This is a genomic window from Geobacillus proteiniphilus (genome assembly GCF_001908025.1).
Lineage (GTDB): Bacteria > Bacillota > Bacilli > Bacillales > Anoxybacillaceae > Geobacillus > Geobacillus proteiniphilus.
In genome coordinates this window covers 57,010-100,852 of sequence record NZ_MQMG01000004.1, presented here as the reverse complement: position 1 = coordinate 100,852, position 43,843 = coordinate 57,010, and the positions used below count along the sequence as shown (strand labels likewise).

Below are 43,843 nucleotides of genomic sequence, written 5' to 3'. Positions count from 1 at the left end.
AGGGGATGAATGGATGGAAACGACATGGGCAGCCGGCAAGATGGCGCCGTTTCGCCAAGGGGTGCAAGCAGGAGTAGCGATCGCCATCGGCTATATGCCGATCGCGCTGGCGTTTGGGCTGCTCGCCAAAACAACCGGACTGACGTTCGCCGAGACCGTGCTCATGAGCATTGTCGTCTTCGCCGGCGCCTCGCAATATATCGCGTTAAGTCTGCTTACCGCTGGCACCGGGGTGTTTGAAATCGTGTTGACGACATTCATATTAAACATTCGCCATTTTTTAATGTCGGCGTCCCTTAATGAAAAGGCTGAGCCGGATGCACTTTGGAAAAAAGCGCTGTACGCCTTTGGCATTACCGATGAAACGTTTTCGGTGGCGGCGATGAAAGAAGGAACGATCAACGCCTCGTATATGTTTGGGCTCATTGCCATGGCGTATGGCAGTTGGGTCGTCAACTCGGGCATCGGTTATGCCGCTGGGTCCGGTTTGCCGGAAAGTTTGCAAGAAAGCATGTCGATTGCCTTGTATGCCATGTTTATCGGCCTGCTTGTTCCAGCGTTGAAAAAGCAGCGGAAAATCGTCTGGCTGGCGGGGCTGTCGGCTTTATTCAACTCGATCGGCACGTTTGCTCTTCACTTGTCTAAAGGCTGGTCGATCGTTTTGGCTACATTGTTGTCGGCCATCATCGTTCAATGGCTGACGAAGGAAGGGGGAAACGGCGGTGAATAGCACGATCGTATGGATGATCATCGGCATGGGGGTCGTTACTTATTTGCCGCGCCTGTTGCCGTTTGTGTTGCTCGGCGGCGTCGAGCTGCCGTCGTTTTGGCAAGGAGTGCTGAAAAACGTGCCGTATGCGGTGCTTGGGGCGCTCATTATTCCTGACGTTTTTTTCGTCCAAGATGATCTTTGGTTCGGTGTCATCGGTTTTGCAGCGGCCGTCATCACAGCTTGGCTTGGGGCCAACGTCATGATCGTCGTGCTTGCGGCGGTTGCGGCGCTCAGCCTGTATTCGTTATTTGTTTAAAAAGGGAAGCGGACATCGCTTCCTCTTTTCCTTTTGCGACAGGTATGCAAACTCGCTGTTTGGTTATGACAATTCCTCCATAATCGCCTCATATACCTCATCGACATGAAATCGAGATGTCCCCATGCCGATTTGTTTGACGACACGCCCGTTGCGGCCAAGCAAGTAGGCGAGCGTCGTGTGTACGATCATGCCGTTGCCCGGGTCGCGGTATTGAAAGTGGAAGGCGTCCGCTACTTTTTTCGTGTCTGCTTCACTGCCGCGCAAAAACACCCAACCTTGTCCGTCGCTCATGACTCCAAACGCATTGGCATATGTCTGCAGCTTTTCATTCGTATCGCGCGCCGGGTCGATCGTGATCGTGATGAATTCCACCTTGCTCCCAAATACCCCGGCTTTTTTTAGGCGATCGCGCAGTTTTGCCATTTGCGCTGTCGTATTCGGACAAACATCCGGACAGTTTGTATAAATAAACTCGACAAGCCGCACTTTCGGCGGAAGGTCGCCAAACTCATATGATTTTCCCCATGCTGTTTCCATCGTCACGTCATTTGGAAGCCGCATCGTCGATGGCTGGTAGACAGCAAAGTACAGGATGCCGACGCTGATGCCGATGATGACAAGAGAGGTAGCTAACGTATACCATTTTTTCACCATTCATCACTCCTCAATATGATCATATCAAAAAGATTAGCGAAAAAATCGCGATGTTTATGAACAATATGCGACTATTTTCCTAATTAAAAAAAGTTTCAAAAAAAAGGCTTGCACTTTCGTTTTTCTGTTATATAATAAAATCGTAAATAATAATAATGTAATATAACAATAGAGAGATGGGGGAAGGAAAAATGGCGTCATTTGCTGAACGTGTCCGGCAATTAGAAGAAAGTTGGAAAAATGAGGAGCGCTGGAAAGGGATCGTCCGTCCGTACAGCGCTGAGGATGTCATTAAACTGCGCGGCTCGCTTGACATCGAGTATACGCTCGCTCGACGCGGGGCGGAAAAATTATGGAAGCTGCTTCATACAGAGGATTACGTCGCGGCCCTTGGCGCGCTGACCGGAAATCAGGCGGTGCAGCAAGTGAAAGCAGGCTTGAAGGCGATTTATTTAAGCGGCTGGCAAGTGGCGGCCGACGCCAACCTCGCCGGACAGATGTATCCGGACCAAAGCCTGTATCCGTCCAACAGCGTTCCGCATGTCGTCAAGCGAATCAATCAAGCGTTGCAGCGCGCGGATCAAATTCAATACTTAGAAGGCAGCGGGGACGTGGACTACTTTGTGCCGATCGTCGCTGACGCTGAGGCGGGGTTCGGCGGCCAACTGAACGTCTTTGAGCTCATGAAGGCAATGATTGAAGCCGGAGCGGCTGGCGTCCATTTTGAAGACCAGCTGTCATCGGAGAAAAAATGCGGCCATTTAGGCGGCAAAGTGCTTTTGCCGACGCAAACGGCGATTCGCAACTTGATTGCGGCGCGGTTGGCCGCCGATGTCATGGGGGTTCCGACGGTGCTCATCGCACGCACCGACGCGAACGCTGCTGACTTGATCACAAGCGACATCGACCCGCGTGATCAAGAGTTTATCACTGGAGAACGGACACCGGAAGGCTTCTATCGCACAAGAGCCGGTTTGGATCAAGCGATCGCCCGCGGACTTGCCTATGCGCCGTATGCCGACCTCATTTGGTGCGAGACGAGCGAGCCGAATTTGGATGAGGCGCGCCGGTTTGCCGAAGCGATTCATGAAAAATTCCCAGGCAAGTTGCTGGCGTACAACTGCTCGCCGTCGTTCAACTGGAAGAAAAAATTGGACGACGAAACGATCGCCAAATTCCAGCAAGAGCTCGGTAAAATGGGATACAAGTTCCAATTTGTCACTTTGGCTGGCTTCCATGCGCTCAATTACAGCATGTTCGAACTGGCGCGCGGCTACAAAGAACGCGGCATGGCGGCGTACGCCGAGCTGCAGCAAGCGGAATTTGCCGCCGAGAAGTACGGCTACACGGCGACGCGCCATCAGCGCGAAGTCGGCACGGGCTATTTCGACGAAGTCGCCCAAGTGATCTCCGGCGGCCAATCGTCAACCGTCGCTTTGAAAGGATCAACCGAAGAAGAACAGTTTACGACAGCGTAATGCAGACCGATCGCAAACGAAGACGAAAGCCCGGCTTGACCGGGCTTTTTTCGTGTATAAAAGGAAAAAGATGGAGCATCCTATAGGCGTAGGGAGGCGATGGGATGGAAAAAAACAAAAGCAACCTGCCGGAGCTGATGCCTGCCGAGTTTCGCGTCAGTACGGATCTTCATGTTGAGCAATGGTCGATGAATGAAGAGACGTATGCCGGCGACTCGGTCGGCGAACATACCGCGTTGGAACAGGCGAATGAATATTTGGCGGCCAAAGAAATCAGCCAAACGTTCGAAAATTCCTAGCAGCACCCATGACGATTGTCATGGGTTTTTCATTAGATTTTTTTCAAAATATAGAAAAATATAACTGTTGATGGTATGATAGGAGTAGTGAGCGAGTTGATTAAGGGAGGAGATGAACGGATGAAAGTCAATGAATTCATTGTGTTGGAACAATTCATCGTAAGCCGTTATACGATGGCGATTCTCCCATACTTTTTAAACAGCGATGTATACGCGAAAGTCATTGAAGAGGACGGCGAATATATCATCAAACAAACGCCGATCGATATTATTAAACATAGTTGTGATTATTATGGAAGCAGCTTTCAAGGAAGGAAAGAAGGAACGAAAGCCGTCATCGGCATCACTCATAAAGCGCCGATCGCCATTGAACCGGCCAATGAAATTTACGTATTTCCAACCGCCTCTCCGCGTGACTCCCGCTGCGTTTGGCTCTCGCACATGCACGTCTATCGGTATGAGCCTGCCAAATATGAGCGGACCGTTGTTTATTTCCGCAACGGAAAAAGTGTACTCCTCGACGTTTCCTACAAATCGTTTATCAATCAATTATACAAAACGGCTCAACTCCGGACGAAACTGTCCGAACGGATGGAAGCGAGGGAGCGCAAACTCCAATACATATTTCGCATGCAGCAAGAAAAACAGAGTTAGCTGAACAAATTGATAAAAATGGTTTTTCCTAAAGATGAGTTCAAATTAGGCGCCTGGACGTGTAAAATAAAGATATAAACGGCATTTGAATGGGGAATAGACATGGATATGGAAACAATCAAACAATGGTTCACGCTCGACAGCATCCTTTCCCTGCTCGAACAATACCGCTCTTTCGGCGTGCTTCCCGGCATCGCAGCGACGTTGCTTGAGTCGTTTTTTCCCATTTTGCCCATGTTCGTCTTCGTGATGGCGAACGCAGCGGCGTTTGGACTATGGAAAGGGTTTCTTATCTCTTGGCTAGGCGCTTCACTTGGCTCGCTCATCGTGTTTTGGCTGACGCGGAAAGTGGGGCAGAAGCGTTTTTTTCACTTTGTCCGCCGCCATCCGAAAGTGCGGCAGTTTATGCATTGGATTGAGCGACACGGATTTGGTCCGCTGTTTTTGTTGTATTGCTTTCCGTTCACCCCATCGGCGCTTGTCAATATTGTTGCCGGACTGTCGCGCATCAGCCGCCAGCAGTTTGTATTGGCGGTGCTGCTAGGAAAGATGATCATGGTGTTTACCATCAGTTTTATCGGCTATGACTTGAAGGCGCTCATCCATCAGCCGCTGCGCACGGCGATGATCGCCGCAGTCGTTCTGTTGCTTTGGTACGCCGGAAAACGGGTGGAAGCGCGATTTTCGTTGACGGAAGAACAAGGCGGCGAGGAGGGCGGGGAGTGACCAAGCAAAAAGAAAAACGAGGCCGCCGATGGCCATGGTTTGTTGCCGTTTGCGTTGTCGCCACGCTTCGGTTGTTCGTGTTCAGCAATTACGTGGTGGAAGGAAAATCGATGATGCCGACGCTAGAGAGCGGCAATTTGTTGATCGTCAATAAGCTTTCCTACGACATCGGGCCTATTCGCCGGTTCGACATTATCGTTTTTCACGCCAACAAAAAGGAAGATTACGTGAAGCGGGTTATCGGCCTGCCTGGCGATCAGATCGCGTACAAAAACGACATCTTGTATGTCAACGGAAAAAAAGTTGACGAACCGTATTTGCGCCCGTATAAACAAAAGCTGCTTGACGGCAGGCTGACCGGGGATTTTACGCTTGAGGAGGCGACCGGGAAAACACGGGTGCCTCCCGGCTGCATTTTCGTTCTTGGCGACAACCGGCTTAGCAGCTGGGACAGCCGCCATTTTGGGTTTGTGAAAATCAACCAAATTGTCGGCAAGGTGGACTTTCGCTACTGGCCGTTTAAACAGTTCGCCTTTCAGTTTTAACCTTAATCCTGAAAGAAGTCACTCGCTTTTAAACGAAGTGAAGATTCACAGACCAATAAATGGGTTTGGAAGCGAGGTTGTTCAGTCGTCCGACAGTCGCTGACATGTCGGCTGGCTCCACAAAAAAGAAACAAACGTTAACGTTTCAGATTGCCTCCATATAGCCCGCAGCCGGAAGGGCGTTTTTTTCTTCCCAAAAGCGAACATACGTGCTAAAATAAAACAAATAAAGGAAACGAATGGTGGTGGATACAATGTCGCTGCGGTTTTTGCTCGGGCGGTCAGGAAGTGGGAAAACGGCTGTCTGCCTCGAAGAAATTCGCCGCCAGTTGCAAGAGGATCCAAAAGGAAGGGCGATCGTCTATCTCGTTCCGGAGCAAATGACGTTTCAATGCGAATACGCGTTGATACATACCGAGGGAGTGGGCGGGATGATTCGCGCCCAAGTGTTCAGCTTCACCCGTCTCGCTTGGCGCGTGCTGCAGGAAACAGGCGGCATGACCCGGTATCACATTCATGATGTTGGCGTGCAGATGATGATCCGCAAAATTATTGAGCAACGCAAACAAGAACTGAAACTGTTTGGCCGCGCGGCGGACAAACAAGGTTTTATTGAGCAGCTGAACGAAATGATCACCGAATGCAAACGGTATTGCCTGACGCCGGGCGAACTCCGCCGACATGCCGAGGCGCTCGAGGATGGGCCAAGCCAGCCGGGCCGCCGCTTGCTCGCTGACAAGTTGAGCGATGTCGCGCTTGTGTATGAGGAACTTGAGCGGAGTCTTATCGGCCACTATCTTGATTCGGAAGATTATTTGCGCTTGCTCGCTGAGCATATTCCGCGCTCAAGTTATTTGCGGGATGCCGATATTTACATCGACGGCTTTCATCATTTCGCGCCGCAAGAATATATGATCATCGAACAGCTTCTTCGCCATTGCCGGCGCGTCACCGTTTGTTTGACGATCGACCGCCCGTATGACGACGGAATGCCGGACGAACTTCATCTCTTTTATTTGCCGGCGCAAACATACCGTCAGTTGCGCGAGTTGGCGCTAAGCAATGAGATTGCGATCGAAGAGCCGATCGTGCTTTCGGCCAACCGCCGCCATGAAGACAGGGCGCTCGTTCATCTTGAGGCGCAATTTCACCGCCGCCCGTTGCTTCCATATGGTGCAAAGACCGATGCCATCCATCTTTATGAGGCGTCCAATCGCCGAGCGGAAATCGAAGCGGTCGCACGCGAAATCATCCGCCTTGTCCGCGATGAAGGGGCGCGCTATCGCGACATTGCGCTGATCATCCGCCAGACGGAGGCGTACCGCGATCTGGTGAAAACGGTGTTTTTTGATTTTGGGATCCCGTATTTTATGGATGAAAAAGAACCGATGCACCACCACCCGCTCATTGAACTCGTGCGCGCTGCCTTAGAGACGGTCGTGACGCGTTGGCGATATGAAGCGGTGTTTCGGGCGGTGAAAACGGATTTGCTTTTTCCTGCGGATGGCGATCTGCACATGTGGCGCGAGGCGGCCGACAAGCTCGAAAACTATGTGCTTGCTTACGGAATCAAAGGGGATAAGTGGACAAACAATGAGCGCTGGACGTATCGGCGCTATCAGGCGCTTGACGGTTTGAACGTACCACAGACGGACGAAGAGCGGCAGTTTGAGGACAAGCTCAATGAATGGCGTGAGGCGTTGGCCGCTCCGCTTCGCCGGTTGGAGCGCCGTCTGCGCCGGGCGGAGGACGGACGCGGGTTTTGTATGGCATTATATCTGTTTTTGGAAGAATTGCAGATTCCAAAAAAACTAGAGAAAATGAGCGCGCAAGCGGAAGCGGACGGCCGCCTCGTTGAGGCGCGCCAGCATGAACAGGCGTGGAACGCCGTCGTCGATTTGCTTGATCAATATGTAGAAATGCTCGGAACAGAATCGCTGCCGCTCGTTGAGTTTGTCAAGATTATCGAGGCTGGGCTCGATCGGTTGGAGTTCTCCCTTGTACCGCCGGCGATGGACCAGGTGATCGTCGCTCAGCTTGACCGCTCGCGTTTAGTTGGGGTGCAATATGCGTTTGTGATCGGCGCCAACGATGGCGTTATTCCAGCGAAAGTGAAGGAAGACGGGCTGATGGCCGAAATGGAGCGCGAGCAGCTGCGCGAACTTGGGGCAGCGCTCGCTCCGGGGGGGCGGGAGCAGCTGTTTTATGATCCGTTTTTTGTTTACTTGGCGCTCGTTTGTCCAAGCCGGCGGCTGTACGTCACGTATCCGCTTGCTGATGGCGAAGGGAAGGCGCTGATGCCGTCGCCGCTCATCAAGCAGCTGGCTGAACTGTTTCCGCATGCGCCGGTGCATCTGTGCGGCAACGACCCGTTCGACGCCCCGGCAGAAAAAGCGGAGGCGTTCGTGACCGCGCCGCGGGCGACGCAAACGTATTTGATCAGCCAGCTCCGAGCGTGGAAGCGCAACTACGGCATCGCTCCGCTTTGGTGGGATGTGTATAACACGTTTATCGGCCATCCGGACTGGAAGGAGCAGGTGCGTCATGCCATCTCCGCGCTCTTTTATACAAACGGAGCGGCGCCGCTCAAAAAACAGTGGAGCCGGCGGCTGTACGGCAAAAAAATTCAGGCGAGCGTCTCACGCATGGAGCAGTTTCAAAAATGCCCGTACGCCCATTTCGCTTCGCATGGGCTGCGGCTAAAAGAGCGAAACGTCTTCCGACTTGAGGCGCCGGATGTCGGACAGTTGTTTCATGCGGCCATCAAGCAAATCGCCGACCGGCTGCGCGAACAGCATCTTGACTGGCGCGAACTGTCAAGGCCGGACTGTGAACGGCTGTCGGCCGAAGCGGTCGAACGGATCGCCCCGCTCATCCAGCAGCAAGTGCTCTCAAGCTCTCATCGCTATGAATATATGAAACGAAAATTAAAACACGTCGTTGCCCGTACAACCCATGTGTTAAGCGAGCATGCGCGGGCGAGCGGATTCGTTCCGATCGGACTTGAGCTGTCATTCGGCCCCAATGGCGACCTGCCGCCGCTTCGGTTTCGGCTTCCCGACGGAACAGTGATGGAGCTTGTTGGGCGGATCGACCGCGTCGATAAGGCGGAAAGCAGCCAAGGGGTGCTTCTTCGCATTATCGATTACAAATCGAGTGCGAAAACGCTCGATTTGACGGAAGTGTATTACGGCCTGGCGCTGCAAATGTTCACCTACTTGGACATCGTGCTGACGTATGCCGAACAGCTCGTCGGACAGCCGGCCTTGCCAGCCGGGGTGCTTTATTTTCACATCCACAATCCGATCGTTCAAGCGAAGCAATGGGTGGATGACGAGGTGGAAATGGCGAAAAAGTTGCTTGAGCCGTTTCGGATGCGCGGGCTGTTGCTCGCTGATGTTGAGGCGATCCGACTGATGGACAGCCGAACGGAAGACGGACAATGGTCGCTGATTGTGCCCGCTCAGCTTACGAAAAGCGGGTCGATCCATTCGCGTTCGTCGGTGGCGAGTCCATCCGACTTTGCCGCGCTCCGCCAGCATGTCCGCCGTTTGTTCATCGACATCGGCGGGCAAATCGCCGACGGCGTCGTGTCGATCGCCCCGTACAAGTTGAAAGATAAAACGGCGTGCGAGTTTTGCTCATTTAAACCGGTCTGCCAATTTGATGAGGCGCTCTCCGGCAACGAATACCGGAAGCTTGCCCCGCAAACGAAGGAAGCGGTCATTGAAAAACTAGCGGAAGGGAAGGAAGAATGATGAACGCCACGATTCGCCCGAAGCCGGCTGGGAGCCGATGGACGGATGAACAATGGAAGGCGATCGCCGCGGGCGGCCGAGACATTCTCGTCGCCGCGGCGGCCGGATCCGGGAAAACGGCTGTTCTTGTCGAGCGGATCATTCAAAAAGTGACGGCGGAAGAAGGAGCGGTCGATATCGACCGATTGCTTGTCGTCACATTTACCAATGCGGCAGCCGCGGAGATGAAAGCAAGAATCGGCGAGGCGCTCGAGCGGGAACTGGCCAAGCGTCCGCATTCGCTCCATTTGCGACGTCAACTCAGCCTGCTTCCCCGCGCCGCGATCTCGACGCTCCATTCCTTTTGCTTGGATGTCATTCGCAAATATTACTATTTGCTTGATTTGGATCCGTCGTTTCGCATCGCGGATGAAACGGAAATCGAGCTGTTGAAAGAGGATGTCCTTGAAGAGCTGCTTGAGGAGGAATACGGAAAGCCGGACAACGAGCGGTTTTTCGCTGTCGTGGATGCCTATACGGGCGACCGGAGCGATGCGGAGCTGCAGGAGATGATTGTCGCCCTTTATGAATTTTCCCGCTCCCATCCGGAACCGGATAAATGGTTGGCCGGTTTGGCCACGATGTATGACGTCGATGAGCAGGCGGCTGTAGAGACGCTGCCCCCAGCCCGTTATCTTGCCCAACACGCGGCAATGGAGCTGGCGGCGGCCAAACGGCTGATCCGAAGGGCGCTTGAGCTTGCTGAAGAGCCGGGCGGACCGCGTCCGTACGCGGAGCGGCTGCGCGAAGATCGAGATATGATCACTGATTTGGAAACGCGTCTTTCTGGACCGTGGGCCGAGCTGCATCGCGCGCTAAAGGCGCTGTCGTTTGGGCGGCTGCCGGCCTGCCGCGGCAAGGACTATGACGAGCGGCTGATCGACGAAGCCAAATCGTTGCGTGATCAGGCGAAAAAGAAAGTGGAGGCGCTGCGCGACAATGTGTTTTCGCTCGATCCATCCGTTTGGCTCCGCCATATGCGGGAAATGAAGCCGATCGTTGAAACGATCGCTAACCTTGTCCGCCGTTTTGCCGTCATGTTCCAAGCGGCGAAACGGGAAAAAGGAATCGTTGATTTTTCTGACTTGGAACATTATTGTTTGCATATTTTGCGGCGGCGCGATCCGGAAACGGGCGAATGGCAGCCTTCCCCCGCCGCCTTGGAATACCAGGCGCAGTTTGATGAAGTGCTTGTTGACGAGTATCAAGATACGAACCTCGTTCAAGAAGCGATTTTGCAGCTGGTGAAAAAAGGGAGCGAACGAACAGGCAATTTGTTTATGGTCGGCGACGTGAAACAGTCGATTTACCGATTCCGCCTTGCCGAGCCGATGCTGTTTCTGGACAAATACAAACGATTCACCGCAGACGGAGAAGAAGGGGGGATGAAAATCGATCTTGCGAGCAACTTCCGCAGCCGCCGCGAAGTGCTTGACGGGACGAATTTTCTGTTTGCGCAACTCATGGGGGAAACCGTCGGCGAAATGGTTTACGACGAAGCGGCGCAGTTGAAATACGGCGCTGATTACCCGGAAGGGGAGGATGCGGCGCCGGAAGTTATGATCATCAACCGGCAGCGTGCGGCGGAAGAGGACGAAGAGGAAGCGGCTGAATGGGAAGCGGCGGAGCTCGAGGCGCGGCTGATGGCGAAAAAAATCAAAGAGATCGTTTCCGCTCCGTTTTATGTATACGATCGTCCGAGCGGGCAGCCGCGGCGCGCCATGTACCGTGACATCGTCATCCTTGTCCGCTCGATGACGCATGCGCCGCAGATGATCGAGCAGCTGCAGGCGCAAGGCATCCCGGCGGCCGCGGATTTGTCATCCGGCTATTTTCAGGCGACGGAAATTTCGATCATGCTCTCACTGTTAAAAGTGATCGACAACCCGTACCAAGACATTCCGCTCGCCGCGGTGCTCCGGTCGCCGCTCTTTCGTTTTGACGAGAATGAGCTCGCCATGATTCGCCTCGCCGATCCAAAAGGCACGTTTTATGAAGCGCTCTGTTCGTTTCGGCAAAAGCCGGCGGAAACGGAAGAGGAGGCCAACGCCCAAAGGAAAGCGGCGGCTTTCTTAGAGCGGCTCGAGAGCTGGCGTACGATGGCGCGCCGCCGCTCATTAGCTGATCTCATTTGGCTGCTGTACCGCGATACGCAATTTTACGATTTTGTCGGCGCACTGCCGGGCGGCAGGCAACGGCAGGCGAACTTGCGCGCTTTGTACGACCGCGCGCGGCAGTACGAGTCGACGTCGTTTCGCGGCTTGTTTCGCTTTCTTCGCTTCATCGAGCGGCTGCAAGAGCGCGGCGACGATTTAGGGGCGGCCCGGCCGCTCGGCGAGCAGGAAGACGTCGTGCGCATCATGACGATTCACAGCAGCAAAGGATTGGAATTTCCGATCGTGTTTCTCGCCGGGCTTGCGCGTTCGTTTCATACGCGCGATTTGCATCACCCGTATTTGCTTGATAAAGAGCTGGGTTTTGCCGCCCGCTTTGTCCACCCGCGGCTGCGCATCAGTTATCCCACGCTGCCGCTGTTGGCCATCCAAACGAAAAAGCGGCTTGAACTGCTCGCTGAGGAGATGCGCATTTTGTATGTCGCGCTCACAAGGGCAAAAGAGAAGCTGTATTTGTTGGCGTCGGTCAACGATGCGGCCAAGGAGATTGAAAAATGGAAAAGCGCTGCTTCGGAACGCGGCTGGCTTCTCCCCGACGATGTGCGGGCTTCGGCCCGCTCCTACTTGGATTGGATCGGCCGGGCGCTCATCCGTCATCGTGATGGGGGGGCGCTTGCGGGAATGAAGGCGCCTGAAGAGGTCGCCTCCCACCCGTCTGTATGGCGTGTCTCCATCGTGCCGGCCGCCGATTTGCGCGGCGCAGAGGCTGCGAGGGAGGAGATGGATGGCGGCGTGCTTCTTGCCCTCGAACAAGGACGACCCGTTCCCGTAGAAGGAGGGTGGCGGAAGGAGGTCAAACGCCGCTTGTTGTGGCGGTATTCGTATGAGAAAGAAACGGCCGTGCGCGCCAAGCAATCGGTGTCAGAACTGAAAGAACATCGCGTGCTCTTTGGCGAGCAAGCGGACGAATGGCGGCCGCGACAAGGGACGGCTCCGGTGTTTTCTCGACCGCGTTTCATGCAGGAGAAAACATTGACGCCGGCCGAAAAAGGGACGGCGCTCCATATCGTCATGCGCCATCTTGATTTGCAGGCGCCGCTTGATGAATCGTCGATCCGCAGTCAGATCGTCCGCCTTGTCGAAAAAGAGCTGCTGTCGGCAGAACAAGCAGAGGTGGTCGATCCAGCGGCCATCGCTGCCTTTTTCACTGCAGATCTTGGCCGCCGCCTTTGCGCCGCCCGCGAAGTGCACCGTGAAGTGCCGTTCAGCTTGGGGCTTAAAGCGGCTGAACTGTACGGCGGCGAAGGGACGGAAAGCGGCCGGCGCGTCCTCGTGCAAGGGGTGATCGACTGCGTGTTTGTCGACGAATGCGGCTATGTGATGATTGACTATAAAACGGATGAAGTCGTCCACCGTTTTGCTGGGCAAAAGGAAGAAGCGGCTCGTTTTCTGCTCGGCCGCTACGGGACGCAAATGCGCTTGTACCGGCGGGCCATCGAGCAAATTTGGCGTGCGCCGGTGGCGGAATGCTATTTGTATTCGTTTGACGGCGGGTTTGTTGTGGCTGTTGAGTGATGCAAGGGGGGAAAGAGAGAATGCGGATTTTGCATACCGCGGACTGGCATTTTGGGAGAACGCTCGAGGGGCGGAGTCGGATGGCCGAGCAAGAGGCATTTGTTGATGAGCTTGTGGAGATTGTCAAGAAAGAACAAATCGACATCATCCTTGTGGCCGGCGACGTATTCGACTCCGTCAATCCGCCGGCGGCTGCGGAACAACTGTTTTATGAAAGCCTCGCCCGCCTGTCCGACAAAGGACGCCGCCCGGTGGCAGTCATCAGCGGCAACCACGACCACCCCGACCGGATCAGCGCTGCCCGGACGTTGATGTGTGCGCACAACATTTTTCTTTTCGGCCGCCCGCAAGCGGCTGTTTGCCGGATTGACGTTCCATCGTGCGGCGAAACGATGATGCTTGCTCCGTTGGCCTATCCGTCCGAATCGCGCCTCGCCGAGCTGTTGTCATCCGACTGTAAGGAGACGACGATGCGCGATCGGTACGATGACCGCATCCGCGCCCTATTAGCGGCGATGGCCGCCTCGTTCACGGCGGAGACCGTCAATATCGCGATGAGCCATCTTTACGTTGCTGGCGGACGTACGTCCGATTCCGAGCGGCCGATTGAAGTCGGCGGCGCTTATACGGTGGCGGCTGAGAGCCTGCCGAAAGCCGCGCAATATGTGGCGCTTGGCCATCTGCACCGGCCGCAGGATGTCAAGCAGGCAAAGACGGCCGCGCGCTATTCCGGCTCGCCGTTGGCGTACAGCTTTTCCGAAGCCGGTCAAGCCAAATCGGTCACGGTCGTTGACGTGCATCCAGGCGGGGCGGCCAAGGTGGCGGAGATACCGCTCGCTGCTGGCAAACCGCTCATCCGTTGGAAGGCGACAGAGGGGCTCGCTCAAGTATACCGCTGGTGTGAGGAAGGAAGAGACCGATCAAGCTGGATCGATTTGGAGATCCATGTGACCGAGTCGTTGACAATGGAAGAAATTGATCGGCTGCGTAAGCTTCATCCCGGATTTGTCCACATTCGCCCGGTGTTTCCCAATCGGGTGGAAGAGATGATGGAAATGAGCCGCGAGCCGCTTTCACTTGAAGAAATGTTTCACCGCTTTTACGAACGTCAGACTGGGGGACAAACGCCGGATGAAGAGCTTGTCCGCCTCTTTTTGGAGCTGGCGGCGGAAGAAGAGAAGGAAGGGGAGGGAGAATGAAGCCGATCTCGCTGACGATCGCCGGGCTTCATAGCTTTCGTGAAAAGCAGACGATTGATTTCACCGCACTGTGTGAGGGCGGTGTGTTCGGCATTTTCGGGCCGACTGGAAGCGGCAAATCAACGATTTTAGACGCCATGACGCTCGCCTTGTTCGGCAGCGTCGAGCGGGCGGCCAACCGCACGCAGGCGATCATCAACCACGCGGAGCAAGAGTTGTTTGTCTCGTTTACGTTTGAGCTGGAAAATGCGGCAGGAGCGAAACGGTATACAGTCGAACGAAGCTTAAAAAAAGTGGACGAATGGCGGACGCGCAGCGCCGTTTGCCGCCTGATCGAGCATCGGTCCGAGCCGGTCGTGCTCGCCGATAAACTATCGGAGGTGGACAAGGCGATCGAGCAATTGCTCGGCTTGACGATGGAGGATTTCACCCGGGCGGTCGTCTTGCCGCAAGGAAAATTTGCCGAGTTTTTATCGCTCAAAGGGTCGGAGCGGCGGCAAATGCTGCAGCGCCTCTTCCATCTTGAGCGGTATGGCGATCAGTTGAATAAAAAGTTGAAAGACCGGCTTGCCGCCGCTGAGCAAGAATGGGAAAAAATCGAAGCGGAAAAAGCGGGGCTCGGCGATGCTTCAAAAGCAGCGCTCGAGCAGGCAGAGGCGGATGTGCGGGAGCTCGCGGGGCTGTTTGCCAAGCGAAAAAAAGAGCTTGAGGAAGTCGAAGCAGATGTGGAACGAACAAAACAACGATGGGCGTGGCAGCAAGAAAAAGAAGCGGTCGAACAAGAGCTCGCCGCGCTGCGCCAACATGAATCCGTCATCCGCGAGCTTGAGGCGAAAAAGGAGCGCGCCGAGCAAGCAGAGCGCATATGGCCGTATTGGGAGCAGTGCGAGCAGGCATGTCGCTTGCGGGCAGAGGCGTTTCGTCGGTATGAAGGACTGGCGCGTCGGTTAGAGGAAGCCCAATTGAGCTATGAAGAAGCGGCGCGGCGTTATGAACGGGCGCGCCAAGAAAAGGCGCAGCGCGAACCGGAATTGCTCGTCCAGATGGAACGGTTGCGGCAGGCGGCGCAGCTTGAGCAGCAAATGGAAGTGCTTGGACAGGAGCTCGCAGCTCTTAGTGAAGAGAGGAAGCGACTCATTGCCCAGGAGAAGGCAGCTGCACGCCGGTTTGAAGAGGCGTCGGTCTGGTATGAGCGCGGCGCGAAGCGGCAGCAGGAGTTGAAAGAAGAACTGAAACAGCATGAAGAGGCGCTGGATGGAAAAGATGAGGCAGAGCGGGCGTACAGGCAGAAGCAGCATATTGAGCAAGCGGCGTCAGCCATCGCTCGCGTCGATGCCCAACTTCAGCAAAAGGAGGCCGTTTGGCGTCGGGCGAAAGAGGAAAAGTTGGAGCGGGAACGCCGATCAGCCGCTGTCGGCTCCCGGCTTCAAGAGCTGTTCCGGCGTGTGGAGCGGACGTATCGTTTCGTCTGCTGGCGGCAGCAGGATGCTGAAAAACAATTGTATACTTTGCAGAAAACCATGGAGGCGGAGCGACAGCGAGCCGAAGAAGCGCGGACGGCGCAACTCGCCTCCGCCTTGGCTGAGCGGCTCCGTCCCGGCGAGCCGTGTCCAGTGTGCGGATCGCGCGAGCATCCGCATCCGGCCGCCGCACCGCACGATGTCCAACTTGAGCGTCTGTCCGAGCTTGAGGCAGAGCGGCAGCGGTATGAACAAGATTGGCAAACGATCATTTCGTTCAAGGCGCAGCTCGAGCAGCTTGCCGAGCTGGCGGTAGGCCATGAAGCGCCGCTTGTGTTTGCCGAAAGCCGCTCGGTGGAGGAGGCCGTCGACCTCACTGTGGAAGTGCGGGCGCTTGCGCAAGATGTCATTGAATTGAAAGAAGCGGTCTACCGGGTGCTTGCCCAATGGAATGAAGCCGAGTCAGCGCGGCGCGAAGCGGAGAAAGCGTGCCAATGGATAGCGGCGGACATCGAAGCGCTGCAAGTTGAAAAGCAGCGGCTGGAGGAAGAGCGGCGGCAACTTGAACAGCAATGGCGGCAGATGTATCCTTTCCTTTCGCTTGAGACGATCGATGCGGTGTATGAACAGCTGTGTGAACGGGAAAACGTGCGGCGCGACGTGCAAAAGCGGCTGGAGGACAGCGTGCTGTTTTTAGAGGAAAAACAGCGGGCGAAAGAGGAAGCGGCCAAAGAGCGGAGCCGGCTTGAGACGGAGCGGGTGCGTCTTGACTCGCTGATTAGCGCCAAACAGCAGCAATGGAACGAATATGAGCGGCAACGGGGCGAGAAGGCGGGGGAAGGTCCTGCGGCCGTGCAGCTTCAGAAGGCGGAGGACGAATGGCGCCAGCTGCAAAACGGCGAGCAACAGGCGTATGAGGCTTGGCAGCGAGCCCAGCGGGAATATCAAATGCTTGAAAGCGAAACAAAAGCAGCCAAGCAGGCGTGGGAAGAAGGCGTCCGCCGCGAAGAAGAGGCGCTCGCTCGCTGGCGCGGCGCGCTTTTGGACACCATGTTTGCCGATGCCGAACAAGTCAAGCAAGCGAAGGCGGAAAAAGCGCAGCGAGATGAATGGGATGAGGCAATCCGCCGCTATTGGCGCCAAATCGAGCAAGCCGAACATCGCCTCGCCCAGCTGGCCGCCGCCATCGGGGGGGCGGCGGTGAGCGCTGAACAATGGGAGACGATGCAGCGTGTATACGCCGAGTTGAAGGAGCAAGTGGAGGCGATGACGCAGCAGCTTGGGGCAGCTCAAGCGAAGGTAGAAGAGTTGAGAAAAAAACATAGCCGCTTTGTTGAACTGGAGGAGAAGCAGGCGGAGCTCAGCCGGCGCATCGAGCGGTATAAACAGCTGCAGGCGCTGCTTCGCGGCAACAGCTTTGTCGAATTTATGGCTGAAGAGCAGCTCGAGCAAGTAACCGCCATGGCTTCGGAACGGCTGCAGCGGCTGACACGGCACCGGTATTCGCTCGAATTGGATTCGCAAGGCGGGTTTCTGATCCGCGATGATGCCAATGGCGGCGTCAGACGGCCGGTATCGACGCTCTCGGGTGGGGAGACATTTTTGACGTCACTGTCGTTGGCGTTGGCGTTATCGGCGCAAATTCAGCTGCGCGGCGAGTATCCGCTCCGCTTTTTCTTCTTGGACGAAGGGTTTGGCACCCTCGACGCTGAGCTGCTTGAGACGGTCATTTCCGCCTTGGAAAAGCTACATACCGAGCAACTAGCGGTCGGCGTCATCAGTCATGTTCAAGAAATTCGCAACCGTCTGCCGCGACGGCTCATCGTCGAACCGGCTGAACCGTCCGGACGTGGCACGCGCGTCTGGCTGGAAATGATTTGACACTCCGCACGCCTAAACTGGCTGGAAATGATTTGACACTCCGCACGCCTAAAGGCGTGGGATTCTTGGGTCGCTCACGTCCTCATCCATTTCTGGTTCGGACAACGCCCAAGTTCAGGGGTGTGTCATCACCCCATCCCATCGGGTTAGGATGTACCCCCATGGGCGGCGCACCTGTGACCAGTGCGCTAGGTTAGACGGCGAAGCCCGAAATCGCTTTGGCGATGTTGATGGCGCCATTCAAGTCGGCGTGGAGAGTGTATCCACACCTTTGGCATCGAAAGCGGATGCCGTTTCGGTTCGCTTTCTCTCGATAACCACATTTACACGTTTGGCTCGTGTAGGTTGGATTCACCCACTCAACGCGAATGCCCGCCATTTCCGCCTTATAGGCAATCATCGTTTGCAGTTGATGAAACGCCCAAGCATGAAGGCTTCGCCCCGCTTCTTTGGCCGATGTTGCCCGCTTGCGAATCCCCGTCAACTCTTCCATTCGAATCACGCCAACACCGTTGGCGAGCGCAAAATTCACGATTTGACGGCTGATTTTGTGATTTTGATCCTTCATCCAGCGGGACTCTTTACGGCCGATTTTGCGAATCATATGGAGCTTCTTGGCTTTTCCTAATCTCCTTCGCAAAGCCGCATATCGTCGGCGTACAAAGGCGCATTGGTTCCCTTTGAAAAACCACGATTTCGTTCCCACGCTGGCCACAGCGATATAGCGAAGCCCAACGTCAACGCCCATCACCTTTGTTTCGTGCCGCGGCTTCACGTCAAAGGTGATCGCGATCGCCAAGTACCATTTCTTTCTCTTTTTGTAGAGCTTGGCTGCCCCTTGTTTAGCGGTTCCATCGAGCAGCCGATTCAGCCATGCTTCTTGATAGGGACGCGTGACGACCGGCACGCCAATTCGCTTCTCCAGTGTGGGGAAGGAAACCGTGTAGAACTCTCCTTTCTTTTCCACCTTCACGTTTTGATTGTTAAAGCAACACCATAATGTTCGAAACTTCTTTGTTTTCTGGTTTTTCTTTTGGGACTTCACTTCTCGAATCGTCTGATTCACGACAGCGGAAGGAAACCGCTGCGACGAAAACTCTTTAAATAGTTTGCTCGTCGCTTGATTCAGCTCGGGATGATTCAACAGCCAATTGGCAAACGCGGTATTCACTTCTGTCATCCGTTCATACATGCCCTGTTTCACTTTCGTTGGGTTGTGCAGCTCCAGCCTTAGTGTGATGGTCGGCATGGATTCACCTCCTTGCGACGATTACATGATACCGCTTTTTTCATCATCATTCAATAATATGAAGAAAACGGCTCGCTTTCATCCCACCCCTCAAGGAGCGGGCTTTCTCGCTCGCTGATCTGTAAATGGATAGCCCGTTGAGCTGAACGGGCTCTTGGGAAATAATGGAGGGAGGCGGTCGCAAAAGGTTGGTTTCCTTTCGATCAAGCACAATGTATGGTTTTTTAGATAGAGGTAAATAAGCAAAGGTGTCCGGATCCTTTTGGGACACCTTCTCTTTTTGGTTTCGGCAGCGTTCGGCTGATAAGGTTGATGTTGGCAAGTGAAAGGTGAGGGGATTCGTTTTCTGCAACGTTCAGTTGTTGGCGGCCACGTTTTGGTCGGATACATCTGGATCAAACGCGTTTGTAAAGCTGATCGCGTTGTTCGTCATCACAAAATCGCCGGTGTTGAACCCGCCGGATCCGGCTTGCGTTTTCGTGGCGACTTTCGGCGCGATGTACAGACAGTCGCCCATTTGGACGACAGCTCCGCTGCTGACGTTGTTGATTTTAATTGGGCCGACAAACGAAGGCATTATAAATCCCTCCCTCTTGTTGGCGCGCTCGACTCAGAGCCGGCCAGCTGGCGGATATGTTTAATTCTTGCCTCTGCCTCCGCTGTCGAGGTCGAGCCGATATGGACGATGGCGGACGAAGAAATGGCGAGCACGCGCACAGACTGAACGGAAATGACCGGGGACTCATGGAGCGTTTGGCGTGCGGCTGCCGGCGGTGGAGAAATCCAGCGCGGGATCGGCTTCGCAAAAACAGGGAATATTTGTTCTCCTTCTGGGCCAAAAAACAGTTCATATTGCCGCTGAACGGCAAAGGAGCGCGTGCGGGCGGAAATTCGCTCTGAGTCGCCGATTTGCAGTACGGAGCCAATGATCAGCGTTTCCGCATGAAATGCCTGCACTACTGACGTTCGTTTCACGGCGTATCCCCTCGGGCCGGCACAAGCGGGACGAACGGGCCGATGATAAGTGATTCAGGCGGTGTGTCAAACGCTGATGACAAGTGAATCGCATCGGCGTCGCCGATTAAAAACAGCGAGGCACTGGCGACGGCCACGAGGCGGATGTCGCCAACATGCAGATGACGATTGATCACTGTATAATTCACGTCTATCCCTCCTTTGAAGGCAAATGTTTCAAAAACGCATCGAGCGATTGTTCGATATCGGCTTTCACTTTTTGAAAAATTTCATTTTCGACTGCTTCATCGCGGTCGCCGGACGGAACGTAGCCATGGTTGGCTTTCTCTTGCAAATAGAAGCGGATGCGTTCGTCTGTTTGCCGGGCGATGTCTTGCAAAATGAACTGGCGGTACGTATCGTCGAGGCGGCGGCCGTATTGCTGCTCAAGGCGTTTTAACGTTTCCGACGCTTCCCCGTTGAGATAGGCGGCCACTTTTTCTTGAATCGGGCGCAACAGCACCGGTTCCGGCTTTGGAATTACGGTTTTGACCGGTTCGACGGCAAAGTCTTCAATTGTACCGCCGGCTCCGGGCGGAGCGATCCCGATGTTTAGCGTTCCTTCGAGCGTTTCCACTTTGAGCTGGTCAAATTTATATTCAATTCGTTCGATCGATGTGCGCGGCTGAGCCTCCATTTCCCGAAGCCGGGCTTCGAGTGCGTGGAGACGGCGTTCCAGATCCCGTATTTTTTTTGTTTGCCATAATAAATAGCGGTGCAGCTTGACGAAATACTCGTAAATGCTCATTGTGCACCATCATCCTCTCCAAAGAGCCCTCTTACTTCAATATATGGACGGCCTTTCGCTCTCATCACTTTTTTTCGCTGAATTTAGCGGGTGGCTGAATGGAGAGGAACGAGAGGAGCGGATGCACCGGGCGGCACGGTCGCCTGTGGGGCCGGACCGGTGAATCCGCCGGTGTTGGCAAGCGTTGAGAGCGCTTGAATGCTTCCGGCGCTGCCGATTTGCAAAACAGATGAATTGGTGACCGAGCCGATCCGCAACTGGTGGATGCAGATGCTTTGGCTGATGTAAACGTGCACCCTCCTTCTCCTCCTTCAAACGTTTCCGACGATATTTTCATCGGCGACATCGGCGTCATTCGTATTGGTATTGCTGTAATAGTTATAGATATGAAGCCCGTCGCCGGTGTTAAACGAACCGGCGCCAGCGAACGTTTTCGTCACGCTTTGCGGGGAAATCGCAAACACATCGCCAATATGGAACACGCCGCTGCTTCCGATGCTGTTCAGTTTGACGACTCCGACAAAAGCCGGCATGTGGGCATGCTCCCTTCCTTGTTTTTTTCGTTGATACTAGTGTATGGGCGCAAGCTGCGAAACGTTCGCTTTAATTGTTGGCGGCATTATTTGAGTCGAAAACATCCGGATCGCCGGTGTTTGTAAAGCTGACGAACGTATTCGTCTGCAGGAAGTCCCCGTTGTTGCCGCCGCCTGAGCCGGTATTGGATTTCAACGTGCTCTTTGGTGTGATTTGCAAGACGTCGCCGAAATTCACCGTGCCGTCGCCGCTGACATGGGTGATCTTAATCGGTCCGCTGATAAATGAAGGCATGAAGAGCTCCCTCCTTTTTCGTCGTGTCGCTATCGTTATTGTATGAAAACTGAGAAAAAACGGTTCAATGCGGGGCGAGAGTCCAAGCGAGGGGAGCAGTTCCCGCGTATGATAAAGAAAGGGAACGGGCAGAAAGGAAGGGGAAAGGGGATGCCAGCAATCGTCATTGGCGGGATCAAAGTGACGAACGTGAGCGGCAATGGCACCGTCAACATGGGGGATGTGCTGCAAATCGCTCCGAAAAGCACATCGAAGACAAACTCAGGTGCCGGCGGCAGCAATACTGGCGATTTCTTGCAAACGAATACGTTTTGCAGTGTTACGAATACGGTTGATCCCGACGTCTCCGACGCTGGGGTGAAAGGAAACAACTAGCGGTTGTCCCGAAAGGATTCGCCTAGCTTTCGTTTTTGGGCAAAAAAGAAGAAAACGGGTTCTTTTTTGGCGCAATGGAGCGGACTAGCCAAGAAAGAGGGCTGGCCTCAAAAGTCATTTTACGACCTTTTGGGACGGCCCCCCTTTTTCTTTATGCCATCTTTGTTATATAATACAATTGTTAATTTTCTAAAACATAAAACAGGGGGATGGGAGAATGAATGTACCGCTCGTGCTCAATCACTTTTTAGATCGCGCCGTGGCTCTCTATGGGGATAAGGCAGCCATGGTTTGCTCGGGGCGCACGGTGACGTATCGTGAGCTTGGCGAACGGGTGTCGAGGCTCGCCAACGGACTGCGGGGGCTTGGCGTTCGCAAAGGCGACCGCGTGGCGTACTTGGCGCCCAACACGCTCGAGATGCTCGAAGGGTTTTACGGTGTGTTTGAAGTAGGAGGGGTGATGGTGCCGCTGAATACGCGTCTGAAACCGGACGATTACGTTTTCATTTTGAATCATAGCGAAACGAAAGTGTTGTTTGTGGATCAGGAGCTGTACGGGCTGATTGCGCCGGTCAAAAACAAGCTTGAAACAGTCGAGGAGATCATTGTCCACCATAAAACGGACGCGGCAATGGATGAAACCGCTTACGACGAATGGCTCGCTGCCCAGCCGGCTACGCCGGTTCCGCGCCCGATGATCGATGAGAACGATGTGTGCAGTTTGCTATATACGAGCGGGACGACAGGCAATCCAAAAGGGGTCATGCTGACGCATCGGAACAACTACTTGCATGCGCTTGTGACGATGCATCATTTGCGTGTGTCTGACCGCGATACGTATTTGCATGTGCTGCCGATGTTCCACGTCAACGGTTGGGGCGCTCCGTTTTATTACACCGCCAACGGGGCAACACAAATCGGTCTGCGTAAAGTGGACCCGAAAGCCATTTTTGACCTTGTCCAAACTCACCAAGTGACGGTCATGCATATGGCCCCGACCGTGCTCAATATGTTGCTGCAATATTATGAGCAATATCAACCGAGTGTCCCGGAAGGCGTACGGGTCGTCATCGCCGGTTCTGCACCGCCGCCGGCGTTTGTCGCGCGCGTCGAGGAGAAGCTCGGCTGGGAGTTTATTCAAGTGTACGGCATGACCGAATCGTCTCCGCTCAGCACGATTTCGCTCATTCGTCCGCAGCTTGACGGGCTGACGCTGGAACAAAAGCAGCGGATCAAAGCTAAAGCCGGCTATCCAATGATCGGCTGCGAAGTGAAAGTGGTCGATGAAAACGGCGACGAAGTGCCCCGCAATGGCCGGGCGATCGGCGAAGTGATCGTTCGCAGCCATGGCGTCATGAAAGGATATTGGAAAAACGAAGAAGCGACCGCCGCAACGATTCGCGACGGCTGGCTGTATACCGGCGATATGGCGACCGTCGATGAATACGGGCATATTGATATCGTCGACCGGAAAAAGGATATTATTATTAGCGGAGGAGAAAATATTTCGTCGATTGAAGTCGAAGGGGCTCTTTATGATCATCCGGCCGTGCTCGAGGCAGCCGTCATTGCCGCGCCGCACGAAAAATGGGGCGAAACGCCGCATGCGTTCGTCGTCGTTCGTCCGGGGCACAATGTGACAGAGGAAGAGCTGATCGCCTTTTCACGGGAAAAACTGGCTCATTTCAAAGCCATTACAGGCGTCACGTTTGTTGATGAGCTGCCAAAAACAGCCTCCGGAAAAATCCAAAAGGTGCATTTGCGCCGCCAATATTGGGATGCAGTTGGAAAATCGGGCCGCTATGTCAACTGATGGCACAGGCATGTGTCCTCGGGACGAGCAGAGGAGAGCAAGTCGAATGAAACGATAAGGTGACAGGCGAGCTGGTCAAGCGATTTCCCGGCAAGGTGTCCCCGGCTTCGCAGGCGGTGAGGCGATGGAAAGAAGGGAGAATGCGATGGTTGAATCGTCAGAGCGAATCGCCGCGGCGGATGTGTTGCGTGGGTTCGCTTTGTTCGGCATTTTGCTTGTCAACATGCGTTATTTTTCTTCGCCAGCGTTATACGACGAAAGCGTCAGGGGCGGTGCTTTTGACCGAATTTTGGCCGCGGTCGTCGACGTGTTGTTTGAAGCGAGCGCCTATCCGTTGTTTGCGTTTTTATTCGGGTTCGGGGCGATGACCGTGTTCCGCCGGCTCAGCAGCCGCGGAAAGCGGCCGATTCCGATTCTTTTGCGCCGCTTCCTTTTTTTGATTGGGATTGGCGCTGTCCATGCGTTTGGCCTTTGGTTTGGCGATATTTTAATCCCCTATGCGGTCGCCGGATTCATCATGCTTTTCTTTTTCGCCGCCCCGCCACGCTGGTGGTGGACGGCGGCTGTTGCTGTCTTTTTTCTTTTTCACGGCCTCATGGCGCTGCTAATGGCCCTCAGCATGTGGACAGGAGGAACGGAAACAGTTGGCGGCCACGAGGCTGAGGCGGCCGCAGCGGTTCGTCATTATCAAAGCGGAACGTTTGGCGATGTGTTTTGGCAACGTTGGCATGACTGGGCCTATGTCAACAGCGATGGCGGGCTGCTGTTTACGGTGTTGACCGTATTGCCCTTTTGTTTACTCGGCGGCTATGCCTCTTGCGAACGTTGGCTTGAACCCGACCGTCACTCGCCCGCCAAGCTGCGCCGCCTGATAAGGTGGGCGATATGCCTTGGTTTAGCCCTAAAAACAATTCCGTATTGGGCTGGGGCCAACGACTTGACAATGTACATCCAAGACAGCTTTGGCGGTGCCGCATTGGCAGTGTTCTACGCGGCGGCTGCGGTGTTTGTCTGTGGGAAATCCAATTGGAAACCTGTCTGGCGGTGGTGGCAGGATGCCGGGAAAATGTCGCTTTCCCATTATCTTGCTCAATCGCTCGTTTGCACATCGTTGTTTTACGGTTATGGGCTTGGATGGTACGGGCGCACAAGCGTATGGCAGGAAGTGCTGCTGGCGCTCGCATTGTATGCTGTCGAAGTGTGGTTGAGCCGCTGCTGGCTTGCGCGTTTTTGTTACGGGCCGATCGAATGGTTGTGGAGATGGGGGACGTACGGAGCACGGCCGCCGTTTCGCCGCTGGCAGGGGCAATAAAAAAAAACGCCGCTTACTGAACGGACGGAGGAGGCGACTCAAACATCTTCGTTTGCTGCAAGTATTGGTTGATCAATTGGTCCAGTTCTTGGCTGCATTCGATTGTTTCTTTAGCCGTAAACCCATAGGTGAGCGCCAATTCGATCATTTGTTGCCGTTTTTCTTCAATTTGCAACAGAACCATTTCCTTCACCATCAATTCGTTTCGAATGTTGGTTGAGCCATGCCGCAGCCGATATGGGATGTTTGTGGCATGACGAAAGTCGCAATCGACGCCTTAGCGGAAACTAAACATTATTATACATATCACGACGAAAAAAGGAAGCGATTCGGGAAAATAAGCGATAAACTTCCTAATTTAGACAAAATTCTACAAAAACAGGACTTTTTCGCATTGACGGCGAATATCATCCTCAACATGCCAAAATGGCGAAGGCGGACGGGGGAGAAAAGTCCTCGAAGCGTCCGCTGCATAACGTGGAAAGGGGAGAGACGATGAAACTGATCACCGCACTTTTCGATGGAGAAACGTTTGTCGGAGCCGTGCCGCAAGGAGAGGAGCAAGCTGTTCATTTGCGCCGCGCCGAACGGGCGATGAATGGGACAGAGACGATGCCTGCGACTATGCTTGAGGTGATTGCCCAAGGGGAGGCGTTTTTCACCCGGGCGCAAGAAGTAGTTGACTGGGCGCTGCGCCATCCGGCGCCGGAGTATGTTCATCGCCTTGGCGATGTCCGCCTTTTGGCCCCGATTCCGCGGCCGGCGAAAAACATTTTTTGCATCGGCAAAAACTATGTCGATCATGCGCTTGAGCTTGGCGGCGCCGATGTGCCGGAGCATTTGATCGTCTTCACGAAAGCGCCGACGACGGTCATCGGTCATGAGGAAATGATTTTGCGCCATGCCGATGTCACCGATGAGATGGACTATGAAGGAGAGCTGGCGGTCGTCATCGGCAAACGAGGGCGGGCGATTCGCCGTGAAGATGCACTGGATTACGTATTTGGATACACGATCATCAACGATGTGACAGCAAGAGATTTGCAGGAGCGGCACCAACAATATTTTCTCGGCAAAAGCTTGGATGCGTTTTGCCCGATGGGGCCATGGATTGTGCCGAGTCGGTTTGTGCCGAATCCAAACAATTTGCGCATCGAGACGCGGGTCAACGGCGAAGTGCGCCAGCAAGCGAGCACGCAGCAATTGATTTTTTCGATTGAATCGATCATCGAGACGATCTCCAAAGGCATTACGCTTGAACCCGGCGACATCATCGCCACAGGAACGCCGGCCGGGGTCGGCAAAGGGATGAACCCGCCTCGCTTTTTGCAAACGGGCGATGTCATTGAGGTGACGGTGGAAGGCATCGGCACGCTGCGCAATAAAGTGGGGGAGTAAACGCCGGGAACTCTCTAATGTTCGAAAAGGCGTCCTCTGAAGAGAAGGGCGCCTTTCTTTCGCTTCCACGATGTTTGTCAATCTCCTGCCGCCCGTGCTATGATGAGGATAAACAAGCAAATGTTGGAGGGGATAGACGTTGACGCATGCCCATATTACGAGCTGGTTTATTACGATTGTTTTGTTTTTCATTGCAGTGTTGATGCAACGGCAGGGGGCGGGCAAGGCGAAAATCGTGCAAATGGTGTTGCGGCTGTTTTACATCTTCACAATTGTGACGGGCTTGCTTTTGCTGCATAGCATTGCTTCGATATCTGCGCTTTATTGGCTAAAGGCGCTCGCCGGGCTGTGGGTAATCGGAGCGATGGAAATGGTTTTGATGGCTGGAAAAAAAGGAAAAAGCGCGGCGGCAGGATGGACGCAATGGGTCATTGCCCTTGCAGTGACGCTGTTTCTTGGCTTGTTGCTGCCGCTTGGCTTCGACCTATTCTAAAAATGAAGCGGCAGCCTTACGTTGGTTGCCGCTTTTGTTGAAGGCGAAAATATGGTATGGTAAAAGAAATGTCATTTTTCGAATTTTCTGACCTAATTGGTCAGCGGAGGGGGCATGAATGGTTTATGCGTTGGCTCTGCTGCCGCCGCGCCGAGGAGCTGGATCATTTGCTCAGGGAGCATAGTTCTTCCTTGGACGAGCCGCTGTTTGTCCAAATTGCCGGCAACGATGAAGAAACAGTGTGCCATGCCGTTGCCGCGTTAGCCCATCGTTGGCCGCACGCCCATATGGTCGGGATGGCAGCGCCGCTGCCAATGGCTGGGGAGGCGAATCTTGCCGTTGGCATCGCATCGATGATGTCGTCGGCTGTTTCGTCGTTGGTGCTGCCGGCTGATGAGTTTGACCGCCCAGACGGACTGGCGGCGCTCATTGCAGAGACAGCCATTCATCGCGACACGGCGCTGCTTCTGGTGTTTTCCGATCACCGCTCGGCTTTGCCGCCCTTGCTCCGCCACTTGCCGCTTGCGAATGAACGAATGGCCATCGTCGGTTGCGCGCTTCCCGAGGGCAGCGTGTTATTTTCGCCCGACGGACGGATTGAGCGCGGGGGAATCGCCGTCTCTTTCAGCGGAACAGCGCTTCGCGGCCACTGTGCCGCCCCGTTTTTATGGGAGCCGATTGGTTTGGCGTTTTCCATCACGAAAAGCCGCGATCAGCAGATTGACGAGCTCAACGGGCAAAAAGCGTCGCGCTATTTGGAACGGTATTTAGGAAGAGAGTTTATCGAACGCCTTCCGTTTTCTGGGATGGAATTCCCGTTTCTTGTCGAACGGAACGGACGCGATGTCTGCCTGCCGATTGTCGCTGTCAACCAGGATGGCTCGGTTGCAGTAAGGGGCCATGTCCATAACGGAGAAAAGGTGCGATTTGCCTATATTCATGCCGCGTCCCTTTACTGGAGCGCGCGTGATGTGGCGATGCAAACGGCCAAGCAACCAGCAGAAGGAATGCTGCTTTACTACAGTGCGGCGCTGAGTGGGTATACGCGCCGGCTGTTTGACGGCGTGGCTGCGGCGTTTGGACAGGCAGCGCTGTTTCCGGCCGTCGAGGTGTTGGTGAAAGATGCGTATACGGCGGTGCGGCCGGCCGCATTTGCGGCCATTTCGCTGGCGGAAACAGCGGCCTCGGCGGAGAGCGGCCGACTGTTACCGTGGCCATCGCCGCCAGAAGGAATGATGACGTTAGCGCAGCTCATGTCAACATCGTCCCGCGATATGGAGCGGCTGCACGTCCGCCTGCAAATGTCCGAGCAACGCTACAAATCGTTGTTTGAGCATAACACGGACATTGTCTATTCCACAGATTTGCACGGCCGTTTGACAAGCGTCAACCCTGCTTTTGAGCAAGTGCTCGGTTACAAGAAAGAAGAAATTCTGTATACGAATTCGCTCAAGTACATTCATCCGAATGATATTCCCCGCGTCACCCGCTATTTTTACCGAGCGTTGCGGGGGAATATCCAAACGTATAACTTGGAAATTCCGACGAAATCGGGAGAACGGCTTTTGTTTCAAATGAAAAACATTCCCATCATTGTGGATGGCAAAAAGGTCGGCATTTACGGAATCGGACGCAACATTACCGAGCAAAAAAAGGCGGAGGAGAAAATCTCTTATTTAGCATACTACGACCCCGATACGAACTTGCCCAACCGGACAAAATGGATGGAATTGCTTTCCGAACAGCTGGACAAAGCCAAGCAGAAGCGACGAAAGATGACGGTTGCTTTGATCGATTTGGACCGATTTAAGTGGATTAACGACAGCGTCGGCCATTACGCCGGAGATGACATTTTGCGCCAGCTTGTCGAGCGCATTCGCCGCGTCTTGCCGCTTGGTGCGGAGCTTGGCCGGTTTCACGGCGACAAATTTTGCTTGCTTTTTCCGCTCAAAACAGAGGTCGAGGCGGCGACGGAAGCGGCGCTCCGCATCGTGCGCGAAGTGGCGCGGCCGATTGTGTACGACGGAAAGGAATTTTTCGTTACAGCGAGCGTTGGTCTAGCGATGTTTCCAGATGACGGAGAGGACGAACACGCGCTCCTTAGGCACGCCGATATGGCTGTCAACATGGCTAAAAAAGGCGGCGGCAACCGGGTGGAGCGCTACTGCGCGCAAATGAACGAAGAAGCAATACATCGATTGGAAATGGGCGGCCATTTGCGCAGGGCGATCGAAGAGAATGAATTATTTCTTTGCTACCAACCAATTGTCGACGTACATACGGGTGCGGTGAAGGCGACGGAGGCGCTGATCCGCTGGCGCCACCCGAAGCTTGGGCTTGTGCGGCCGGATGAATTCATCCCTTTGGCGGAAGAGACCGGGTTGATTCATGAGATTGGGCGCTGGGTGCTGAAAACCGCCTGCAGACAGACGAAACAATGGCAGGAAATGATGGGAGATAACCGACTTGCCATTTTTGTCAACGTCTCCCCTGTCCAGTTTCAACACGAGCGATTTGTAAACGATGTAAAACAAGCGCTGAAGCAATCGCGCTTGTCTCCGTCCTGTTTGCATCTCGAATTGACCGAACATTCGATGCTCCGTTATCTGTCCAGCACGCTCCGGACAATAGACGAGTTGAGGAAGCTTGGCGTCGGCATCGCCGTCGATGATTTCGGCACCGGATATTCCTCGTTCCATTATTTAAAGCGGTTGCCAGCGACAATATTGAAAATTGACCGTGCCTTTATTGAACAATTGCATGCCAACGCTTCCGATGAGGCCATCGTCAAGGCGATAATTACGATGGGGCACGGGTTGGGGCTTGAGACGATCGCTGAAGGGGTGGAAACGCCGGAACAGCTCAATCGGCTTCGCGATTTGCAATGCACGTATGCGCAAGGATATGTGATTTGTCCGCCGCTTCTCGCTGAAGAAGTGATGCCGTATGTGACGGAAAAACAAAAGTGATCCTCCGACCGCGTCGGTTGACGGCTGTCGCCCGTCGGCACTCCGCCTGAAGCAAAACGGCTGCTAGGCTTCGCTTCGGGCGGAAGGATGGCCGGTAAAAAAACATTGACAGCTCGCCGTTGGACTTTGACGACGTGAGGATCAACAGGCGATTCAGCCGATTTGGGCGCAAATGGCTCGCTCACCGCTGTTTAATGTGATTTCAAAACGGTCGCTTGACGCCCGTCCGCGCTCGTAATAATGGTGGATGCTGCCAATTTGTTCGGTGTTGTCGTAAATGATGAAATTCACGCCAGACGATTTGGCAAACAATAGGCCGTTGTAGCAATATAAGCAGTCATACAGCGAAAATCCGAGGCTGTTCAGCCATTGAACAAACTGGAAAAAGGTTGAATCAGGAAGCGCAGCGAGCCATTGTTGATAGGCATAAGTCAGCCGTTTGCGGAAACGGATGCGATCGCCGTTTTCGAGGGGAAAGACGCCAAGATCCGTGGCGACCGCGCCCTGATCCTGCCATTGCCCGGACAGCCAATGCCCGCAGTGAAACCATTCGATGCCTTGCTCGGCAATTTCTTCTACTAAAGAGGCTTCCTCTTCTTCTTCGTCGAAAAAGATCCATTCATCGTTGACGAACTCCACTGTTCCATACACATACGCCCGCGGCTGTTCCACAATGCATTGCAGCCGTTCCTCGATGTTCAATATCTCTCATCCTCCTTGTACTCCTCTGTTTTTCCATTTTTTTGCTAATTTATTCGTGAAGGGACCGACGTCGGACAATTCATCGAAATGACGGGGGGTGCATAAAATGGAATCATGCCGATGCGGAGAGCTATCGTGAATCAAAGGAGCGATCGCTAGGAACGGCCGTGAAAAAAGAACGGACGAAATGATGGAAACGGGTGAGAACTTGCCATCTTTGATAAAAAGAAAGGATTGGTTTGTATGTGTGGCATTACTGGCTGGGTCCATTTCGGGCGCGATTTGCGCCGTGAGCGGACGGTCATTGACAGCATGACAGAGACGCTCGCCAAACGTGGACCGGATGATACAAATACATGGCTGGACACTCATGTCGCCTTCGGCCATAAACGGCTTGTCGTCGTGGATCCGGCCGGCGGCAAACAACCGATGGTCCGGCAAAAAAACGGACATCGTTATACGATCGTCTATAACGGCGAGCTGTATAATACAGAAGATATTCGCAAGGAACTATTGCGCAAAGGTTATCGATTTGACGGCCACTCTGATACAGAAGTGCTGCTTGCCGCGTACATGGAGTGGAGGGAACAATGCGTCGATTGGCTCAACGGCATTTTTGCCTTCGCCGTTTGGGACGAGGAGCGCGAGCTGTTATTTATGGCGCGCGACCGGCTCGGAGTAAAACCTTTGTTTTATCGAGAAGATGGCGGGGGGCTGCTGTTCGGCTCGGAAGTGAAAGCCATTTTGGCCCATCCCGATGTAAAGGCAGAAGTCAATTATGAAGGACTCGCCGAAGTGTTCGGCCTCGGACCGTCGCGCACGCCGGGGCACGGCGTGTTTGACGGCATTCGAGAGCTGCGCCCGGCACATGCGCTCACGTTCTCTCGCAGCGGGCTTCGCATTTGGCGGTATTGGAATGTCGAAAGCGACGTCCACCGCGATTCGTTCGAGGAAACGGTCGAAAAGCTGCGCTTTCTATTGACGGATGCGGTCACGCGCCAACTCGTTTCCGATGTGCCGGTCTGCACATTTCTATCCGGTGGAGTCGATTCAAGCGCCATTACGGCGATTGCCGCTAATGCCTTCGCGGCAGATGGAAAAGGGTCGCTGCACACCTACTCGATCGATTATGAAGGAAACGACCAGTATTTCCAAGCCAACGATTTTCAACCAAACACGGATGCGCCATTTATCGAACAGGTGTCAAACAAATTTCAAACGGTTCATCATCGCTGCGTGATCACGCAAGAAGAACTGTTCCGCCATTTGCATGAAGCCGTCATCGTCCGCGACGTTCCGGGCATGGCCGATGTCGATTCTTCGCTTCTTTGGTTTTGCAAACAAATTCGCAAACGGTTTGTCGTCAGCTTATCAGGGGAGTGCGCCGATGAAATTTTCGGCGGCTATCCATGGTTTCATCGGCCGGACGATTTGTCTCGGAAAGGATTTCCGTGGATGCGTTCGGTCGACGCGCGCATGGGTCTATTAAAAGATGAGTGGCGGCAAAAGCTTCGCCTTGACGACTATGTGCAAATGCGTTATGAACAAACGCTTGCTGAAGTGCCGCGTCTCGAGGGGGAAAGCGCCGAGGAGGCGAAGCGGCGTGAGCTGTTTTACTTAAATATGATTTGGTTTATGACGACACTGCTTGACCGGAAAGACCGGATGAGCATGGGAGCAAGCTTGGAAGTGCGCGTGCCGTTCGCTGACCATCGCATTGTCGAATACGTTTGGAACATTCCGTGGGATATGAAAATGTACGGCGGCCGAGAAAAAGGCCTTTTGCGAAAAGCGCTCGAGGGCTTGCTTCCCGAAGAGGTGCTCTACCGGAAAAAAAGCCCGTACCCGAAAACGCATCATCCATTGTATACGAAGCTGGTGAAGCAATGGCTTGAACAGCTGCTTCGCGACCGTTCTTCGATTTTACACGAGTTTTTTGACGAGGAAAAGTTGACGGCGCTCGTTGAATCGGAAGGGAAGTCATTCGAGGTGCCTTGGTTTGGACAGCTGATGACCGGTCCGCAACTGCTTGCCTACCTTGGCCAAGTGCACGTTTGGTTTGACCATTACGGCATTCATATTAAAGAATAAGAGCTGCGCTGATGCGCAGCTCTTATTTTCGTGGCGGGAGGCTTCATGCCATTTTCGCTTGCGGCGCCACCGTCTTTTTCATCCAGACGCGCGACCGCCAGCGCCGAAGCATCAACAGTCCGCGCAACCATTCGTCGGCGATGAACGACAGCCAAATGCCGACAAGGCCAAACCCAAGGGCAATGCCGAAGATGTATGCCACTGTGACCCCGACGCCCCACATCGACAAAATGCCCATATAGACCGGAAATTGCACATCTCCGGCTGCCCGCAACGAGCCGATGATGACGAGATTAAACGACCGCCCCGGCTCAAGGATGATGGTTAAAAGCAACAGTTTGCGCCCAAGCCCAATCATCGACGCGTCATCAGTAAAGAAGGAGAGCAGCGGTTCGGCGAACCAATAGGCGGCTGTAGCAAGCAACACGGACATGCCAATGGCGCTGTACAAACTTTTTAAACAACGGGCGTACGCTTCCTCATACCGCCCGGCGCCAACAAAATGGCCGACAAGGATTTGCGTCCCTTGGCTGATGGCGATGCCGAACAAAAAGACGAACATCATAATGTTTTGCGTATACACTCGTACCGTTAGCGCCTCGGCGCCCAGCCACGTAATCAAATAGGTGATCACCATTTGCGCTGTATTGTAGGAAAGGTGCTCGCCGGCTGACGGCACACCGATTTTCAATAGCGAACGAAAGTGGCGAAACGGCAGGGCGCAAAAGGCACGCGGCGCGAGTGCAATACCTGTTCGTTTGCGCAATAAGGCAACGAGCACAACAAAGCCGGCCAACCGGCTGGCTGCTGTTGAAATAGCAGCTCCTTCCGCCCCAAGAGGAGGAAGAGCAAATGAGCCGAAAATAAGGAAGTAGTTTCCGATGACATTGAGTACATTCATGCCGATCGTGACATACATCGTATCACGTGTAAAGCCGTAGCTTTTTAAGATGGCGCCGACCGTCATCATCAGCGCTTGGATGAACAAAAACCCGCCGACAATCGCCAAATAGCTGCTCCCCTCGTCAAACAGCTCAGCCGGCAGCCCCATCAGCCGCAAAATCGGCCGGCTAAACGCGGCAAGAATGGCACTTACCAACAGACCAAACAGCAAGTTGGCAGCAAGGGAAACGAGCGACACTTCAATGGCCTCTTGTTCCCGCCGGGCACCTAAATATTGGGCGACAAGTACGGCGGTCGCCAAGGCAACGAAGTTGAACAGCACGATCGTTAACGCGATGATTTGGTTCGCCACCCCGACGGCGGCGACCGCATGATCCGAGTACTGGCTGAGCATAAGTGTATCAGCGTTGCCCATGACCATATAAAGCAACGTTTCAATAAAAATCGGCCACGTTAATGAGAACAGTGACCATGTTTTTGCCTCTTGGCGCATATTGAGACAACTCCTTTTTCAAATTCCGACTTGAACGATATACTCAGTTTAGCTAGTTTGCTGCATAATGGAAAGAGAAAGAAGCGATTTCACTTGCACATTTCCGACAAGGAGAGAGGGGACAATGCATTATGTTACGTTTTCGCTGCCACCGCTGCCGGTGTTTATTAAAGGGGCGGAAAGCGTATTTCCAAAAGGAAAACGGCATTTTCGCCGCACGTTTACCGTATTTGACTTGCTGTATGTGAAACAAGGCTGTTTGTATATGACGGAAAACGGGCGCGAGTTTGCCATCGGCAGCGGGCAATATTTGCTGTTGATCCCCGGCCGCGAACATTACGGACACCGCCCGTGTGAAGAGAAAACGGAGCTTGTTTGGCTGCACTTTTTGCTGCCGGACTACACGGTTGCTCCGGACTGCCCGGCGAGCCGGCAAACGGTGATGGAAAAAGAGGCGACGTACACTGAGCCAATCCAATACCGGCTTTCGATCCGTCAATATGGGGAGCTGAAACAACGGGAGCGCGCCGAACAGCTGCTCGCCCAACTTGTCGAGCCGAACGTGGAGCGGGATATGGACCGGCCGCTCCGACAGCTGCTTTTGTTTGTGGAATTTCTTTGGCACTTGCAAAAGCAGGAGCTGTCCGTCCCAAGTGCAGCGGAACAAGTCAGTGCGGCGGCGGTGGCGTACATCGAACGACATTTCAACGAGCCGATTACGCTCGAAATGCTTGCGAAAGGGCTCCGTTTTCATCCCGATTACATCACCCGCTGTATGCAAAAAACGATGGGCATGGGATTTAGCCGTTATTTGACGTATTACCGCCTGTCGAAAGCCAAGCAATGGCTTGCGGAAACGAATGAAACAGTCGAGGCGGTTGCCAAGCGGGTCGGCATTGATGATGGCGCGTATTTTTCGCGTGTATTCAAAAAGATGGAAGGGATGACCCCGACCGAATACCGGCGCATGGCTAGGCGTACATAAAACCGGCGCAGCGAACCGCTGCACCGGTTTGTGATCAAAGCAACACATGGCTGCGCCATCTTACCAGCTTTCAACTTTATAGAGCACAAACCCATACGGAGGCAAAGAGGCGCAAAGCGTTTCCGCCTCGGCCGCAAACCGCTCTCCGGTCAAGAGGTCAACAAGCCATTTTCCGCGAAGGTCGAGCGGGAGCGGAATGTCGGCGGCATCATTGCTTCGGTTGATGATGACGAGCACGGTTTCAGCGCCGTCAATTTTTTCATACACGAGATGGTTAGGGTTGTCGTCGGCGGAAAGAAAGGAGACATCTCCGCGCCGGAGCGCCCGGTGCTGCTTCCTTAGCGCAATCAGCCGCTTGACATGCGCCAACAGTTCGCGGTTTTGGTGCTCCGGATCCCACACCATACATTTCCGGCACTCCGGATCGTTTCCGCCCGTCATGCCGATCTCATCGCCATAGTAAATGCACGGCGAACCGGTGAACGTCAGCTGGAACAAAAACAACAACTTCGCTTTGCGGACGTCGCCGCCGCAAACCGTAAGCAGCCTTGGTGTATCATGGCTGCCAAGCAAGTTGAATGCCGCTTCGTTCACCTGTTTCGGATACGAATGAAGAAGTCGGATCATGATATCGGCAAACTGGCGGGCGCTGATTTCCTCTTTCGCGAAAAAGCGAAGCGCCCCGTCCGTGAACGGGTAGTTCATGACGGCGTCAAACTGGTCGCCGCGCAGCCAAGGCATGGCATCATGCCAAATCTCGCCGAGAATGTACACATCGGGCTTTAGCGCCTTGACCGCCTGCCGGAACTCGCGCCAAAATTGATGATCGATTTCGTTTGCCACATCGAGCCGCCAGCCGTCAATATCAAACTCGCGAATCCAGTACGTCGCGACATCAAGCAAGTAGCGCTTCACTTCCGGATGGGCGGTGTTGAGCTTGGGCATTTGCGGCACGAACGCAAACGTGTCGTAATTCGGGCGCGGCTCCGTTTGGAGCGGAAACTCGCGAATATGGAACCAATCTTTATACCTAGACGCTGCGCCGTTTTTTAACACATCTTGAAACGGGCCAAACTCATAGCCGCAATGATTGAAGACCGCATCGAGCATGACGCGGATTCCTTTTTCATGGCAGCGTTTGACAAGTGTTTTCAATGTCTCTTTGTCCCCAAAGTGCGGGTCGATTTCAAAATAATCAGCGGTGTCGTATTTATGATTCGACGGTGCGCGGAAAATCGGCGTCAAGTAAATGCCGGTAATACCGAGATCAGCCAAATAGTCAAGGTGATCGATGATTCCTTGCAAGTCGCCGCCGAAAAAGCTCGTCGGCGTCGGGTCCTCGCTTCCCCACGGCCGCGCCCCTTTCGGACTGATGGCCGGGTTGCCGTTGGCGAACCGCTCGGGGAAAATTTGATACCATACTGTGTCTTTTACCCAGTCCGGCGCTTGGAATAGGTCGACCCGATGAAGAAAGGGGAAACAAAAGTAGTAAGCGGTGTCGTCGCTCGGAGCTTCATGGTAAAATCCTTTTTCCGTATAGACCAGTTTCTCGCCCCCAGCTCGAAGCACAAACCCATAGCGCAGCCGTCGATATGGCGGTTTGACTTCGGCGAGCCAATAGTCAAACAACCCGTCGCTTCCCGTTTTCCGCATCGGCATCGTTTGAAACTGCCAGGCGCCATCGTGCCATTCGTACGGGTCGCCAAAAAGCAGCTCGACGTGGTCGACATCATTTTTCTTTGTTTGAAGCCGGAGATGGAGCGTCTCGCTGTCATAAGCATAAGCGAAATTGTCGGTTGAGCGGTGGTGGATGGCTTCTTTCCTCATTCGCTTTTTCCTCCTTTGTTATCTGAAGCAATCGTTTGCATTAATGCTTCGCTATAATAAAAAGTACGTTAAGAGAAAAGAAAAGTCAAATTTTATAGAAAAAAGGCTTGTAAAATGAAAAATAGGCGTTATAATGGAGATGAGTGGTGCAATCGTTTTCATAGGAAGGATTAAAATTTATTTGTGCAAACGTTTGCCTTATGATTGTACCGCTAAGATTCCGTAATGATGACAGGAGGGGGATTATGAGAAAAGCGTTATCTTTATTTCTCATGGCCGTGTTGTTGATTGGCGTGCTGGCTGCCTGCGGTCCCAAGCGCGATGTCCAGCAGCCGAAAGGAAACGACCAAAAGACGGCAGAACAGGACAAAAAGCCAGAGAAACTCGTCGTGTGGGTGAACGATGATGAAAAACAAAAACAAGCGCTGAAGGATATTTTTCAAAAGTACACGGAAAAAACCGGAATCAAAATCGAAATGGTAGCCGTCAGCATGCTCGACCAAACGAAAAAACTGGCGCTCGACGGACCGGCTGGCAAAGGGCCGGACGTGTTCTATCAACCGCATGACCGCATCGGCGACATTGTGTTGCAGGGGCTGGCCGATCCGCTCGACCTTGGCGATGCAAAAGGCGAGTACAGCCCGACAGCCATCAACGCGGTAACATATGACGGGAAAACGTATGGCGTGCCGATGGTCGTCGAAACGTACGGCGTGTTCTACAATAAAAATTTAGTGCCGGAAGCGCCGAAAACGATGGATGACTCGATGAACATCGCCAAGGAAAAAACGAATGCGGCGAAAGATCAATACGGCTTTTTAATGGAAGCGACGAACTTCTATTTCGTTTATCCGTTCTTTGCCGGCTACGGCGGCTATGTGTTTAAAAATGAAAACGGCAAATACGATACGAGCGACATCGGGCTGGCTAATGATGGAGCCGTCAAAGGGGCGGAGCTCGTCCAAACGTGGTTTAAAAACGGCTACATTCCGAAAGAAATTACCGGCGATATTATGAACGGGCTGTTTACAAAAGGGAACGTGGCGGTTGCCATCACCGGACCATGGAACATCGCGTCGTATAAAGAAGCGTTGGGCGACAAATTAGCGACTGCGCCGCTGCCGGTCTTAGACAACGGCGAGCATCCGAAATCGTTCGTCGGCGTGAAAACATGGATGTTATCAGCCTATTCGCAAAACAAAGAATGGGCGGTCGATTTCATGAAATTTGTGACGAACGAAGAAAATTCGCTCCATTACTATGAAGTGGCGGGTGAAATGCCGGCGAATGAAAAAGCGTTGACGAATGAGAAAATTACGAATGACCCGCTGATCGCCGGCTTTGCGGAGCAAATCCAATACGGCGAGCCGATGCCGAACGTGCCGGAAATGTCGCAAGTGTGGGAGCCGATGGGCAATGCCTTGCAATTTATCGCGAAAGGCGACAACCCGAAAGCGGTGCTGAGTGAGGCGGTCAAAACGATTCAAGATAAAATCGCCGCCAGCGGCGCTGGAAAATAACGCGTGATGTCGTGGTGGATAGGATCAGCCCTATCCACCATTCTTATCCATACGATAGGGGGGAGTTCGGATGCCGGAAGCAAACGTCCGCCATCGGCCGGCGGTGGCGATGGCGCTGTCGCTGTTGTTTGCCGGCCTTGGGCAATTGTACAACCGCCGGTATGTCAAAGGAATTTTGTTTATCATCATTGAAGCGGCCTTTTTGATGACGTTTTATAACTTTTTGAACATCGGGCTGTGGGGACTCGTCACGCTTGGCGAAATCCCGATGCTTGATCATTCGATTTTTCTCTTGATTCAAGGATTGGTTTCGGTCATCATCATCGCTTTTGCGGTCGCGTTGCACATTGCGAACATCATTGATGCGCGCAACGATGCCCGCCGCCGGCAACGCGGCGAGCCGTTTCCATCGCTGATCGAATCGTGCCGTCATGCGTGGGATCGGGGGTTTCCGTACATCTTTGTGACGCCCGGGCTTGTGATGCTGTTGTTTATCGTGGTGCTGCCGCTGTTGTTTATGGTGTCGCTCGCATTTACCGACTACAACTTGTACCACTCGCCGCCGCGCCATTTGTTGAATTGGGTTGGGTTGGAAAACTTCAAAAACTTAGTGTCGATTCCGATTTGGAAAAGCACGTTTTTTAGCGTCCTCGCGTGGACAATCGTTTGGACAGTTGTCGCGACAACGATGCAAATCGCCCTTGGACTGTTTTTGGCGTTGCTTGTCAACGATCCGCGCATCAAGTTTAAGCGGTTCATCCGCACGGTGTTGATTTTGCCGTGGGCCGTGCCAGCGTTTGTCACGATTTTGGTGTTTGCGGCGATGTTCAACGACAAATTCGGAGCCATCAACCGCGAAGTGTTGAGTTTGTTTGGGGTGTCGATCCCGTGGATGACCGATCCGTTTTGGACGAAAGTGGCGCTTATTTTGATTCAAACGTGGCTTGGCTTCCCGTTCGTATTTGCGTTATTTACCGGCGTTTTGCAAAGCATTTCCCGCGACTGGTACGAAGCGGCCGACATCGACGGAGCGACGCGCTGGCAAAAGTTTCGTTCGATCACGCTGCCGCACGTCTTGTATGCGACGGCGCCGCTGTTGATTATGCAATATGCCGGCAATTTCAACAACTTTAACATCATCTATTTGTTCAACGACGGCGGCCCGGCCGTGCGCGGGCAAAACGCCGGTGGCACCGACATTTTGATCTCTTGGGTGTACGATTTGACGTTTACGACAAACAACTACAATATGGCGGCGGCGATCTCGCTTATTATCGGTTTCATTGTCAGCGGGTTTGCCATTTACCAGTTCCGGCGCACCCGTTCCTTTAAAGAGGAGGGGAACATTTGATGAACCGCAAATGGAAATCGCACGTGGAAGTGGCGCTTATTTATTTGTTTATCGTCTTCATGTTTGTCGTCATCGCCTATCCGCTCCTTTGGGCAATCAGCATGTCGCTCAATCCAGGAACAAGCCTGTATTCGGCATCGCTCATCCCAGAGAAGTGGACGTTCGAGCATTATAAATGGTTATTTACCAGCCCGCAGAGCGATTATTTGCTTTGGTATAAAAACAGCTTGTTTGTCGCTGCGGCCAATGCGGTGTTATCAGTCTTTTTCACGGCGCTCATCGCCTATGCGTTTTCGCGCTACAAATTCGTCGGGCGGAAAACGGGGCTGTATTTGTTTTTAGTTTTGCAAATGTTTCCATCGCTCATGGCGATGGTGGCGATCTATATTTTGCTCAATATGCTCCATTTGCTCGATTCGCTTTGGGGGCTCATTCTTATTTATGTCGGCGGGCAAATTCCGTTTAACGCGTGGCTTGTCAAAGGCTACTTTGATACAATTCCGCGCGAGCTGGATGAGGCGGCGCGCATGGATGGAGCCGGCCACTTCGGCGTCTTTTTCCGCATTATGCTGCCGCTTGCCAAGCCGATTTTAGCCGTTGTCGCCTTGTTTAACTTCATGGCGCCGTTCACCGACTTTTTGCTGCCGTCGATCGTCTTGCGCGATCCGGACAAATTTACGCTGGCGGTCGGGCTGTTCAACTTTATCAGCGACCGGTTCGCGAACAACTTCACCCGCTTTGCCGCCGGCTCGATTTTGATTGCAGCCCCGATTGCCATCGTCTTTTTGTTCCTGCAGCGGTATTTGATTTCTGGCTTAACGGCTGGTGGCACAAAAGGGTAAGAACCGCTATCATATAATAGGGGGATTACCCGTTTCCGAACGAGCAAATGAATCGGGAAGGGAGGAATGGAAATGGGGAATCGGCTCTTTATGTTGTTCGTCCTTCCGTTCCTTCTTTTTTATGCCATGCCGGCTGCGGCGGCGGAGAAAGAAGAACGGACGTGGCAAGATGAAGCCATTTATTTCATTATGGTCGACCGGTTTAACAATATGGATCCGACAAACGACCAGGACGTGAATGTGAACGATCCGAAAGGGTATTTCGGCGGCGACTTGAAAGGGGTGACGGCGAAACTCGATTACATCAAGGAGATGGGATTTACCGCCATTTGGCTGACGCCGATTTTTAAAAACATGCCGGGCGGCTATCATGGCTATTGGATCGAAGATTTTTATCAAGTCGATCCGCACTTTGGCACGCTGCGCGATTTGAAAACACTCGTCAAAGAAGCGCATAAGCGCGACATGAAAGTCATTTTGGATTTTGTCGCCAACCATGTCGGTTACAATCACCCATGGTTAAATGACCCAACGAAAAAAGATTGGTTCCACCCGAAAAAAGAGATTTTCGACTGGAACGACCAAACACAGCTTGAAAACGGCTGGGTGTATGGGTTGCCTGATTTGGCGCAGGAAAATCCAGAGGTCAAAAAGTATTTAATTGACGCTGCCAAATGGTGGATTAAAGAGACCGACATTGACGGCTACCGGCTCGATACAGTGCGCCACGTGCCGAAATCGTTTTGGCAGGAGTTTGCGAAAGAAGTCAAATCGGTGAAAAAAGACTTTTTCCTTCTTGGTGAAGTGTGGAGCGACGATCCCCGCTATATTGCGGAATACGGCAAATACGGCATCGACGGATTTGTCGATTACCCGCTGTATGGCGCGGTGAAGCAGTCGCTTGCTAGGCGCGATGCGTCACTGCGCCCGCTGTATGATGTCTGGGAATACAACAAAACGTTTTACGACCGACCGTATTTGCTTGGGTCGTTTTTGGACAACCATGATACAGTGCGGTTTACGAAGCTCGCGATTGACAACCGCAACAACCCGATTTCACGCATTAAACTGGCCATGACGTATTTGTTCACCGCCCCTGGCATTCCGATCATGTATTACGGGACCGAAATCGCCATGAACGGCGGCCAAGATCCGGACAACCGCCGTCTGATGGATTTCCGCGCCGATCCAGAAATCATCGATTACTTGAAAAAAATCGGCCCGCTTCGCCAAGAGCTGCCATCATTGCGGCGCGGCGATTTTACGCTGTTGTATGAAAAAGATGGCATGGCGGTGTTTAAACGGCAATATCAAGATGAAACGACGGTCATCGCCATCAACAATACGAGCGAAACGCAGCATGTCCATCTCCCCAATGACCAGTTGCCAAAAAACAAAGAGCTGCGCGGCTTTTTATTGGACGATCTCGTCCGCGGCGATGATGACGGCTACGACCTTGTGATCGACCGCGAAACCGCGGAAGTATACAAGCTGCGGGAAAAAACGGGGATCAACATCCCGTTTATCGCCGCCATCGTATCGGTTTACGTGCTGTTTCTTTTGTTTTTATATTTGGTGAAAAAACGGGCAAAACGGATCAATGAATAAATGGAAAGGAGGGGGCTTATGACCGTTACGATTAAAGATGTGGCGAAAAGGGCCAATGTCGCGCCGTCGACCGTGTCGCGCGTCATCGCCGACAGCCCGCGCATCAGCGAGAAAACGAAGCAAAAAGTGCGCGCGGCGATGAAAGAGCTCGGCTATCATCCGAACTTTATCGCCCGCAGCCTCGCGAACCAAGCAACGCAAGTGATCGGCATCGTCATGCCGAGCTCGGCCGACCAAGCGCTGCAAAACCCGTTTTTCCCGGAAGTCATCCGCGGCATCAGCAAAGCCGCCCATGAAAAGCGGTACGCCTTGCAAATGTCGACAGGGGAAAAAGAAAGCGATATTTACGAACGGGTGGTGGAGATGCTGCAAGGGCGGCGAGTGGACGGCGTCATTTTGCTTTATTCTCGTCAAAACGATAAACTGATGAAATACTTGCAAAAGCACGACTTCCCATTCGTCGTCATCGGCAAGCCGCACCAAAAAGCGGAACAAGTGACCCATGTCGACAACGACAACGTCCAGGCGGGCAAAGATGCGACGAACTACTTGATTGCCTACGGCCATGAGCGCATCGCGTTTGTCGGCGGCAATCCGCAATATTTGGTGACCGTCGACCGCCAAAATGGCTACGCCGCCGCCTTGAGTGAAGCCGGGCTGCCGTACCGCCCGGAATATGTCGTCCATGAAGAATTTTTGCAGGAAGGCGGCCAAGAGGCGATGAAGGAGCTTCTTTCTTTGCCTGAGCCGCCGACTGGGCTCGTTGTCGCCGATGATCTCATGGCTCTTGGGATGCTGAAGACGCTTGATGAAATCGGTCTTCGCGTCCCAGAAGACGTGTCGATCGTCAGCTTCAACAACACGCTGCTCGCCGAAATGTCGCGCCCGCCGCTCACGTCGATCGACATCGGCATTTTCCAGCTCGGCTATGAAGCAGCGAAAAGTTTAATCGAAAAAATCACCAACCTGAATGAACCGATCAAGCGCATCATCATCCCGCATCGTCTCGTTGAGCGTGGGTCATGCGCTAGGCGGTAAAAGAACACAAGGCGGATGATTAGAAGGCGTCCCGTTGCTTGAAGTGACCTCTGTCAAGTAGACAGGAATAACTTTCTTTTTTCTGTCTACTATAAGGGGATCATATCAGCTGTTGGGACGCCTTTTCTATTGCCGCATATACACCTAAAAGGTCTCGCGCACGAAGAAAGCCTCCCATCGCTGCCTAATTGGTGTGAGGCGGCATGGTCAACCGCTCAGTTCAGGATTCATCCCTTGTCTCGAAAGCTTTGGTCGTTTTTAACAAATTGCTCATGGACGAATGTGGGATCATTTTTTACACTTTCGTCGAAATACAAGAAAGGAAATTTGCGAGCGAAAGAGAAAACAGAAAACAAAGCAAACACGGAGGTGAACACAAGATGATCGTGACCCGCGAACAGGTGAAATCCATGTGGGAAAAGTTCGTATTTCATAACGAGCTCGATCCCGATTTGCCGCCCATGATTCGAGACTCTTGGCTTCGGTCGAAAAAAGCGATGGTTGATCCGTTTCGGCCGTACGGGTGGATTAAAGAAATCGACAATGAAAAGTACCGCTCCTTGATCGATTGGTCATTGCCGTTAATGGAAGGGTTGTATTCGATTGTCAAAGGATCTGGATTTTTGGTGATCCTGTGCAATGAAAACGGACAGTTGCTTTTGTCGATTGGCGATCGCGAGCCTTTAGCGAGGGCGGAAGAAATCGGGTTTATCGCGGGGGCGGACTGGAGCGAGCAAGTGATGGGGACCAACGCCATTGGCACATCGATCGCCATTGATCGTCCGATTCAAGTGTTTGCTGAGGAACATTACACGAAAATATGCCAGTCATGGACGTGTTCCGCTGCCCCCATCCATGATCCCGACGGTCG

Annotated in this window: 38 protein-coding genes (1 of these 38 cut by a window edge); 25 read left to right on the top strand and 13 right to left on the bottom strand. The window is 53.5% G+C overall.

Annotated features, from left to right (window positions below):
• Nucleotides 1-13: 13 nt before the first annotated feature.
• Both BRO54_RS02900 and BRO54_RS02895 read left to right on the top strand, forming a co-directional pair.
• On the top strand, nt 14-730 hold the full coding sequence (locus BRO54_RS02900) for an AzlC family ABC transporter permease (protein ID WP_074043067.1): 717 nt from the start codon (nt 14-16) through the stop codon (nt 728-730).
• Nucleotides 723-1,028: an AzlD domain-containing protein gene (locus BRO54_RS02895; RefSeq protein ID WP_074043066.1), complete on the top strand. Its 306-nt coding sequence runs from the start codon at nt 723-725 to the stop codon at nt 1,026-1,028. The genes BRO54_RS02900 and BRO54_RS02895 overlap by 8 nt, the downstream gene beginning before the upstream one ends.
• A 63-nt stretch (nt 1,029-1,091) precedes the next feature.
• Here BRO54_RS02895 and BRO54_RS02890 read toward each other — a convergent pair whose 3' ends face one another.
• A complete protein-coding gene (locus BRO54_RS02890) occupies nt 1,092-1,682 on the bottom strand; it encodes an SCO family protein (protein WP_074043074.1) in 591 nt (196 codons plus the stop codon).
• 194 nt (nt 1,683-1,876) lie between these two features.
• Here BRO54_RS02890 and aceA point away from each other — a divergent pair, with 194 nt between their 5' ends.
• The 9 genes from aceA to BRO54_RS02845 all read left to right on the top strand — a co-directional run bounded on the left by aceA (nt 1,877) and on the right by BRO54_RS02845 (nt 17,413).
• Nucleotides 1,877-3,163: an isocitrate lyase gene (gene aceA / locus BRO54_RS02885; RefSeq protein WP_074043065.1), complete on the top strand. Its 1,287-nt coding sequence runs from the start codon at nt 1,877-1,879 to the stop codon at nt 3,161-3,163.
• A 104-nt stretch (nt 3,164-3,267) separates the two neighbouring features.
• A complete protein-coding gene (locus tag BRO54_RS02880; RefSeq protein ID WP_074043064.1) occupies nt 3,268-3,462 on the top strand; it encodes a hypothetical protein in 195 nt (64 codons plus the stop codon).
• Between the two features lie 120 nt (nt 3,463-3,582).
• Nucleotides 3,583-4,116 carry a competence protein ComK gene (locus BRO54_RS02875; protein WP_074043063.1) on the top strand — a complete coding sequence of 178 codons (534 nt, stop codon included), beginning with the start codon at nt 3,583-3,585 and terminating at the stop codon, nt 4,114-4,116.
• Between the two features lie 102 nt (nt 4,117-4,218).
• On the top strand, nt 4,219-4,842 hold the full coding sequence (locus BRO54_RS02870) for a TVP38/TMEM64 family protein (RefSeq protein ID WP_074043062.1): 624 nt from the start codon (nt 4,219-4,221) through the stop codon (nt 4,840-4,842).
• On the top strand, nt 4,839-5,387 hold the full coding sequence (lepB, locus tag BRO54_RS02865) for a signal peptidase I (RefSeq protein ID WP_074043061.1): 549 nt from the start codon (nt 4,839-4,841) through the stop codon (nt 5,385-5,387). Before BRO54_RS02870 ends, lepB begins: the two co-directional genes overlap by 4 nt.
• A gap of 254 nt (nt 5,388-5,641) precedes the next feature.
• Nucleotides 5,642-9,145, top strand: a complete 3,504-nt coding sequence (addB, locus tag BRO54_RS02860; protein ID WP_303048384.1) for a helicase-exonuclease AddAB subunit AddB — start codon at nt 5,642-5,644, stop codon at nt 9,143-9,145.
• Nucleotides 9,145-12,873, top strand: a complete 3,729-nt coding sequence (gene addA / locus BRO54_RS02855) for a helicase-exonuclease AddAB subunit AddA (RefSeq protein WP_074043073.1) — start codon at nt 9,145-9,147, stop codon at nt 12,871-12,873. Before addB ends, addA begins: the two co-directional genes overlap by 1 nt.
• Nucleotides 12,874-12,893: 20 nt before the next feature.
• Entirely contained in the window at nt 12,894-14,072 is a 1,179-nt protein-coding gene (locus BRO54_RS02850) for an exonuclease SbcCD subunit D (protein WP_021322517.1), read from the top strand.
• Nucleotides 14,069-17,413 carry an SbcC/MukB-like Walker B domain-containing protein gene (locus tag BRO54_RS02845; RefSeq protein ID WP_074043059.1) on the top strand — a complete coding sequence of 1,115 codons (3,345 nt, stop codon included), beginning with the start codon at nt 14,069-14,071 and terminating at the stop codon, nt 17,411-17,413. The genes BRO54_RS02850 and BRO54_RS02845 overlap by 4 nt, the downstream gene beginning before the upstream one ends.
• Before the next feature lie 193 nt (nt 17,414-17,606).
• Here BRO54_RS02845 and BRO54_RS02840 read toward each other — a convergent pair whose 3' ends face one another.
• From BRO54_RS02840 to BRO54_RS02805, 8 genes are all read right to left on the bottom strand, one after another.
• A complete protein-coding gene (locus BRO54_RS02840; RefSeq protein ID WP_014195023.1) occupies nt 17,607-18,662 on the bottom strand; it encodes an RNA-guided endonuclease TnpB family protein in 1,056 nt (351 codons plus the stop codon).
• 355 nt (nt 18,663-19,017) lie between these two features.
• Complete coding sequence (locus tag BRO54_RS02835; protein ID WP_011230188.1) at nt 19,018-19,239, bottom strand: spore germination protein; 222 nt, start codon at nt 19,237-19,239, stop codon at nt 19,018-19,020.
• Nucleotides 19,239-19,637 carry a spore germination protein GerPE gene (locus BRO54_RS02830; RefSeq protein WP_014195025.1) on the bottom strand — a complete coding sequence of 133 codons (399 nt, stop codon included), beginning with the start codon at nt 19,635-19,637 and terminating at the stop codon, nt 19,239-19,241. Before BRO54_RS02830 ends, BRO54_RS02835 begins: the two co-directional genes overlap by 1 nt.
• Nucleotides 19,634-19,825, bottom strand: coding sequence for a hypothetical protein (locus BRO54_RS02825; protein WP_013146202.1), 192 nt, complete (start codon nt 19,823-19,825; stop codon nt 19,634-19,636). Before BRO54_RS02825 ends, BRO54_RS02830 begins: the two co-directional genes overlap by 4 nt.
• 2 nt (nt 19,826-19,827) lie before the next feature.
• On the bottom strand, nt 19,828-20,424 hold the full coding sequence (gene gerPC, locus BRO54_RS02820) for a spore germination protein GerPC (protein WP_015374057.1): 597 nt from the start codon (nt 20,422-20,424) through the stop codon (nt 19,828-19,830).
• Between the two features lie 83 nt (nt 20,425-20,507).
• Nucleotides 20,508-20,720: a spore germination protein GerPB gene (locus tag BRO54_RS02815; RefSeq protein WP_013146201.1), complete on the bottom strand. Its 213-nt coding sequence runs from the start codon at nt 20,718-20,720 to the stop codon at nt 20,508-20,510.
• 15 nt (nt 20,721-20,735) lie between these two features.
• Nucleotides 20,736-20,957, bottom strand: a complete 222-nt coding sequence (locus BRO54_RS02810) for a spore germination protein (RefSeq protein WP_014195027.1) — start codon at nt 20,955-20,957, stop codon at nt 20,736-20,738.
• A gap of 70 nt (nt 20,958-21,027) precedes the next feature.
• Nucleotides 21,028-21,252: a spore germination protein gene (locus BRO54_RS02805; RefSeq protein WP_011230194.1), complete on the bottom strand. Its 225-nt coding sequence runs from the start codon at nt 21,250-21,252 to the stop codon at nt 21,028-21,030.
• A gap of 150 nt (nt 21,253-21,402) precedes the next feature.
• Between BRO54_RS02805 and BRO54_RS02800 the strand changes: the two genes are divergently transcribed.
• The 3 genes from BRO54_RS02800 (at nt 21,403) to BRO54_RS02790 (ending at nt 24,752) form a co-directional block, all read left to right on the top strand.
• Nucleotides 21,403-21,627, top strand: coding sequence for a spore germination protein (locus BRO54_RS02800; protein WP_074043058.1), 225 nt, complete (start codon nt 21,403-21,405; stop codon nt 21,625-21,627).
• A 217-nt stretch (nt 21,628-21,844) separates the two neighbouring features.
• Complete coding sequence (locus tag BRO54_RS02795) at nt 21,845-23,440, top strand: fatty acid--CoA ligase (protein WP_074043057.1); 1,596 nt, start codon at nt 21,845-21,847, stop codon at nt 23,438-23,440.
• Between the two features lie 145 nt (nt 23,441-23,585).
• Entirely contained in the window at nt 23,586-24,752 is a 1,167-nt protein-coding gene (locus tag BRO54_RS02790) for a DUF418 domain-containing protein (protein ID WP_074043056.1), read from the top strand.
• A 13-nt stretch (nt 24,753-24,765) separates the two neighbouring features.
• Here BRO54_RS02790 and BRO54_RS02785 read toward each other — a convergent pair whose 3' ends face one another.
• The gene (locus tag BRO54_RS02785) at nt 24,766-24,936 is read right to left on the bottom strand and encodes an aspartyl-phosphate phosphatase Spo0E family protein (protein WP_066230405.1); all 171 of its coding nucleotides are present in this window, start codon (nt 24,934-24,936) and stop codon (nt 24,766-24,768) included.
• 311 nt (nt 24,937-25,247) lie between these two features.
• On the opposite strand from BRO54_RS02785, the gene BRO54_RS02775 reads away from it, so the two are divergent.
• The 3 genes from BRO54_RS02775 to BRO54_RS02765 all read left to right on the top strand — a co-directional run bounded on the left by BRO54_RS02775 (nt 25,248) and on the right by BRO54_RS02765 (nt 29,612).
• Entirely contained in the window at nt 25,248-26,150 is a 903-nt protein-coding gene (locus BRO54_RS02775) for a fumarylacetoacetate hydrolase family protein (protein WP_074043055.1), read from the top strand.
• Between the two features lie 139 nt (nt 26,151-26,289).
• A complete protein-coding gene (locus BRO54_RS02770) occupies nt 26,290-26,643 on the top strand; it encodes a YisL family protein (RefSeq protein WP_074043054.1) in 354 nt (117 codons plus the stop codon).
• A 125-nt stretch (nt 26,644-26,768) separates the two neighbouring features.
• A complete protein-coding gene (locus BRO54_RS02765; protein ID WP_074043072.1) occupies nt 26,769-29,612 on the top strand; it encodes an EAL domain-containing protein in 2,844 nt (947 codons plus the stop codon).
• 153 nt (nt 29,613-29,765) lie between these two features.
• On the opposite strand, the gene BRO54_RS02760 is transcribed toward BRO54_RS02765, so the two are convergent.
• Nucleotides 29,766-30,314, bottom strand: coding sequence for a DUF2777 domain-containing protein (locus BRO54_RS02760; protein ID WP_011230202.1), 549 nt, complete (start codon nt 30,312-30,314; stop codon nt 29,766-29,768).
• A gap of 243 nt (nt 30,315-30,557) precedes the next feature.
• Between BRO54_RS02760 and asnB the strand changes: the two genes are divergently transcribed.
• Nucleotides 30,558-32,405, top strand: coding sequence for an asparagine synthase (glutamine-hydrolyzing) (asnB, locus tag BRO54_RS02750; RefSeq protein ID WP_074043053.1), 1,848 nt, complete (start codon nt 30,558-30,560; stop codon nt 32,403-32,405).
• 43 nt (nt 32,406-32,448) lie between these two features.
• Here asnB and BRO54_RS02745 read toward each other — a convergent pair whose 3' ends face one another.
• On the bottom strand, nt 32,449-33,801 hold the full coding sequence (locus BRO54_RS02745; RefSeq protein WP_033845538.1) for an MATE family efflux transporter: 1,353 nt from the start codon (nt 33,799-33,801) through the stop codon (nt 32,449-32,451).
• Nucleotides 33,802-33,925: 124 nt separating this feature from the next.
• Between BRO54_RS02745 and BRO54_RS02740 the strand changes: the two genes are divergently transcribed.
• A complete protein-coding gene (locus tag BRO54_RS02740) occupies nt 33,926-34,786 on the top strand; it encodes an AraC family transcriptional regulator (protein WP_011230205.1) in 861 nt (286 codons plus the stop codon).
• 60 nt (nt 34,787-34,846) lie between these two features.
• On the opposite strand, the gene BRO54_RS02735 is transcribed toward BRO54_RS02740, so the two are convergent.
• The gene (locus BRO54_RS02735) at nt 34,847-36,613 is read right to left on the bottom strand and encodes an alpha-glycosidase (protein ID WP_074043052.1); all 1,767 of its coding nucleotides are present in this window, start codon (nt 36,611-36,613) and stop codon (nt 34,847-34,849) included.
• A 245-nt stretch (nt 36,614-36,858) separates the two neighbouring features.
• On the opposite strand from BRO54_RS02735, the gene BRO54_RS02730 reads away from it, so the two are divergent.
• The 6 genes from BRO54_RS02730 to BRO54_RS02705 all read left to right on the top strand — a co-directional run.
• Complete coding sequence (locus tag BRO54_RS02730; RefSeq protein ID WP_074043051.1) at nt 36,859-38,133, top strand: sugar ABC transporter substrate-binding protein; 1,275 nt, start codon at nt 36,859-36,861, stop codon at nt 38,131-38,133.
• Between the two features lie 70 nt (nt 38,134-38,203).
• Entirely contained in the window at nt 38,204-39,484 is a 1,281-nt protein-coding gene (locus BRO54_RS02725; RefSeq protein ID WP_074043050.1) for a carbohydrate ABC transporter permease, read from the top strand.
• Nucleotides 39,484-40,326: a sugar ABC transporter permease gene (locus tag BRO54_RS02720; protein WP_074043049.1), complete on the top strand. Its 843-nt coding sequence runs from the start codon at nt 39,484-39,486 to the stop codon at nt 40,324-40,326. Before BRO54_RS02725 ends, BRO54_RS02720 begins: the two co-directional genes overlap by 1 nt.
• A 72-nt stretch (nt 40,327-40,398) precedes the next feature.
• Nucleotides 40,399-41,934 carry an alpha-amylase family glycosyl hydrolase gene (locus BRO54_RS02715; protein ID WP_074043048.1) on the top strand — a complete coding sequence of 512 codons (1,536 nt, stop codon included), beginning with the start codon at nt 40,399-40,401 and terminating at the stop codon, nt 41,932-41,934.
• Between the two features lie 18 nt (nt 41,935-41,952).
• Complete coding sequence (locus BRO54_RS02710; RefSeq protein ID WP_074043047.1) at nt 41,953-42,972, top strand: LacI family DNA-binding transcriptional regulator; 1,020 nt, start codon at nt 41,953-41,955, stop codon at nt 42,970-42,972.
• A gap of 380 nt (nt 42,973-43,352) precedes the next feature.
• A protein-coding gene (locus BRO54_RS02705) for a sigma-54-dependent Fis family transcriptional regulator (RefSeq protein WP_074043071.1) crosses the window boundary here: on the top strand, nt 43,353-43,843 show its 5' end (the start). The gene runs 1,441 nt beyond the window's last position; the window shows 491 of its 1,932 coding nt (coding positions 1-491); the start codon lies at nt 43,353-43,355; its stop codon lies off the right edge, out of view.

Bases quoted from the DNA above. Each gene is read 5' to 3' on its own strand.
- BRO54_RS02900 (WP_074043067.1), top strand. From the start codon at position 14: ATGGAAACGACATGGGCAGCCGGCAAGATGGCGCCGTTTCGCCAAGGG.
- aceA (WP_074043065.1), top strand. From the start codon at position 1,877: ATGGCGTCATTTGCTGAACGTGTCCGGCAATTAGAAGAAAGTTGGAAA.
- BRO54_RS02880 (WP_074043064.1), top strand. From the start codon at position 3,268: ATGGAAAAAAACAAAAGCAACCTGCCGGAGCTGATGCCTGCCGAGTTT.
- BRO54_RS02875 (WP_074043063.1), top strand. From the start codon at position 3,583: ATGAAAGTCAATGAATTCATTGTGTTGGAACAATTCATCGTAAGCCGT.
- BRO54_RS02870 (WP_074043062.1), top strand. From the start codon at position 4,219: ATGGATATGGAAACAATCAAACAATGGTTCACGCTCGACAGCATCCTT.
- addB (WP_303048384.1), top strand. From the start codon at position 5,642: ATGTCGCTGCGGTTTTTGCTCGGGCGGTCAGGAAGTGGGAAAACGGCT.
- addA (WP_074043073.1), top strand. From the start codon at position 9,145: ATGAACGCCACGATTCGCCCGAAGCCGGCTGGGAGCCGATGGACGGAT.
- BRO54_RS02850 (WP_021322517.1), top strand. From the start codon at position 12,894: ATGCGGATTTTGCATACCGCGGACTGGCATTTTGGGAGAACGCTCGAG.
- BRO54_RS02845 (WP_074043059.1), top strand. From the start codon at position 14,069: ATGAAGCCGATCTCGCTGACGATCGCCGGGCTTCATAGCTTTCGTGAA.
- BRO54_RS02840 (WP_014195023.1), bottom strand. From the start codon at position 18,662: ATGCCGACCATCACACTAAGGCTGGAGCTGCACAACCCAACGAAAGTG.
- BRO54_RS02835 (WP_011230188.1), bottom strand. From the start codon at position 19,239: ATGCCTTCGTTTGTCGGCCCAATTAAAATCAACAACGTCAGCAGCGGA.
- gerPC (WP_015374057.1), bottom strand. From the start codon at position 20,424: ATGAGCATTTACGAGTATTTCGTCAAGCTGCACCGCTATTTATTATGG.
- BRO54_RS02810 (WP_014195027.1), bottom strand. From the start codon at position 20,957: ATGCCGGCTTTTGTCGGAGTCGTCAAACTGAACAGCATCGGAAGCAGC.
- BRO54_RS02805 (WP_011230194.1), bottom strand. From the start codon at position 21,252: ATGCCTTCATTTATCAGCGGACCGATTAAGATCACCCATGTCAGCGGC.
- BRO54_RS02800 (WP_074043058.1), top strand. From the start codon at position 21,403: ATGCCAGCAATCGTCATTGGCGGGATCAAAGTGACGAACGTGAGCGGC.
- BRO54_RS02795 (WP_074043057.1), top strand. From the start codon at position 21,845: ATGAATGTACCGCTCGTGCTCAATCACTTTTTAGATCGCGCCGTGGCT.
- BRO54_RS02790 (WP_074043056.1), top strand. From the start codon at position 23,586: ATGGTTGAATCGTCAGAGCGAATCGCCGCGGCGGATGTGTTGCGTGGG.
- BRO54_RS02785 (WP_066230405.1), bottom strand. From the start codon at position 24,936: ATGGTTCTGTTGCAAATTGAAGAAAAACGGCAACAAATGATCGAATTG.
- BRO54_RS02775 (WP_074043055.1), top strand. From the start codon at position 25,248: ATGAAACTGATCACCGCACTTTTCGATGGAGAAACGTTTGTCGGAGCC.
- BRO54_RS02765 (WP_074043072.1), top strand. From the start codon at position 26,769: ATGCGTTGGCTCTGCTGCCGCCGCGCCGAGGAGCTGGATCATTTGCTC.
- asnB (WP_074043053.1), top strand. From the start codon at position 30,558: ATGTGTGGCATTACTGGCTGGGTCCATTTCGGGCGCGATTTGCGCCGT.
- BRO54_RS02745 (WP_033845538.1), bottom strand. From the start codon at position 33,801: ATGCGCCAAGAGGCAAAAACATGGTCACTGTTCTCATTAACGTGGCCG.
- BRO54_RS02740 (WP_011230205.1), top strand. From the start codon at position 33,926: ATGCATTATGTTACGTTTTCGCTGCCACCGCTGCCGGTGTTTATTAAA.
- BRO54_RS02735 (WP_074043052.1), bottom strand. From the start codon at position 36,613: ATGAGGAAAGAAGCCATCCACCACCGCTCAACCGACAATTTCGCTTAT.
- BRO54_RS02730 (WP_074043051.1), top strand. From the start codon at position 36,859: ATGAGAAAAGCGTTATCTTTATTTCTCATGGCCGTGTTGTTGATTGGC.
- BRO54_RS02725 (WP_074043050.1), top strand. From the start codon at position 38,204: ATGCCGGAAGCAAACGTCCGCCATCGGCCGGCGGTGGCGATGGCGCTG.
- BRO54_RS02720 (WP_074043049.1), top strand. From the start codon at position 39,484: ATGAACCGCAAATGGAAATCGCACGTGGAAGTGGCGCTTATTTATTTG.
- BRO54_RS02715 (WP_074043048.1), top strand. From the start codon at position 40,399: ATGGGGAATCGGCTCTTTATGTTGTTCGTCCTTCCGTTCCTTCTTTTT.
- BRO54_RS02710 (WP_074043047.1), top strand. From the start codon at position 41,953: ATGACCGTTACGATTAAAGATGTGGCGAAAAGGGCCAATGTCGCGCCG.